Raw genomic sequence first — 57,526 nt, forward strand, 5'->3', positions numbered from 1 at the left:
TGGTGGAGCTGCTGGTAGATGCGGGCGAGCGTGTCGCCCACCACGGTCCAGTCGTACCTGCTCTGGACGAGCGCCCGGCCGGCCGCGCAAAGGCGCGCCCTGAGCGCCGGATCGGCGTCGAGCTCGAGCAGCGCGCCGCCGATCGCCTCGGGGCTCCGGGTGATGAGCGCGTGCTCGCGGTCGCGCAGCGCGAGCCCCTCCGCGCCGAGCTCGGTGGAGACGACGGGCACGCCGGCCGCGAGCGCCTCCAGGATCTTCAGCCGCGACCCGCCCCCGATGCGCAGCGGCACCACGGACGCGAGCGCGTCGGCATAGTAGGGCCGCACGTCGGGCACGGTCCCGGTCACCTCCACGCCGGGCAGCGCGCCGAGCGCGCGCACCTCCGGCCCTGGGTTCCTGCCGACCACGGTGAGGCGCCACGCGGGCCGCGCGGCGCGGATGGCGGGCCAGAGATCGCGCGCGAAGGCGACGATCGCCTGCGCGTTCGGGCGATAATCCATCGAGCCGACGAAGACGATGCGGCGGCGCGGCCCGGACGCAGCGCCGCCCGCGCCCGCGAATTCGTCCACGTGGACGCCGTTGTCGACGGCGAAGGCGCGCAGGCCGGGGCGGAGCGCGAGGAGCTTCTGGCGATCCCGCTCGCTGACGGTGAGGTGCGCGTCGAACTGCTCCAGCACCTTGCGCTCGAACCCGGCGAGCTGCGACGCCAGCGCGAACGCCGCGAGCCCGCGGAGGCGATCGGGCGCGTTCTGGCTGTAGCGGGAGAGCACCTCCGACTCGATGTTGTGCCAGTCGCAGAGGAGCAGCGGCCGATTGCGCGCCGCCCGCAGCAAGGGCAGATACCCGGCGAGGTGGACGCTCTCGACCTGCACGGCGTCGAACTGCCCTTCGTCGAGGACGCGCGCGAGCTCCTGGCGCATGGCGCTCGTCGTGTAATTGAGGACGACGAGCGGCAGCGGCCCCACGGCGCCGCGCAGGATCTTGCCCAGGGAGTTCGGCTTCTCCTGCGTGAGCGTGAGCACTTGATCGGTGATCTGCGCGATATCGTTCATCGGCTGCGGGGCGGGGCCGGCCGCGCCCATCCGCGCCCGCCCGTTACGGACGGCGCCGTCGTCGGCGAAGCTCAGGTACGTCACCCGCGCGAACCGCGAGAGCTGCCGGACAAAATGCCAGTTGCGTAGCTTGGCCCCGGTGTCGAGCGGCCAGCAGGCGCGAGGCGCAAAATAGAGAATACGCATCTGTCGCATCGAGGACATGGACACCTCCAGCTCGCGCGGACGTGCAGGCAGGTTGCACCGAGGCCTCACGCGTCGCGCGGCACGTTCAGGGTGATGAGCGATCCGAGCCTCCGGCGCCGGCCCGGTGATGGGATTGCATGGTCGACGCCCGAAGAGCGGCGACCATGACCTGGAAAGGTAACATGGCTCTTTGGCACAATGTAAAGAAATCAGTGCGAAGCGGCGCGCGTGAGCGTCGTGAGCGTCGTGAGCGTCGATTGCGGCGGACGGAGGCGGCAGGCGCCTCGCGTCACGTCCCACCACGGGAGGCGCGCGCGCGGAAGCGTCCTGAATTTATCGATTTCGTGAACGCTTCCGGGGCGATGCGCGCGAGCGGCGCGCGCGGGCGGAGCGCGCTGACCTTATCGATTTCGTGAACGCTTCCGGCGCCATGCGCTCGTCGCGCCGATGCGGGCTATCGCTGGGCGAGCCCGCCTTTCCTCCAGGGCTGGAATCGCCCGGACGTCCATTTCCAGTCCGCGGCGCATCCCCCGGATGCCTACCCTGCCTTCGGCGCCGGCAGGCAACCGCCCTTCCAGGGAGGAGCGACCGCGATAGCGCACAAGAATGATATGCCTGGACGATGCATGGGCCCAGCGTGAGCCGGGTGGTCGCCGAGCTGCTCGCCCTCGGCGTGAGGCAGGGCGGCGTCCTCCTCGTCCACACGTCGTTCAGGGCGGTGCGTCCGATCGAGGGCGGGCCGCTCGGGTTGATCCGCGCCTTGCGCGCCGCGCTCGGGGACGACGGCACGCTCGTCATGCCGACGATGACCGACGGACAGAGCGTGTTCGATCCCCGGTCCACGCCGACCAGCGGCATGGGGATCACCGCCGAGACGTTCTGGAGACAGCCGGGCGTGCTGCGCAGCGGCCACCCTGGCGGCTCCTTCGCTGCGGCCGGCCACTTCGCCGAGCGTATCTGCGCGCCGCAGCCGCTGTCGCCACCGCACGGGCCGGACAGCCCCCCGGGCCGCGTCCACGAGCTCGGAGGCCAGGTGCTGCTGCTCGGCGTCACGCACGCCGAGAACACGACCCTCCACGTCGCGGAGGCCATCGCGCGGGTCCCCTACTCGGTCGCGCACCCGTGTGTGATCGAGGTCGACGGCGTGGCCCGGACCGCGATGATTCACGAGACGGATCATTGTTGCCGGCGGTTCGGGCTCGTCGATGGCTGGTTGCGCGGACGGGGGCTCCAGCAGGAGGGGAGGGTGGGCAGCGCCCACGCGCGCCTGTGTGCTTCACGCGATCTCGTCGCCGTGGCGGTCGAGCACCTCGCGAAAAGCCCGCTCGTGTTCCTCTGCCCGCCCGACGAGGGCTGCGACGAGTGCGACGCGGCGCGCGCCAGCGTGCCGGCCGACGCGGCCCGCGGAGAGCATGCATGATGGCCGGCGCCGGCGCGGCGCGGCGCTGGGGCCCTCGCCAGCACCGTGACTCCGCTGGAGAGATTTAGTTAGACTTGCTAACTATTCGACCGGCTCCGGCGCGGCGCTGGGGCCCCCGCCAGCACCGTGATTCCGCTGGAGAGATTTAGTTAGGCTTACTAACTATTCGACCGGCTCCGGCGCGGCGCTGGGGCCCCCGCCAGCACCGTGATTCCGCTGGAGAGATTTAGTTAGAATTACTAACTATTCAGCCGGCTCCGGCGCGGCCGGGGGGCCTCGCCAGCGCCGCGATACCGCTGGGTAGCTTTAGTTAGTCTTACTAACTATCACGGTGACGCTCGCTGACCGCCAAGCTGCGGCTCGCGCGCTCCGGGCCAAGCTGCGGCTCGCGCGCTCCGGGCCAAGCTGCGGCTCGCGCGCTCCGGGCCAAGCTGCGGCTCGCGCGCTCCGGGCCAAGCTGCGGCTCGCGCTCCCCGGGCGCGGCGCTGGCCTGCGTATCGGAAGAACGCGCCGGTCCGCCGCCGCGACTTCGTCTGGGGACTTCGTCTAGAGATCGAGCGCCAGCGTCAGGCGCATGGCAGGCCCTCTCCACGCGAACGCGGTCGTCCGCGCCGGCTCCCCGGTGGACACCGTCGCGGAGGGACCGAGATCGTACCCGCCTGAGGCGTCGATAACGACGATGGACGGCACGCGCCATTTCACGCCCGCGGCGAGGCCCACGAAGCCGAACGTCTCCGCGTCGCCTCCCGCGCGCACGGAGCCCACGCCGCCATGGCCGCGCATGTACAGGCCGAGCCTCGTCGGGACCGGCCAGAGCACGTAGCCCGCGTAGAGGTGTCCTCCGAAGCCGCCGACGCCGGCCGGGCCGGACGTCCCGACGACTCCGTGCACGCCGAGGCCGAGGAGCGGCCCGTGATGCGCGCGATACGCCTCGAGGGCGACGCCGGCAGAGACGGCGTTGCCCACGGAGACGCGCGCTTCCGGGACGAACGCGACGCCCCAGAGCGGGCCGCCGAAGACGACGCCGTCCTTCGGCGCGAACGGCCGATCGGGCCAGAGGCTGCGGACCTCGGCGCGATCCCCGGTCACCTCCGTGACGACGCCGGTCTTGGCGGCGTCGCCCTCCCGCGCGGGGACCCGGGCCTCGGCGCCCACACTCGGCGCAGATCCGGGGATCGCCTGCGCCCAGGCGCGCTCGCCGCGCGCCTCGACGACCGCCGCGCGCGGGAGCAAGTCCGCGAGCTGCTCCCGGATGCGCTCGGGCGTGCCGGACAGCGCGGACGCGCTCGCCCCCAGCGCGGGCGGCCTCTCGCAGCGCGCCGGCGTGACCAGCTGGACCACCGACGTGAGCTCTCCGTACCTGGCCCGGCGCGCCTCGTACTTCAAGGAATCCTCGTGCTCGACGCACACGCTGACCAGCGGATCCGCCTCCGGAAACGGCTTCCCGCTCGGCACCGTCTCGCGCCGGAGGCACTCCCGCTCCGGGGCGCCGCCGGCGAACGCCAGCTCGTCCGAGGCGACGAGCAGCAGCTCGGCGCCCGAGCGCTCGAGCAACGCGCACAGGTCGCGCCCCGGATCGCGCTGCGCCGAGTTGTCCTCGACGACCTCCTCGCTGTAAACGAAGCGCGAGCCGCGGAACGCGTCGCGGATCACCGAGGTGACCGCCCGGGAGCTCGTGATCGCGTGGACCCGCAGCGCGCCGTCCGAGAGCCCGCCGGCGATGTCGGCGGCCGTGGGGCTCGGCGCGTACGCCGACAGCCGCGTGTAGAAGACGCAGCCCACCGGCGCGAGACAGACCGCGGCGGCTGCGCAGGCGCGGAGGAGGCGGCCCAGCCGACCGGCAAAACGCATCGCAGCCTGTCTACGGCCCGGCGCTCGCTGCGACAAGCCAGCTCGCGCCGCGGACGGCCCGCGGCGTCGGTCTCCGCCGGGTCAGTCGGATGGCTGAAGGCGGAGTCGAGCAACACGGCCTCGTTCTTCGCGCCCTCACGGATCTGCGGCCGCGCCGGGTCCTCGGTCGAGTACTTGTCGATGAGCGCCTGGAACTCCTTGTGCCACGCGTTCGCCGGGACCTCGGGGTAGGTCTCCCCGCTGCGAGCACGAGGCCGGTCAGCGAGGGCGGCGCCGGAGCGCTCCATTGACGCCGGCATAGGGCACGCGGCGTACCAGCGCGGAAAGCTGCGAGCGGCGGGCGCGGCGGCGCGACGCTGCTGCTCCTGGAGCAGCCGCTCAGCAGCGCAGCTGTCCGAGGCGCACGGCGGCCGCCCGCGAAGGCGCTCGGCAGCGGCGCCCGGATCGTCCGATGACTTAACCGATTTAGCGCCGGCTCAGCTCGCGGCGACGATGTCGCGCACGAGCGCGACCACGTCGTCGGGCCGCGACAGGAACGGAGAGTGGCCCGCGTCGAGGCGCCGCACCTGCCGCGCGCGCTGCGACATCGCCTCCTGCGCGAACACCGGGATGGCGTTGTCGCGCTCGCAGATCACGTACGTGGACGGCAGCTCCTGCCAGGCGGCGGCGCTCAGCGGCTGCACGAACGACGCCCTGGCCTGCGGCAGCAGGGCCGCTTCCGCGGCGGCCGCGACCTCGTCCGCGCAGTCGTTGTAGAAGATGTTCCGCGCGTCCGCGGTCCGCAGCGTCAGGCCGTCGGCGGAGGTGATGCACCACGGCGGCTCCTTGCCGCCGATCGACGAGAGCAGCGACTCCCCCGGGCCGAGCTGGAACGCGCACAGGTAGACGAGGTGGGCGACCTTGCCCGTGCGGGCCGCCACCTCGGTGACCGGCAGCCCGCCGTACGAGTGCGCGACCACGACGGCCTTGCCCGGAACCTCGGCGAGCGCCGCGCGCACCACCTCGGCGTCCGCCGCGAGGCCGCCCAGCCGAGCCGCGTCCGGCCCGGCGCTCGGCAGCGCGGGCGCGCGGACGTCGAGCCCGGCCCCGAGCAACCGGCACGCGACCTGCGACCAGCACGCCGGGCTGTGCCAGGCGCCGTGAACGAGTACGACCGAATCGACCTTGCTCATGAGCTCCTCGCCTCCTCGGCTCGCGACGTTGTCTCGACCTTGATCGAACGGACGCTATCCGAGGCCCCCCAGCGACACCAGCGAGCGCTTCGCCCGCGCGCCGGCAGGGGTCGAATTGGAACATGAAGGCGGGGAGGCGGGAAGAAAACATGAATGATCTTCCCACCTTCCCGCCTTCATGGGGACTCTCCCCTGGGCGACGTCGACCACGACCCACGGCGCCCGATAGGCGCGCCCTGGACGGCGGCCCAGGAACGGAGTAGATCAAATATCGGAACTGGATTCCGAATAATGGAACGATCTGGGACGGTCGACAAGGCGGTGCGCGCCCTCGAGGCGCTGCGCGAGGGCGGCGGCAGCGCCTCGCTGGCGGAGCTCGCGGCGCGCCTCGGCATGCCCAAGGCGACGCTGCACCGGCTGCTCGCGTCGCTCGCCGCGCACGCGCTGGTCGAGCAGGACGGGGAGGGGCGCTACCGGCTCGGCGTCGGCCTCATCCGCCTCGGGCTCGGGGCGCAGGGGCTCGACCCCGTCGCGCGCGTGGCCAAGCCCGAGCTCGAGCGGGCGGCGCGCGCCTTCGGCGAGACGTTCTTCCTCGTCGCCGCCCGCGCGGGGCGGCTCGTCGTGCTCGACAAGGCCGAGGGCACGGGGCTCCTGCGCGCGGCCCCGACGGTCGGGGCCGAGGTCCCGGTCGACGTCACCGCGAGCGGACGGCTCTACCTCGCGCACGCGCCGGAGCTCGTCGGCGCACAGGGCGCGGGCCCCGCCGCCGAGCGCGCCGCGCAGCGCGCCGCTAAGCGCGGCTACGACGTCAACGAGGGCGAGTGGATCGACGGGCTGACCGTCATCGCGGCCCCGGTGCTCGCGCGCGGCGGCCTGCACGGCTGCATCGCCTGCGCCGCCGCCGCCCAGAGCCTGCGCGGCGATCGACGCGACGCCGCGGTGCAACACACGCGCGACGCCGCCGAGCGCGTCGCGCGCGCTCTCGAGGGGGACAGCAGGAGGTGAACGTCATGAAGACATGGATCGATGGGCGAATCGTCGACGCAAAGGACGCGACCGTGAACGTGACCGATCACGGGCTGCTCTACGGCGACGGCATCTTCGAGGGCATCCGCGTCGCGGCGGGGCGGCTCTTCCGGATCGACCGCCACCTCGCGCGGCTCGAGGCCGGCGCGAAGGCGCTCGGCATCGCGCTGCCGCGCCCGATCGAGGGGCTCCGCGCGATCGTCGAGGAGACCGCGCGCGCCAACGCCGAGCGCGAGGCCTACGTCCGCCTCGTGGTGACGCGCGGCGTGGGCCCGCTCGGCGTCGACCCGACCACCTGCGAGCGGCCGGGGCTGTTCTGCATCGTGGGGTCGATCCGCCTCTTCGACGACGAGCAGCGGCGGCGCGGCCTCGAGCTCATCACGTCGAGCTACCGCCGGCCGGACGCGGACGCGCTCGACATGCGGATCAAGAGCCTGAACTACCTCGGCTCCGCCCTCGCCAAGCTCGAGGCCAGGCAGCGCGGCGCCGACGACGCGCTGCTCCTGAACGCGCGCGGCCACGTGGCCGAGGCCTCCGTGGCCAACGTGTTCGCGCTCCGCGGCGACGTGCTCGCGACGCCGCCCGCCACCGACGGGTGCCTCGAGGGCATCAACCGCGCGGCCGTGATGGAGCTCGCGCGCAGCGTCGGCCTCACCGTGGTGGAGCGCTCGCTCGGGCGGCTCGACTTCTTCGCCGCCGACGAGGCGTTCCTGACCGGCACCGGCGCCGGCGTGATCGCGATGCGGAGCCTCGACGGGCGCACGATCGGCCGCGGCGAGCGCGGCCCCGTCACCGCCCGGCTGACCGCGCTGCACCGGCAGCTCGCCGAGCGCGAGGGCGTCGAGCTCATCGCCGCGCCGGGCGCCCATACCTGAACGGACGAGCAGATGGAAGAGGAAAGCGACTTAACCGGTACATAGGCCCGCTCCCCGCCTCGCCGGCCCAGCCTCCGGGCGACACGGGCGCGGCGCGCGCGGCAGGTCGAACGAGGGCGCGTCAGCTGTCGCGGGCGATCTCCGCGAAGATCCCGCGCAGCCAGATGTGCGCCGGGTCCTTCGCCTGCCGCTCGTGCCACACCTGATCCAGCGAGAACCCGCCGAGCTCCACGGGCGGCTTCATGATGCGCAGCGCCTCCATCTCGGCGAACACGCGCGCGATGCGCGCCGGCACGGTCAGCACGAGATCCGTCTGCGCGACGATGTGGGCCGCCACGAGGAAGTGGGGGATCTGCAGCGCCACGCGGCGCGAGAGCCCCCGCTCGGCCAGGACCTCGTCCACCCGACCGCCGCCGTCGCCGCGCGGGCTGATGAGCGCGTGCGGCAAGCTCGTGTAGGTCTTGAGGTTCAGCTTGCTGCCCACCACGGGGTGATTCTTCCTCACCACGCACATGTAGTGCTCCTCGATGAGCCTTTGCCGGTAGAACCCCGCGGGCACGGTGGGGAGCAGGCCGATGGCCAGGTCGACCTTGCCGGTCTCCATGGAGCTCCACATGTCGTTGTCGTAGGGGCGCGCGATGAGATCGACGAACGGCGCGTCGGTGAAGAGTTTTTGCACGAGCCGGGGCAGCAGGATGAGCTCCACGTAATCGACCGTGGCGACCGCGAACGATCGGCGCGCCGTCGCGGGATCGAAGCGGGGGCGACGCGCGACGGTCACCTCGATCTGGGCGAGGGCCTCGCGGATGGGGCCGATGAGCTCCTGCGCGCGCGGCGTCGGGATCATCCCCCGCGGCGTGCGCACCAGGATGGGGTCGTCGATCAACGTGCGAAGGCGCCCGAGGGCGTGGCTCATGGCCGACTGGCTCAGCCCGACGCGCGCCGCCGCGCGCGTGACGCTCCCCTCCGCCAGGAGGGCGTCGAAGACGACGAGCAGGTTCAGGTCGATCGAGGCAAGATGCACGGGATGCATGTGGCCCATGCTACTAATGAGTTGGAGAGGCGCCACCGGCCGGTCTAGACGTTCTCCGTTGGACCGGAACGGTCGCAGACCCCGCCGAGGGAGCGGTCGGAGGGACGCCGCCGGTCGTCACGCCCATGTCTCGCTTCGATCCCCCGAGCACGCCCGCGGAGCCTGGCTTCCGGCCCCTCCTCGCGCCCGAACCGCCCGTGATCGCAACCCTGTTGCAGATCGAGCCGCCGGTGCGTACCGTCTCGAGGTCCTCTGTGGTAGGTCATGATGTAGTCGGAATCGTGCTGCGAGCGCCGGTGAGGGTTGATGTGCCCGGCCCGGTCCGCTAAGTAGTCGCCCCCCGAGATCGCCCTGGCGCCGGTCCCGCGCGGCTCACCTGACCGCGGGGCGGCTAGAGCGCCCTTGCCGCCCGGGAGCGGATCAGGGGTCTCCGGTACGCCGCGAGGGCGGCATGGGTGACCGAGAGAGGCCATCTCGTCTACGGCTGAGCCCGCATGGCCGGCCCGGGTCGCGCCGACGGCCGACGCTCGCCGAGCCGGTTTCCACCGCGTTTCCCCGGTGCTGCACGCGCGATGGACGCGCAGCACCCATGAGCGTCGCGTTTCGGCAGCTGTACGGAACAACGGTCACAGGAAGAGAGAGCGCTATGCCAAGTTCGAATTGGGGTTCCTTGTTCGTCGCTCCGCTCGTCGCCGTCACCCTCCTCGCCTCGTGCGCCCCTTCCGCGCCGCAGGACGAGCGTCACGCCGCCCTGTCGAGCGCGCTCACCGCCGCGGACAGGCTCGCTGCTTGCGAACAGGATCCCCGCGTCGTCTCCGGGCTCGTGACCAGGGAAATTTGCGCAGGCGCTGACATCTTCTTTCGCGAAACTTTCGAGGGCAACGGCCGGACTTGCGGGTCGTGTCATCCTGTCGAAAACAACTTCACGATTGACATTCCCTTCATCGACGCTCTCCTCGACATCAACCCTTTTGACCCGCTGTTCGTCTACGAGGAAGACTCCGCGCTGACGGACCTCGAGACGTACGAGCTGAAGACGCTCGGCCTGATCCGCGAGAACATCGACGGCTTCGACGATCTCGACGGCAAGTACGTGATGCGCGGGGTCCCGCACACGCTCTCGCTGGCGACGACCATCGCGCCGGACCCGGCGCAGGAGGGGGAGGGCATGCCGCTTGAACGCACGGGCTGGTCGGGCGACGGCGCCCCGGGCAGCGGGTCGCTGCGCGACTTCCTCACCGGAGCGGTCACGCAGCACCTGCCGAAGGATCTCAGCCGTGAGCCGGGGGTCTCGTTCCGGCTCCCCACCGAGCAGGAGCTCGACCTCACCCTGGCTTACCAGCTGAGCCTGGGACGAACGAACGAGCTCGACCTCACCCGGGTGAAGCTCACCGACCCCGCGGCGAACGACGGGCGGCTGGCGTTCCTCGATCCGCAGCGGGGCCGCTGCAACGTGTGCCACTCCAACGCGGGCGCCAACCACCTGGACACCGGACGGAACCGTAACCTGGACACCGGGGCCCGGAAGGCGCCGGGGACCAACAACTCCCCGGGGGCGTTCGACGGCGGGTTCGGGGGCGCCGGGCTCCCGGCGCCCAACATCGACGTCCTCGGCCGCAATATCCTCGACGGGTACGGCGACGGCACGTTCAACACCCCGCCCATCATCGAAGCCGTGGACACGCCGCCGTTCTTCCACTCGAACGCCTTCGGGAACACCATCGAGGGGGCGATCTCCTTCTACACCGGGCCGCAGTTCAAGCAGTCGCCGGCTGCCCGGGAGCTGGAGGCGCGGTTCGGCACCCCCATCCAGTTCCCCAACGCCGACATCGACAAGATGGGGCGCTTTCTCCGCGTCCTGAGCGCGGCGTTCAACCTCGACCTCGCGAAGCAGCGCCTGCAGGCCGCGCGGGAGCTGGCGCGCCGGTTCCATGACACGCGGGACGACGTCCAGGAGCGCCTGATGGAGCTGGCCGAGGTCGAGATCGACGACGCGCTGGAGGTCCTCCACGTCTCCGGCGGCGCGCCGCTGCACCCCGTCTCGCAGTACCGCCTCCAGCAGGCGAAGACCGAGATCGCCGCGGCCCTCTCGGCGGCGGGCTGGTCGGCGCGCGAGAGCCGGATCTCGATCGCGCTCCTGCGCGTCCAGAACGCGCGCGACGAGTTCGGCTCGAACATCACCTACCGGCTCGGCCAGGGCAACCTCATGTACTAGCGGCGCCCCGGCGGAGGAGACCACGACCGCCAGGCTGCCGAGGCTGCCAAGAGGCGAGATCTCTCGGACATCTTGGCGTCCTCGGCAGCCTGGCGATCCTCCCCCGTGCGTCGCTGCACAAGCGCCGCCGCCCCGCGCGCGCCAGCCGCTGGCCAACGCCGCGCGAGCCGGTAGGTTACGGGCCCCGGCGTGGCCGGGCTGCCAGGTGTCCTGCTCTAATGTCGTCCGGCTCACGTTCTGATCGCGGCGCGCTCCCCGCGCCCGAAGCGGCGCGCCCCCGCGGCGGGCGCTCGCTCCTCCTGCGGCTCCTCGGGCTGAGCTGGGCGTACCGGGGGCGGGTCGCGCGCGTGCTCGGCTACCAGATCGTCCTGCTCTCGCTGGGGCTCGCGGGGCTCGGCCTGACCGGGCTCGCCATCGACATCCTCCGCCACCGGCTGGATCCGTCGATCCGCGCGCCCGCGCTGCCGCTCGGCGTCGGCCGGCTGGTCGACGTGGAGCGGGAGCCCATGGCCGCGGTCCTCTCGATCGGCGGCGCCATCCTCGCCATGGCGGCCGCCCGCGCGGTGCTCAACTACGGGTACGCGCTCTCCGTGGGCCACCTCGTCCACATGGAGATCGTCCCGGATCTCCGCGCGCGGGTGTACGACAAGCTCCAGCGGCTGAGCTTCCGGTTCTTCGACGCCAACACGAGCGGCTCGCTCATCAACCGCGTCACCGGCGACGTCCAGCTCGTGCGCTCGTTCGTGGACGGCGTGCTGCTGCAGAGCGTCATCATGGTCCTGTCGCTCGGCGTGTACGTCGCGTACATGCTCCGCACGCACGCCCTGCTGACGGTCGTGTGCCTCGCGCCGACGCCGCTGCTCTGGATCGCGAGCACGCTCTTCGCCCGCTGGGTGCGGCCCGCCTACCTGGTGAACCGCGAGCTCGTCGACCGCATGGTCCTGAGCTTCAGCGAGGGGCTACAGGGGATCCAGGTCATCAAGGGGCTCGGGCGAGAGCGCGAGGCCCACCACCGCTTCGACGAGCGGAACCGCGAGGTGCGCGAGCAGCAGCAGGGCACGTTCCGGAAGGTGAGCGTCCTCAGCCCGACCATCGACCTGCTCGGGCAGCTGAGCCTCGTCCTCCTGCTCGGCATGGGCGGGCTGCTCGTCACGCGCGACCGGATCACGCTCGGGCAGCTCGTGGTGTTCGCCGGCATCCTGCAGCAGTTCTCCGGGCAGATCGCGAGCATGGCGACGATCGTCAACACCGCGCAGCAGAGCTTCATCGGCGCGCGGCGCGTCTTCGAGGTGCTCGACACCCCCGTCGAGATCGCGAGCCCCGAGGCGCCCGAGCGCCCCGCCCGCGCGGAAGGGCGCCTCGTGTTCGAGCGCGTCACGTTCGGGTACGACCCGGAGAGGCCCGTGCTCCACGGCGTCGACCTCGACGTCGCGCCCGGGCAGTTCGTCGCCGTGATCGGCCCGACCGGCGCGGGCAAGAGCACGCTGCTCTGCCTGATCCCGCGCTTCTACGATCCGACCTCCGGGCGCGTCCTGCTCGACGGCGTCGACCTCCGGCGGCACGACCTCGACCTGATCCGCCGGCGCATGGGGGTCGTCTTCCAGGACAACTTCCTCTTCAGCAACACGGTGGCGGCCAACATCGCGTTCGGCGCCCCGCACGCGACGCGGGAGCAGATCGAGCGCGCCGCGGTCGTCGCCCGCGCCCACGAGTTCATCCGGGAGCTGCCCGAGGGCTACGACACCGAGCTCAGCGAGTCGGCGGTCAACCTCTCGGGCGGCCAGCGGCAGCGGCTCGCCATCGCGCGCGCCGTGCTGCTCGACCCGCCGCTGCTCCTGCTCGACGACCCGACGGCCGCCGTGGACGCGCGCACCGAGCGCGAGATCCTCGACGCGATCCTCAGCGCGACCCGGGGGCGGACGACGATCATGGCCACGCACCGGGCCCACCTGCTCCGCCGCGCGGACCAGGTGATCGTGCTCGACCGGGGCCGCGTCGTCGAGCGGGGGACCCACGAGGAGCTGCTCCGGCGGCGCGGCCACTACGCGAGCGCGCTGTCGCTGCACGACGCGCACGCCGCCGCCGCGCGCGCGGACGAGAGCCCGTCGCCGCCTTCGTGGCGCGGCGCGCGCCCCGCGGCGTCGGGCCCGGCCGAGGAGCCGGCGTGAGCCGCGCCGGCGAGGCGACGCGCCGCGCCACGAAGGCGGCGGCGGGGCCGGCGCGCGCCGCGGCCGAGCCGGCGCCGATCGACGTGCGCCTCGGCCTGTCGCGCGCCGCGATCGAGGACGAGCGGGACCACGCCCACGGCCGGCTCGATCTCGGGCTCGTGCGGCGCGTGTTCGCGTTCACACGCCCGTACGCGAGGAAGCGCAACGCGCTCTTCGCGCTCGTCGTGGTGCGGTCGATCCAGCTCCCGCTCCTCACGTGGGCGGTCGGCGCCATCATCAGCGGCCCGGTGGCCCGGCGCGACGCGCGCGCCACGCTGCTCTCCGTCCTCGGCTTCGGGGCGTTCGCGCTGCTCACGGCGGTGGTCTTCCACTTCCGCTCGCGCCTCGCGCTCGAGCTCGGGGAGGCCGTGGTGTTCGACATGCGCGATCGGCTGGAGAGGCACCTTTTGCGGATGCCGATGAGCTTCTTCGTGAAGACGAAGGTGGGGCGCCTCATCGGCCGCATGACCTCCGACATCGACGCCATCCGGGTGGCGGTGCAGGACGTCGTGTTCGTGAGCACGGTGCAGCTCGGCACGATGGCGGTGGCGATGGCGCTGATGGCCCGCGCGCACTGGCCGCTCTTCCTCGTGGTGGCGGCGATGGTCCCCGTCTTCTGGGGGCTGATCGTCTATTTCCACAAACGCCTCGGGGCGGCGCACCAGCGCGCGCAGGAGAGCTTCACCCGGGTCACGGCGACGCTCGCCGAGTCGGTCACGGGGGTGCGCGTGACGCAGGGCTTCGTGCGGCAGGACATCAACGGAGGGCTCTTCCGGGCGCTGATCTTCGATCACTCGCGCTACAACATGGATGCGGCGCGCCACTCGGCCGCTTTCCTCCCGCTCCTCGAGTTCAACGGGCAGCTGTTCCTGGCCGTGCTCGTGGTCGTCGGCGGCTATCAGGCCCTGCACGGCGCGATCGAGCTCAGCGTGCTCGTGGAGTTCTTCTTCCTCGCGAACCTCCTGTTCAACCCGATCCCGGTCCTGGGCAACCAGTACAACCAGGCCCTGACGGCGATGGCGGGTGCCGAGCGGCTCTTCCGCGTGATCGACACCGAGCCTGACTGGCCCGACGAGGGCGGCCTCCCGGCGCTGCCGCCCGCGCGCGGCCGGGTCGTCTTCCAGGGGGTGAGCTTCGCGTACGAGCCGGGCAAGCCGGTGCTCCACGGGGTCGATCTCGTCGCCGAGCCGGGCCAGATGATCGCGCTGGTCGGGCACACGGGCAGCGGCAAGACCTCGATCCTGAACCTGCTGGCGAAGCTGTACCTGCCGACGGCGGGGTCGATCACCGTCGACGGGCACGATCTGGCGGCGACCTCGTCGGCGTCGCTGCGCGCGCAGCTCGGGCTTGTCTTGCAGAGCAACTTCCTGTTCAGCGGCACGGTGCTCGACAACGTGCGCATGGGGAACCCGGCGGCGACCGACGCCGAGATCCGCGACGCGGCGCGGGACCTCGACGTGCTCGACCTGCTGGACGCGCTGCCGGAGGGCCTCCGCACCGAGGTCGGCGAGCGGGGGACGGGGCTGTCGCTGGGGCAGCGGCAGATCGTGTGCTTCCTGCGGGCGATGGTCGCGCGCCCGCGCATCGTGCTGCTCGACGAGGCGACGAGCTCGGTGGACGCGCTGACCGAGGCCCGGCTGCAGGCGGCGCTCGGGCGGCTCCTGCGCGGGCGGACGAGCTTCGTGGTGGCGCACCGGCTGAGCACGATCCGGCACGCGGATCGGGTCGTGGTGCTCGACCACGGGCGGGTCGTGGAGCAGGGGACGCACGCGGAGCTGCTCGCCCGAGGAGGGGTGTTCGCGGCGCTTCACCGCGAGGGGACGGGCCCCTGAGAGGTGGTCTAGAGATGCAGGGGATGTCGCTCCGACGTGGGAGGGCGACGGGGGGCGATCAGGCGACTTCCAATCGGACGGCGACGTTGTTGCGGGTGGCGTTCGAGTAGGGGCAAACCTGGTGCGCCTTCTCGACCAGCTGCTCTGCCTGCGGACGCTCGATGCCCGGCAGCGAAATGCGCAGGCCGATGTCGAGGCCAAAGCCGCCCTCGGAGCGCGGGCCGATGCCGACCGTCGCCGTCACGGTGGCCTCGGCGGGGATCCGCGCCTTCTCCTGCGCGGCCACGAACTTCAACGCACCGAGGAAGCAGGCGGCGTAACCCGCCGCGAAGAGCTGCTCCGGGTTGTTCCCCTCGCCGCCGGCGCCGCCGAGCTCCTTCGGCGTCGCGAGCTTCACGTCAAGGGCACCGTCCGCGGTCTTGGCCCGGCCGTCGCGGCCGCCCTGAGCAGTGGCTTGGGTCGTGTATTTCACGTCAACAGGCATCGGAGCGCTCCTTTCGTGACGACAGACCCGGGCACGGAAGATCCTCCCCCCGCGGGGCAGGGCCCGGCCAAGACCGCCGTTCGGATACGCTCCCCATACTGCTCAACCTCACCGTGCGCAACGAAGGAGGCGATCGCTCGGCCGCGCGGCGCGCGGCTCAGGGGCCCGTCCAGGCGTACTCCAGCGCGGAGACGTCCGGCGCGCCGACGGGGATCTCCCCCGTGAATCCGAGCGTGACGAGCTCGAGACGATTGCCGAACGGATCGTTGAAATAGAGCGACGCCTGGCCCGGCGGCCCGAGCCGCGTGGGGCCGTACGTCGGGACGCCAGCGCGGTTCAGGCGCTCCTTCCAGGCGAGCAGCCCGCCCGGCGCGACCCAGAGCGCGCAGTGAGGATGATCCGCGTGGCGGGGCGGCTGCCCGACCGCCGATTCGAACAGATCGAACCGCGGCCCGCCCGCGAAGGCGATCGAGAGATGAACGCCGCGCGCAACCTCGTCCGCCGGCCGCCCCATCCGCTCGAGGAACGGGGCGTCGACGCGCATCAGCACGCGCGCGCCGAGCAGCCCGACATAGAACCGCTCCGCCACCGCCAGATCGGCGCACGGCACGGTGAGATGATCGACGGCGCGCAGCTTGCCGCCCCACGGCGGACGCAGGCGGTAAGCAAGGTGAGACCAGGCGAAGAACAGGCGCATTCCCACGCCGATCGCCTTTCGCTGAACCCGCGCAGCCAGCGGCGCGGCCGTGAACCCCAAGGACGTCATGCGCTTCCTCCATCCCGATGGCGAATGTCAATCAATCAGTTGATTGACACTACGCCACGGCGGGCGAGCGGTCAAGGCGGGAGGCCGGGGGCGCTTGATGGACCCGGAGGAAACCTGTAGCGTTGCGCGGGCTTGGCGAAGACGAGACGCGCCGCCGCGGCCGGCAAGGCCTCGACCTCGGAGCTCGGTGCAGCGCGGCGGCGCGACCTGCTCGAGGCGGCGTACACGCTCATCGCCGAGAAGGGGCTGGAGGGGCTGCGGACGCGCGACATCGCGGCGCGCGCAGGCGTCAACATCTCTACGCTGCACTACTACTTCGGGACGAAGGACGCGCTGCTCGTCGCCATCGTCGAGCACGTGACCGACAAGTTCGGAAAGGAGCGCCAGCCCGCCGGCCCGGGCGCCGCGGGCGCGGCGGCGCCGCCCGAGAGCCTGAGAGCGCACCTCGAGGGCGCATGGCGCAGCTTCCAGGACCATCCGCACCTGGCGACCGTCCTCCAGGAGCTGTCCCTGCGCGCGCAGCGCGACCCGGCCGCGCGAACGGCGTTTCGCGCCGTCCACAGGGAGTGGAACCGCGGGGTCGAGCACCTCGTGCGCCAAGGCGCGCGCGCCGGACAGCTGCGCTCCGACCTGGATCCGCGCGCGGCCGCCGCCGCGATCACGTCCTTCATCATGGGCGCCATGCTCCAGCTCGGGATCGACGCCGGCGCGTTCGACTTCCACCACGTGTCAGGCGAGATCGATCGGTGGCTCGCCCCCGCGCCCGGCAAACCGGCGCGCGGTCGGAAGGCCTGATCGCCGCGCAGGAGCCTCGATCCGCCGCCCCGGCGCGGCGAACGCACGTCGCGATCGTGCGCCGCGATACCACCCGGCGCGCGATGGGCGCATTCTGCAGAAGTCTCGTTGGAGAGGAATCGGGGAGATCGAGCGCTCAGGCCTCGCCTGCGCCGACCCTCTCGAATCCCTCCATCGGACAGGTGCGCTGTGCCCTGGGCGCGCACCGTGAAAAACGACGAGCCACGCGCGATCGCGTGAAGGATCGACGGGCCCGTCATCATTCATGAGGTCGCGACACGAGCGACGACTCGGCACGTTCCGCGGGTCGCGCGCGATCGAACGCGATCGAACGTGATCGAACCATAGATGTCGATGGCGAACGGCAATTCTCTGAGGGGCGCGTCGCGCCCCGCGCCGAGGGTGGGTCGAGGGTGACAGGTGCTGGGGCGATGAAACGTCGTCGTTTTCTTCAATCCGGGGCGGCGCTCGGCGCGATGGCCGCGGCGGGCACGCTCTTCCGGAGCTCGAGGGCCGGAGCGGCCTTCGGGGAGACCCCGGAGCCGTACCGGCAGATCGGGCTCCCGCCCGAGCTCCGCGCCGAGAACATCCTGGAAGTCTTCCTGTACGGCGGGCTGACCACGTGGGAGACGTTCTATGGAGTCGAGGCGTACGGGCGCCCCGACGATCCGAACCCGGACCTGCGGGGCACGCAGCTCCACACCTTCTACAACCCCGCCGCGCCGGAGAGCTCGCTGCTCTCCTCGGTGCTCACGGAGTGCGGGCTCGCGGCGGGCGACCTCGGGCTGGTCCCCTTCGCCCGCGACGCGCTCGGGATGAACGTGAGCCTCGGGCCGCTCCTCGCCCCGCTGATCGCCCGCAAGGACGTCCTCGATCGCATGCGCGTCGTCGTGACCCGGCACGATCTGGAGCCGCACGAGGCCGCCATTCCCTACGCGCTGTGCGGCCGCGCGCTCGGCTCGCCGCAGATGGCGTGCCTCGGCGCCCACGTGCAGCGCCACGCGATGGAGCACGGCGATCCGGGGCGCGCCGCCCCCTACGCCTACACCTTCACGGACCTCGGCATCCCCGGCGACAACCTGCAGGCGTCGCTCGCGACCGGGCTCCACCCGGCGGCGGCGCGGCCGCTGCTCCTACGCGCGAGCAGCGAGGAGTTCCTGGGGCTCTTGAAGCGGCCGAAGATCGGCGCGGCGCCCGAGCGGGCGGCGTTCGACGGCCTCCTGTCGCGCTACGTCGACCAGTACCGCGACCGGGTGAGGTACAGGCGCGAGGGCGATCCGCTCCGCGCCTCGCGGCTGTCCGAGCTGAGCCAGACGATCCGCGCCGTCGCGAGCGCGCACGAGCTCGACGCGGTGCTCGACAGCGCGCTGTTCGAGCAGACGGTGACCGCCCTCTGCGGCCTGGAGAACATCAACGCCCCGGCCATCTGCCTGCGGGTCATCGCGCACCTGCTCACGCACCCGGCGACGCCGGCGCGCTACTGCTGCTTCATCGATCCGGGGCTGGTCATGGCCGACGGCGGCGGCGGCTACGACACCCACGCCGAGACGTGCCGCACGCAGGCGATGAACCTCGGCAACACGCTCACCGAGCTCCTGTCGCACGTCCGGCGCCCGGACGAGCAGGGGCCCGAGGCCGTGGGGAAGCTCGACCTCGACCGGACCCTCGTCATCCTCAACATGGAGTTCGGCCGCTCTCCGGGCGCGCAGAACGAGCTCGGCCGCAACCACTGGCCCTACGGCTACGTCACGGTGTACCTCGGCGGCCCCATCCGCGAGAAGCAGCGCGGCATCTACGGGGCCATCGGGCCGGACGGGCGCGCCACGACGTTCGTGAAGCCGCCGGAGCAGCGGATCGCCGCGCTGCTCGCGCTCGGGATCTGGCCGTTCGCCCAGGAGGGCTTCGGCGTGAGCGACGTCGAGGGGACGCGCAACGAGGGCGAGTCGGCGGAGGCGGCGCTCGCGAGGGTGCTCGGGCACGGATGAACGGGGCGACCACGATGAGACGCGCGACGCTGAGCTCCACGCTGCTCCTTGCGACAGGCCTCGCCGGCGCCCTGCTCGGCGCGGGCGCCTGCGGCCCCGACCCCGCGCCCGGCGCGCCCGAGACGCCGGCCATCGAGGACGACGCGGGCGCGCCCCCGACGCCCGAGCTCCCCGACGCCGGCGTGGATCGGCCGGTGGAGGAGGCGAGGGGTCCGCTCGCGCGCTGCCAGGACTCCGACGCGGCGTTCGTGCGCCGCGCCCACCTGGCGACGCTGGGGCGGAGGCCGCGCAGCCAGGACGAGGTGCGCTTCTACACGGACCTCATCCGGCAGGTCGACGGCGGGGCGCCGCTCGCCGAGGGCGCGCCGCTCAGCGCGGGGCGGCGCTACGCGGTGCTCGCCATGATCAAGGCGTCGCAGCTCGACTACCTCCGCCGCTGGACGGACTTCTACCTGGACAGCCTGCGCGTCGTGCGCGCCTCGGAGAGCTCCGCGAAGTGCTTCTCGACGCTGCTCAGCGCCGACGGCGAAGCCCGCCGGAAGGCCGCCGAGCGCGTGCGGCGCGAGCCGGCGCGCGCCCAGGGCGACGAGTTCTCGATGCTGGATCTGATGCTCGGCTCGCTCGAGAGCGACGATGTCTCGTCGATCTACGTCGCGAACCTGTTCAGCATCGTGTCGCAGAGCTTCGAGGGCGCGAACGCGGACCCGGTGAAGCTCGAGCTCGCGCGCCGGCAGAACTTCGGCGCGCGGTTCAGCGGCGCCTACCTGCACCGGGACATCGTGTGCCTGCGCTGCCACAACGGCGAGGCGTCGGTCACCTTCGACCCGGAGCCGAGCAAGAACCGGTTCTTCCCGCTGCCGGGCCTCTTGGAGAAGAGCCTGTTCACGGACTCGAGCGGCCCCCCGGAGAAGGACGGCCACGACGGCATCGCCCGGGCCTACGGCGTGTTCCGCTTCGGCGGGTTCTCGGTCGCGTCGATGGCCGACGCCGAGCCGCTGCCCGTCGTGCTCCCGAACGCGGTGGTGCGGCCCTGGGGCTGGACCGCGGCGTGCGGCGAGTTCTTCTCGGAGATCACCGACGACCCGGCGGGGGTCGACGCGCTCCTCGGCAGCGTGCGCGGCGCGCGCACGTCGATGTGGGACCTGTCCGCCGCGCTTCAGCGGGGCTTCGTCGGGCTGCGCCAGCACGGCCTCTCGCGCGGCGAGCGCGGCGAGATCCCGAACCCGGACGAGGCGCTCGCGTACCTCGTGTCGGCGCACATCGCCGAGGAGGTGTGGCGCGAGGTCATCGGCACGCCGCTCACCGTCGCGCACTACTACCCCCGCAGCGCCGCGTCGCGCGGCGAGCTGCTGCGCGTCACCGAGGCGTTCGTGGCCTCGGGCTTCTCGCACGTCCGCCTGCTCCTCGAGGTGCTCCGGAGCCCCGGGTTCAACCTGCAGGCGCCGGAGGACGGCTGCGCGGACGAGCCGTATGCGTTCGCCCCCCTGTTCGACCCGTGGATCATCGCCGAGGAGGACCCCGCCCGCCGCAGGAACAGCGTCGGGGACGCGATCGCGCCGCTGTCGGGCCGGACGCTGCTGAGCGCGGCCCACGGCGCGCTCGACTGGCCTGCGCCGATCGCCGTGCCGATCGCCGACGCGGCGTTCCTCGGCGCGATCGGCGTGTTCGTGGACGACGGCCAGCCCGGGCACCGCGGGCTGGACTTCCAGGCGCGCCTCGTCTGGGAGGACCGGTTCGCCGCGTGCGATATCGCCCCGGAGGGCGACCTCGTGGCGCGGCTCCTCGAGGCTGCGTCGGAGCAGCCGGACGCCACCGTGGCCGACCTGATCGCGGCGCTCAAGGACCGCATCGTCGGCGACCCCGGGCTCGGCGACGCGGGCGAGCGCGAGGCGCTCGAGCAGGTCCTCGGGGCCTCGCTCGACGCCGAGGTGGCGGCGCTCGATCCCGAGGAGATCGAGCGCCGGGTGCGCGGCGTGTGCGGGGCGTTGCTCGAGTCGCCGCAGTTCATGCTGGGCACGCTGGTGCCGCGCGGCGTCGAGGCGACCCCGAAGCTCACGCCGCCCGACGCCGCCTACGGCGCGGTCTGCGCGCGGCTCGCGGCCGAGCCGCCCATCGACGGCTTCCAGGTCGAGTGCGCCCCGGGCGGCGTCCGGCTGCGGAGGGAGTGACCATGGCCACCTCGCGGCGCCGTGCACCGGGACGTCCTTGCCTGCTCCTCGGCGCGATCCTGCTCGCGTCGTGCTCCGACGGCGGCGGCGGCCCGCCGTCGAGCGGCGACGGCGGCGGCCCGCCGTCGAGCGGCCAGGGCGCCTCCGCGCCGACCGGCTCGAGCGCCTCCGCGTCGACCGGCGACGACCCGGTCGCGGCGCGCTTCCCGACGCCGCGGGCCCTCTACGAGGGCGCGGTGGCGCCGTCGTGCGCGGGCGCCGAGGGCAGCTGCCACCGCGGCTGGGCGCAGCCCGAGCTGTCGTCGTTCGAGGCGTTCATCGCGACCGCGGGCGCGTTCTGCCAGACCGGCGTCGGCGATCCGCGCGCGATCGTCGACGGCTGCGAGCGCCCGGGCGACCGCCTGGTGTTCGCGGACGGCGTCGAGCGCGCGCTGCTGCGCGTGATCGTCCCCGAGGGCGCGCCGCGGGTCCCCGCCGAGGTGACGGTGGCGCTGGACGGCCCCGCGGGCGACGTGAGCGCGGTGGCGCGGGTGCGCGCGCCGGTCGTGGAGGGCCAGGCCGAGCTCCGGCAGGAGCTCCGCGGCGTCGTGTTCACGCCGCTCGAGCCCGCGTCGCGGCTGCGGCTCGACCTGAGCCGGGCGGGCGAGGACGTGGCGCGGGCGTTCGACCTGCGGCGCTGGCCGCGGCGGGGGGCCGACGTGGTCGTCGGGGACGCGAACGGCAACGGCCGTGACGCCGCCGGCGCCGGGCTGAGGCAGCTCGTCCCCGGGAGGCCCGAGCGGAGCTTCCTCTACCTGCGGCTCCTCGGCGACGAGCTCGGGCCGCGCATGCCGCTCGTCGAGGGCGGCTGGTCCGAGGAGGCGACGCGGGCGCTCTACTGCTTCGTGCACGGGCTGCCGGAGGGCTGGCAGCCGGACACGCGCGTCGCCGACGAGCCCATCGCGTACGCGGGGTGCCCGAGCGACCCGGAGGACGTCGGCCCTGCGGCGTCGGACTACGAGGCGGTGCAGGCGATCTTCGACCAGCGCTGCGCGTCGGGCCCGTGCCACGGCGCCGAGCGCGCGTCGGGGCTCGACCTGCGGCGGGCCGCGCTTTCCGGGGGAGAGGTCATCGGCGCGCCGTCCCGCGAGGTGCCGGGCCGGGCGCTGATCGCGCCGGGCGCAGCGGACGAGAGCTACCTGGTTTGCAAGATCGAGCCCGGCTGCGCCGAGCGGGCCCAGGGCACCGCGCCGATGCCCGTCGGGGGAGCGCTCGGCGCCGAGGAGCGGGCGGCGATCCGCGCGTGGATCGAGGCCGGGGCGAAGCTGGACTGAGCCGGAGACACCGAAGCGATGGCACCCACCCGAGCGATGGAGAGCGGAAGCATGTCTGGGAAGCGATGGCCTGGGGCGCGCCTTGCGCCCGGCGGCGCGGCGGGGCCGGCGCTGCTCGGCGCGCTGCTGTGCGCGCTGATCCTCCCGTCCTGCAAGGGCGACGGCGGCGGGGCCCCTCCCGCGGCCGCGGCGCCGTCGCTCGTATGCGGCGACCGGACGGTGCAGCGAGGGAACGAGTGCGTGGCCGAGCCGGAGGGCACGCCGCCCGCGGTGCGGTGCGGGCCAGGGACCACGCCGGTGGCGGGCGAGTGCGTTGCGGTGCAGACCTCGGACGACGGCGACCTCATCGACGCGGAGGTCGACCTCTCTGGCAGCGGCTTCCTCCCGGCGTGCATCGATGCGCCGCCCGACCCGGCCGCGAGCAACGGGAGCTGCGTTGTGGTCGACGGGGCCATGGTCACCTGCAATCCCATCACCAACGAGGGGTGCGAAGGGCAGGTGGGGCACTGCGGTTACGATGCCTTCGCCGGCCTCTTCCAGTGTCTCTGGCAGACAGGCGACGCGGAGAGCTGCGAGACCTGCTCCATAGCGTTCGAGACCTGCGGCCCGGGCTTCACGTGCAGGGGCGGTCTCTACGCGTGCCAGCGATACTGCTGCGACGACGGCGATTGCGGGGAGGGCGCGGCGTGCGTGCTGCAGCCGCCCTTGCCGTTCGGCATCTGCCAGGCCCAGCGATCCGACGCGTTCGCGCACCTGAGCGACTTGCGCCCGCCGGACCCCGGCGCCGGCGTCGGGGGCTGGTTCGGCGAGGGCGGCTGGTCGGGGGAAGGCGGTTGGTCGGGGGAAGGCGGTTGGTCGGGGGAAGGTGGGTTCGGCGAAGGGGGCTGGCTGGGCGAGGGTGGCTTCGGAGAGGGCGGGTGGTCCGGAGGAGGCGGCGCCGGAGGCCGAGATGCGGGCGCCGGCGGCGCGGCAGGCGGCGAACCGCGCCCTTAGGACGAGCTCCTGCGCTCCTCCGGAATCGAGCGCGCCTGCTCCTCCCGGCGTTCCCGCGTGCGACACGGCGCCGCAGGACAACGTGTCGCATAGGCGCGCCGGAGGACAGCGCGTACACAGGCCTCATGAGACGCCGACAAATCTTGGACCTCGCTGCCGTGAGCGCCGCGCTCGCCACCCTGCAAACGCTCGGCGGATGCGCGCAGGACGACGCCGCTCCCGGGCAGTCGCCCACAACCCCCGAAGGAGAGAGCTCCCCCATGCAGCACATCGCCATGCTGATTTACCCGGGCTTCACCGCGCTGGATCTCATCGGTCCCCAGGCCGCGTTCAGCATTCTCGAGGATACGAAAATACACCTCGTGTGGAAGACGCTCGACCCCATCACGACGGATTCGGGCATCACCCTCTCCCCCACGGCGACCTTCGACACGTGTCCCGAGGAGCTCGAGATCCTCTTCGTTCCGGGCGGCGTCGCGGGCACGATCGCCGTGATGAAGGACGGCGCGGTCCTCGATTTCCTCGCGGCGCGCGCGGAGCAGGCGAGCTACGTGACGAGCGTTTGCACGGGGTCGCTCGTGCTCGGCGCGGCGGGGCTGCTCCGCGGCTACCGCGCGACCACGCACTGGGCGTTCCGCGAGGTCTTGCCCCTCCTCGAGGCCGAGCGCGTCGACGCGCGCTACGTCGAGGACCAGAACCGCATCACGGGCGGCGGCGTGACGTCAGGCATCGATTTCGGCCTCCGGATCGCCGCCAAGATGCGAGGCGAGGAGGCCGCGCAGACGGCGCAGCTCGTGCTGGAGTACGACCCGGATCCGCCGTTCCAGGCGGGCTCGCCCGAGTCCGCGCCCGCGGCCGTGGTGGAGGGGCTGCGCGGCCGCATCGCGCCGGCGCTCGCGCAGGCCAAAGAGGCCGCGGAGCAGGCCGCGGTGCGCTGGTGAGGCGCGGCGCGTCGACCCCGAGGGCCCGCTGATGCCTCGCGCGCCGGACGGGGCCCGTCAGGCCGTCCGGAACGCGCGGTAGAGCTCGTCGCGCCACGCGACGAGGTCGGCGTAGCGATCGCGCAGCTCGGGGTCGGAGAAGCTCCGGCGGCTCGCGGCGCCGAGCTTCAGCGCGGCGGGCGGCGCCACGTTCACGAGCACCTGGCTCATCGCGATGTCGGCGAACGTGAAGCGGCCGAGGAGCGTCCTCGGCCCGTCGCCCGTCGTCGCGCTCCGCGCGAGCGTCGCGCGGAGCTCGTCCAGCGCCGCGACCATCGTCCGCAGGTGCGCCTCGGCGCCGTCCTCGTGCCCGCCGTACTTGCGCAGGGTGCGGCGGACGCCGAACGCGCCGAGCCGCGCCGCGAGGGCGCCGTGCGCGCGGCGGATCGGCGGCGGGGCCATCTCGGCGAGCGCCTCGTCGTCGGCCAGCATGCGCGACAGCGCGCGGGCGCGCCCGGCGGCGAGCGCGCGCTCCGACAGGTCGACGATCCGCGCGATCTCGGCCTCGTGCTCGGCCGGGAACAGCGTCGGACCTGCGCCGCGCCCGTCGGCCCAGCGCGCGATGTCGGCCGAGTCCGAGAGCACGCGCCCGTCGTCGGCGGTGAGCACCGGCACGGAGACGCGGCCGGTGAGCCGGCGGAGCTTCAACCGGAGCGCCGGCTCGCCGAGGAGCGGCTGGTAGTGCCGGAAGGTGTACGGCACGCCGCGGACGTCGAGCGCCCAGCGCGCCTTCTCGGTCCACGGCGAGAACACGAGGCCCAGGAGCTCGGTCATGGCGCCGGCAGCCTACCACACGCGCCCGCGCGCCCTCGGCCGATCGCCCGTCGAGGGCGCGGCTCGTCGCCGGCGGCCCTCGGGCCCACCCCGGGCGATCTCACGCGTCGGCGTCGAGCTCGACCCAGATCGACTCGGGCGCGTCGAACCCCTTGAGCCGGAACGCGCCCGCCCGGCGGAAGTCCGCGCGCGCCGCGTCGGGGAGCGCGGCGGCCGCCGCGCGCGAGAGCGTCACCCGGCCGGGGCGCGGCAGGGCGACCCCGGAGCTCGGCTCGTCCGCGCGATCCTCCTCGGTGACCGCCTCGATCCGGAAGAGCCGGTGGACCTCCGCGCCGAGGACGTCGTGATCGCTCATCCGCACCCGGCCCCAGTGGACGATGAGCCGGAGCTCGGCAGCGTCGCCGACGGCGCCGCGGAGCACGCGGGCCGCCTCGACCGCGCGGGCCACCGTGGAATAGACCGCGAGGTACCCGTCGCCGGTCCCCTTGAGGAGGCGCGGGCTCGTCGACCCGCGCAGGGCGCCGCGCAGCCGGTGGAGGTGGTCGACGAAGCTCGTATCGCCGATGTCCTGGAGCAGGCGGGTCGATCGGACGATATCGATGAGCAGCATCGCCACCTCCACCCGGTCGGTCAGCTCGGGCTCCTCCTCCCGGCGCGCGGTCGGGAAGAGCTCGAGGAGCGCGATGTGGAGCTCGTCCCAGTGGATGCGCTCCAGGTGCGCGCTGAGGCGGGCGAAGGTGGGGGAGGCGGCGATCGCACGGCGCGCGGCGCCTTCGCCCTCGCCGTCGGCGATATCGGCCGAGAGGCGGTCGAGGAGGGAGAACACCGCGTCGCCGATCTCCTCGTCGGCGTCCGGGCGCCGGAAGAGCTCGCGCTGCACGTCGACCACGAGGTCCCAGTGGCGGGGCCAGGGCTCCCCGTGGCCGATGACGACGTTGCGGATCGCGTTGAACCGGCCGCCGCCGGGGAGCGGCTCGATCAAGGCGCGCAGGGAAGGGTGGAGCAGGTAATACCGCGATCGCGGCAGCGCGTGGCGCGAGCCGACCACGGCGTCGTGCGGCTGGCGGAAGCGCTGGACCTGGCGCTCGGCCCCGGGCTCGGCGCCGAGCACGCCGAGCAGGCCGCACTCGAAGAGCTCGCGGAAAGGGTGGTAGACGTCGTCGGCGTCCCGGCCGTGAGCGTCGAAGTACGCGCGGTCGACCTGGTGAAACTTGCACCACACCTCGACGAGCTCGTCGTGGGTGAGGACGTCGCTGGGGAGCAGGGCGAGGAACTCGGCCCGCTTGTCGCGGTGGCGGAGCACCTCGAGGAAGACCCGCATCTCGTCGAAGATGTTGGCGACGAGGAGGCCGGCGCTGGTGCTCTGCACGATCCGCGTGAAGGTGCGCTCGTCGAGCGCCTGCCGGTTGCGCGAGATCTCCGAGGCGAGGATCACGAGATCGCGCGGCCGCCCGAGGGTGTGCCGGCAGAGGAAGTCGAAGGTCGACTCGCCGCGGGACGAGCGCCCCGCGCGCACCTCGTCGAGGTGGATGAACTCGCGGAGCGGCAGCCTCTCGTAATAATACGTGAGCTTCTCGAGCAGCTCGAAGAGCTCGTGCTTTTCGTAGCGGAGCCTCGCGGTCGCGCCGAAGAGGTTGTTCTTGATGTCGGACTCGTAGGCCGAGAACGCCTCCTCCCGGATCGTGGCGAAGATCTTGACGTGCGGGTTCGCGTTCATCAGGTCCCACGCGGCCTCGATCATCCCGGCTTGCATGTGGATCCACGCGTCCCGCGGCAGCCCACGGAGCGCCTGATCGAGCTTGTCGATGAAGATGAAGACGCCGCTGTGGAGCGAGCGGAGCCGCCGCTCGAGCGGGCGCTCCATCGCGTCGACGACCTGGTTGATCTGGCGGACGGTCATCGAGAGGAGCTCCTTCAGCACCATCGTCGGCTCGACCGGCCGGCCTTCGAGGAGCCCGCGCAGGTTCCGGGGGAGCGGCGAGAGGTCGTCGGGATCGCCGGCGCCGGCGCCGGACTGGTAGGAGACGATCGACAGGCGGAGGCTGAAGCTCCAGAGCCGCTTGCAGTCGTGGAGCCGCGACATGAGGTCGCGCTGGGGCTGGTCGACGCTGGGCAGGTCGCCCATCAGATCGAGGTACGGCCGCCCCTCCGGGATGAACTGCACGGCGGCGTGGCGGCGCTCGCGGCCGGTCGCGAGGTAGATCTCGCTGAGGACCGAGCGCTTGTACGTGAGGAGGAGGGTCTTGCCGAGCCCCTTGCTCCCCGAGACGAAGTGCTTCTTGGCGCTGTCGAGGAACTCGCGGACCACGGCGTTCTTGAACGTCAGGTCCTTGAGGGCGCCGATGTCGATCTGGTTGCCGTCCGAGATCCAGCTGTGGTCTTTCGGGAGGTCGGGCGGGCCGCCGGGGGGCGGCCTCTGCGCGGGCCTGTCCGGCGGGCGGCCGGCGAGCGCCCGGAGCGCCTCGAGGAGCTCGCCGGCGGAGGCGAACCGGCGGTCGCGGTCGCGGTGGGTCGCCCGGGCGAACCAGGCGTCGAAGCCGCTCGGGACCTCGGCCAGCCGCGACGGCGCCGGCGGGACATCGAAGCAGATCTTGTGGACCAGCTCGTACAGCGACTCGCCGCGGAAGGGCCGGCGCCCGGTCATGCACTCGTAGGCGATCACGCCGAGCGACCACAGGTCCGCGCGGTGATCGACGCCGCGGGCGTTGGCGATCTGCTCCGGGCTCATGTAGCTCACGGTGCCCAGGGTCGCGCCCGCGTCGGTCTGCGGCGTCCCCTGGCGATCGAGCCCGAGGTCCTCGAGCTTGACGATCCCGAAGTCGAGGACCTTGCAGAGCGGGCGATCGTCGTCGACGAGGAAGATGTTGGCCGGCTTGATGTCGCGGTGGACGACGCCGAGGCGGTGGGCCTTGCCGAGCGCGCTGCAGACGTCGCCGAGGACCGCCACCGTCTCCTCGTAGGAGAGCGGCCCGCGGGCGATCCGCTCGGCCAGGTCCTCGCCGCGGAGGAGCTCCATGGCGATGTAGGGCACCTGCGTCGCGGCATCGACGTTGAAGTCGAGGACCTGCACCACGTTCGTGCCCCGCAGCTTCGCCGCGGTCTGCGCCTCGCGGAGGAAGCGGGCGCGCGCCTTCTCGGTCCCGACGACCCCCGGATCCATCAGCTTCAGCGCCGCCGGACCGCCGAGGTGAAGGTCGGCCGCCCGGAAGACCCGGCCCATGCCCCCTTTCTTGAGGAACTCCTCGAGCCGCCAGCGCTCGCCAACGACGTCCCCCGGGCCGAGGCGCTTCCGCGACGGGTCGCTCTGACCCGCGGAGGACACCGTGGCTCCTTCCGGTCGGTGGGCACTCTCATCCGACATGTCGCGCAGCGTACCAGCCCCGGCGCTTCAGGAGAACCGGTGTGCCCGCGGCTACCAGCCGAGTCCGATGCGCAGCGGCAGGAACACCGCCATCCCGGTCACGATGGTGCCCAGGATGTCGCGGCGAGAGAAGTAGTAGACGCTCGCCGCGAGGCTCGCGGGCAGCCGCGCGTCCTGCATGGTCGCGATCAGGTGCCCGTCCGTCATCACCACCTCGGGCACGATTACGGCCGCAAGCGCGGCCAGCGGCGCGTAGCGCAGCCCGCGCCGGAGCCAGCCGGGCAGCGGCAGATCCTGGTCGGGGTACAGGAAGAAGGCGCGGGTGAACGCCGTGATCAGCGCGAGGCCGAGGATGGCGACGAAGATCTCCCAGGGGCTCATCGCCGGGCCTCCTCGGCCCCCTGGCGCGCGCGTCGGTGCGCCCCTTCGGCCGCCTCGGTGCCCAGGCCGACCGCGACCGCGGCGGCGATGGCGACGAGGATGTTGAGCTTCAGCGGCAGCGCGTAGGCGGCCACCGCGGCGCTCGCGGCGGTGCCGCCGGCGAGCCAGGTGGCCCTGTCCTGGAGCAGCGAGCACGTCACGCCGAGGAGCGCGAGCACGCCCGCGAAGCCGAGGCCCCATTCGATCGGGATGACGTTGGCCAGCGCGATGCCGCCCAGCGACGAGGCTTGCCATGCCGACCAGTTCGTCGCGACGCCGCCCCAGAAATAGGGCTCCTGCTCGGGCGCCGGGCCGGGCACGGGGAAGCGCTTCATGAAGATCACGTAGTTCAGGTCGCCGCTGAAGTAGCCGCACAGGCACCGCCGCCAGCGCGGGAGCGGCGCGAAGTAAGGCCGCCACATCGCGCTGAAGATCACGAACCGCAGGTTCACGCAGGCGGCGGTGGCCCAGACGACCCAGATCGGCGCGCCGGACGCGATGAGCGGCATCGCGGCGAGCTGCGCGCTGCCGGCGAAGACCGCGAGCGACATCAGCACCGCGAGCGGCGCCGTGAGCCCGCTCTTGAGCATCGCGACGCCGGTCACGAGCCCCCAGGCGGCGACGCCGAGCGACACGTGCAGCATCTCGCGCGCGCCGCGGCGGAACTCGGGGTGGAGCGCGGTGGCGCGGGCGAAGGCGGCGAAGGACATGCGGTCGCTCGAGGGGGTAGGAACTGTCCAGACGGGCTGCAAAAGTCAAGGCCGCCAGCCCGGCGCCGCCGCCCGCCCAGGGCGGCTGCTCCCGGATCCTCCGGCGCCCGGCGCCGGCGGGGAGCGATCGCCTTGCATACCGACCGACTGGTCGGTATACCTCATCGATGCCGGCGCGGACCTACTCCAGCGCGCGAGAGCGCATCCTCGACGCGGCCGAGCGGCTCATCGTCTCGCGCGGGGTGAACCAGCTGACCGTCGAGGCGGTGATCACCGAGGCCGGGATCAGCAAAGGGGGCTTCTTTCACCACTTCGCGACGAAGGACGCGCTCCTGATGGCGATCGTCGATCGGTTGACGGCGCGGGTGAACGACGACGCCACGAGGCGCGCGGCGCAGGACCCGGAGCCCCGGGGCGCCCGGCTGCGGGCGCAGATCGCGCTGACCTTCGATGAGGACAAGCGCGAGACCGCCGCGCCTCGCGCCTTGCTCCTCGCGATCATCGAAGCGGCGAGCGCTCAGCCCGCGCTGGCGCGCCACGGCAGCAAGCTGACCGCCGAGGCGGTCGCGCGCGACGCGGCCGAGGACATCCCGGAGGGGCGGGCCATCGCGATCCAGTTTGCGCTCGACGGTTTCTGGCTCTCACAGGCGCTCGGGGCGATGGCGCTCAGCGAAGGCCAGCTGCGGGCGCTGCGCGACGCGCTCCTCGCGCTCGCGCAGCCCGAGGCGGGCGCGGGGCGCCGGCCCAGGCGGCCACGAGCTTCCAAGAAAGGCGGTCCAGCATGATGTCGATCCCGGATATCTCCAGCGCGAAGCACAAGGCGAACCCTTATCCCGTGTACGCGCGGCTGCGCGCCGAGGCGCCGGTCGTGCGCACCGTGCTCAAGGACGGGAAGCCCGCGTGGCTCGTGACGCGCTACGCCGACGTGGCGTCTGCGCTCAAGGACCCGCGCCTCGGCAAGGACCCGTACCGCGCGCTCAGCCCGGAGGAGCGGGCCAGGCAGGTACCATGGACACCCGGGTTTTTCCGCCCGTTCACGAAGAACATGCTCGATCAGGACCCGCCGGATCACACCCGCTTGCGCGCCCTGGTGCATCAGGTCTTCACGCCGCGGCGGGTGGAGGAGCTGCGCGGGCGCGTCGAGGCGATCACCCAGCGCCTCATCGCGCGGGCGCGGGCGCGAGGCGCGATCGACCTCCTGGAGGAGATCGCGCTGCCGCTGCCGATGACGGTGATCTGCGAGCTGCTCGGCATTCCCGAGGCGGACTGGCCGCGCTTCCGGGCCTGGACGAACCGCCTGATCGGGATCGTCACGAGCGTGGACATGGTGCTCGCGACGCCGTCTCTCTACATGTTCCAGCGCTACCTGCGCGCGCTGCTGGAGCGGCGCCGCCGGACGAGCGGGGACGATCTCATCGCGGCGCTCGTGCGCGCCGAGGAGGCGGGCAGCCGGTTGAGCGAGGACGAGCTGCTCGCGATGGTCATGCTGCTGGTCGTGGCGGGCCACGAGACGACGGTGAACCTGATCGCCAGCGGGACGCTCGCCCTGCTCGACGATCCGGAGGCGCTCGACCGCCTGCGGCGCGAGCCTGCGCTGATCAAGCCGGCGGTCGAGGAGCTCCTGCGCTTCACGACCCCGGTCGAGCTCGCGACCGAGCGGTACACGACGGAGGACGTCGCGTTCGGCGAGCGCGTGGTCCCGCGGGGACAGCGGCTCTTCGCGGTGCTCGGCTCGGCGAACCACGACGAGGAGGTCTTCGCGAGCCCCGAGCGGCTGGTGCTCGACCGCGACCCCAACCGGCACCTCGCCTTCGGCAGCGGCGTGCACTACTGCCTCGGCGCGCCGCTGGCGCGCCTCGAGGCGCAGATCGCGTTTCCCGCGATCGTCCAGGATCTCCCCGATTTGCGGCTCGCCGTGCCGCGTTCTTCCCTGACGTGGAAGCCGTCATCCATCCTGCGCGGGCTCGACCGGCTGCCGGTGAAGTGCGCGGCGGCGCCGGTCTACTCCGTCCCCCGGGCGGCGCGACCGCCTGAGGCGGGCGCGCCGCTGTAGAGCACGCTCTTCGCGCCGGGCGTTCGTGCGCCCATGTCGCGCAGTGTCCCGGTGTGGCAGAAAGGCCGTCTTTTCCCCTGCGCAGCCGGGAAAGCCGGGGGAGGACCCACGTGTTTCTGTCCATGGCTGGGCCTTTGCCGTGCTCCCGTTCACGCGATCGGGAGCACGGCGACCGGCATGCTCCATGCACTCACCGTGCCTCATGCGCTCCGGGGAGCCCAGGCTTTGTGCGATCGTCGGCGAGCGGGTCGCCGGGAGCGCGCCGAGCGCGCGACGTGCGGTGTGCCCGCCTCGACACCGGGCCATCGCGCGGCCGTCCCCGGGGCAGGGTAGCGGCGAAAGGAGAGGCGTCCGTGCGCATCCATCATCTCAACTGCATCTCGACCTGTCCGATCGGCGGCGCGCTGATGGATGGCCAGACGCTGGGGCTCCGCGGGAGGCTGACGTGCCACTGCTTGCTCCTGGAGACGGACAGCGGTCTGGTCCTCGTGGACACCGGGCTCGGCTTGCTGGACGTCTCGATGGCGAGGAGGCGGCTCAGCCGGTTCTTTCTGTTCCTGGTACGACCGGAGTTCCGCGCCGAGATGACGGCGTACCGGCAGATCCAGCGCCTCGGCTTTCGGCCCGAGGACGTCCGTCACATCGTGCTGACCCACCTCGATTTCGACCATGCGGGGGGCCTCGACGACTTTCCTGGCGCGGAGGTCCACCTGCTCGCGGACGAGCGCGACGCCGCGGTCGCCCGGCGGACGCTGCTCGACCGGATGCGTTACCGGCCGGCCCAGTGGTCCACGCAGCCGAACTGGATCGCCTATCCCTCGGACGGCGGCGAGCGCTGGTTCGGCTTCGAGGGGGCGCGGCCGGTGGGTGGTTTGAAGGACGAGGTGCTCTTCATCCCGCTCATCGGTCACACGCTCGGCCACTCGGGCGTGGCGATCCGGAGCGACGGCCGCTGGCTGCTGCTCGCCGGCGACGCGTACTTCTATCACCGCGAGATGGACCTGGTGCGGCCCACCTGCACGCCAGGCCTGCGCGCCTATCAGCTCATGATGGAGAAGGACCGCGGCGCGCGGATCGAGAACCAGCGCCGGCTGCGCGCGCTTCGCCGGGAGCACGGCCACGAGGTGACCGTCGTGTGCTCTCATGACGTCGTGGAGTTCGAGCGCCTCACCGGGCGAAGCCACGCCATACCGGCGGGCGCCCGGGAGAAGGGCGCGCCCGAGCCACCGCTGTGGGTCCCCGCCGCGGCCGGAGCGCAGCGGATCTGAGCCGCAGAGGGCCTCGGGCTACGCCGCGTCCCGCCGCGGCGCCGCCCCCACCGGCAGCGTGAAATAGAACGTCGTGCACCCCCCTTTGGGGCTCTCGACCCAGATCCTGCCGTGGTGCGCCTCGACCAGCCCCTTCGCGATGTACAGCCCGAGCCCGAGCCCGACCGCGCGTTCCTCCCTCGCCCTCCCCCGGAAGAACCGCTCGAACAGCAGCGGGAGATCCTCGGCCGGGATCTCGCGGCCGCTGTTCCGGATGGAGATCTGCACATCGTCGCCGCGCCGCTCCAGCGACGCCCGGATCGGCGTCTCCGGATCACCGTATTTCACGGCGTTGGAGAGGAGGTTGCTGAGCACCTGCTCGACGCGCCCCGCGTCCGCGCACACGACCGGGATCTCGCCCCGGATCTCGACCTCGACGGCGTGCCCCTCCGTCTCGCCCGCCATCCGCTCCACGACCGCCTGAAGGAGCGCCGGCAGGTCGACGGGAGCGCTCTCGATCGTGAGCCGCCGCGACTCGATCTGGGAGATGTCCGTCAGATCGGACACCATCCGCCCGAGCCGCTTGGCGCTCGCCAGGATATGCCCCGCCCTCGTCTTCACCGCGGCCGCCACCTGGGGCTTGCGCTCGATCTGGGCCGCATAGCCGATGATCGTCGTCACCGGCTGCTTCAGATCGTGCGCCACCACCGACGTCCACTCTTCCTTGAGCCGCTCGAGCTCCTTGAGCCGCGTGATGTCGTCGAACACGACGACCGCCCCGAGCGGCTTCCCGCTCCCGTCGACGATCGGCCCGGCGCTCACGAGCACCGCCAGCGTGCCGCCGTCGGCGCGCCGCAGCGCGAGCTCCCTCGAGCTCGTGACCTCGCCGCGCAGCGCGCTCGCCGAGGGCTGCTCGTCGTCCGGGAGCGGCTGCCCGTCCAGGGAGTAGAGGCCCCACGCGCCCGCCTGCCCGGGCGGCGCGCCGACCCCGGCGAGCTCCTGGGCGCGATGATTCCAGGCGATCTGCGCGCCGGACGGGTCGAGGAGGAGGATGCCGACCGGCGAGCGCTCGATGACCGCGTTGAGCCAGCTCCGCTCGGCCGAGAGCTGCCGGAGGAGCTGCTCGCGCTCCTCGTCGGCGAGCTTCTCCGCCGTGACGTCGCGCGAGATGCCGATCCCGGCGACCGGGTTGCCGTGCTCGTCGCGCTGGATCGTGATGTGGGTCGATATCCAGCGCGTTCGGCCGCTCTTGTCGATGATCCGGAACGTGAGCCGCCCGCCGGCCTCGGCCATCTGCTCGACGAACTCGTGATACCGCCCCTTGTCCTCGGGATGGATCAGCGTGAGGAACAGCTCAGGGTCCTCGTACCAGGCCTCGGGCGGATGACCGGTGTGCTCGAGGACGGCGGGGCTGATGTACTCGTATCCCCCTTCCGGGCCGAGCCGCATGCGGAAGATGACGTCGCTCGCGTGCTCGGCGATCAGCCGCAGGCGCTCCTCGCTGAGCCGCAAGGCCTCCTCGGCGCGCCGCTGCTCGGTGACGTCGAGGGCCGTGCCGATGAGCCGGAGCGGGGTTCCGTCGTCGGCGCGGGCCACGTCCGCCTCGGTGTGGATGAGGCGCTCTTCGCCGCTCGGGCGGAGGATCCGGTACTCCATGCAATACGGCCTCTCCCCCTGGAGCGCGAGGTCGACGGCGCGCATGAGGCCCTCGCGGTCCTCCGGGTGGACGCAGGCGAGGAAGCGCTCGTACGTGAGCGCGCCGGCGTCGCGGGACAGCCCCAGCATCGGATAGCACTCGTCGGACCAAAAGAGCTCGTCGGTCGGAATGTGCCAGTCCCAATTGCCCAGCCTGGCGATCTTCTGCGCCCGGGCGAGGCTGTCCTCGCTCAGCCGGAGCGCGGCCTCGGTCTTCCTGGCCTCCGCGATCGCCGTGTTCAGCTGCTCGCGCGTGCGCTCCAGCGCGCGCTTCTCCTGCTCGAGCTCCTCGATCCGCGCGCGCAGCGCGCGGGGCTCGGCGGCGGCGAGCGCCATCCCGAAGAGGCTCGACAGGGCGCTCGTGACCTCGACCGCCTCGGCCTGCGGCAGGGTCGGCTGCGCGGCGGCGCAGAGCAGCACCGCGCGCAGGTCGCCGGCGAAGGCGAGCGGGATCGCGACCGCGTGGGCGCAGCCGCAGCGGTCGCGCAGGTGGACGGCGTCGAGCAGCGCCGCGGCGCCCTCGCCGCCGGGCGCGCCCTGCACGACCCCGGCGCGGGCGGCCTCGGCCGCGAGGCTCGGCGCGTCGAGCGGCAGGCGCTGGAGCGCGTCCAGCGAGCCGTCGCCGCCCTCGGAGGCGACGAGCATGAGCGCCCGCGGCTCCCCGGCGAGCTCGTAGAGACAGGCGATGTCGGCCTGCAGGACACGCGACGCCGCCGCGACGAGCGCCCGCGGCGTGCCGCCCTCGGCGGCGCGCAACAGGGCCAGCGACGCGTCGGCCACGGCGCGGGCCAGCGCGCCCGACGCCGGCGGCTCCCCGTGACGTCCCGCCCCGGACGGTCCACCCCGCCCGGTCCCACGCCCTTCGTCGTCGCTGTTCACTCCACCCCTCGCGCCTTCTACCAGGATTCTGGCAGGCGCGAGCTGAGATTATCACGAGCGCTCGGGAGGCACCTCGGTCCGCTCAGCAGCCGTGCGCCGGGCTCGGGGCAGCGCGCCGGCGGCGCTCGCCTCGAGCCCGGCGCAGGGCGCCGGAGGAGCCTTGGGTGCTCTCCGGCTGCGCGACGTTCGACGGCAGGAGACAGCGCACGTCGTTACAGTGTGAGCGTCGCGATCTCTGCCGTCGAGCTCGCCTTCGCGGGGAGGACGGCGATCCTCGCGCTGCGGAGTCGGTGTTGGCCCGAGGCCTTGCTGGATCCGTCGGTCCTCGAAGAGAGCCCTTCGGCGCCTCTGTCCGTCGCGCTGGTTCGTCGATGCCTTCACCCGCGGCTGGTCGAGCGGCAGCTGGAGGTAGTCCGGGCCGACCCGATAGCGCTGCGTGTCCGCGTACGAGAACGTCCGGCCCTGGAGCAGCTTGTCGTCCAACAAGTCCATGCCGTCGACGAGGACGCCTGTGCCGAAGGCGGCCTGCTCGACCTCGGCGAAGTCGTTCGTCGGGTTGCTGTCGAGCGCCATGCGCCGATCGGGCGGAGCGGGGACTTCTCCGGCGCCAGATCTTCGTCGCATCGAGCGGATCGACGTCGAGCTCCGGGAGCTCGCCGTCTTCCATGAGCTGCGCGCAGAGCTCCCACTCCGGCGCGCCGCCGCGCGCGATGGCGTCGTGGAGGACCTGCGTCGCGTGGTTGAAATTCTTGGCCTGGATGGCCGAGGCCTGATCGCTGGTGAGGTTGACCTCTCCTTGCCTGGGGAGGAAATGGTACTTCACGAGGACCGCCTCGCTCTCCTGGGTTATCGAGGACTGCCGGTCCGCGATCGCCGACGGTGCGGTTGTCCTCGTCGCCCGTCACCGGGTGTCTCTGCCGCGTGGTGAGGGTGGGGGTGCTCTCGTGAACCGTATCCTTCGTGGCGCCGCTCCTCATCGCTCCATCCTCCCGGGTCGGCGAAGCCGCCGTCCTTGCGGGCGATGTGGCTGCGGGCCCTCATCGTTCTCAATACATCGTTGCTGCTGAAGTGACAGCCTGGAGCTGTCGGCTCGGCCGCGCGGCGGTGGCGCGCTGGTAGGCGTCCCGGAGGGTCGCGGCGAGGCGCTGGAGGGCGCTCCCGATGGGGGAGCCGCGGCGGAAGGCGAGCGCGAGGGTGCGGTGCGGGGCGCGCGGGGCGAAGCGGCGCAGCGAGAGGGCGCCGCTGCGGTTCTCGATGGGGACGGCGAGCGCGGGCAGGAGGGGCACGCTGTCGCCCCCGGCGGCCCTCTGGCCGAGGGTGGAGGGGCTTGTGGCGCGGACGCTCGCCTCGTCGGCGCCGACGCGCTGGCAGAGGGCGAGCGCCTGGTCGCGAAAGCCGTGGCCGTTGACGAGGAGGAGGACCTTGGCCGCCGCGAGCTCGTCCATCCTGGCATCCTGGCGAGGCGGTTCGGCTCCGCCGCATGCGCTCGAGCAGGGGGGCGCCCGCCGAGGTGACGAGGGCGCGGCGGCGATCGCGCTCGAAGAGGTTCACGCCGAGGGCCTCCTCGAGCTGCGCGATCTGGGCCGAGAGCGACGGCTGCGCGACGCGGCAGGCGGCCGCGGCGCGCCGGAAGCTGCGGTGCTCGGCGACCGCGAGCGCGTACTGGAGCTGGCGGAGCGTGAGGGGATGCGGTGACCAGCGCACGGGCGCGCGGTAGTACGCGGCACGCGGGGGGCTCTGGGGTCGAGGGGGCGGCCGCGGGCGGGGGGTGGGGGCCTTGCGGGGCGGGCGCCCTGGGCGACATGCCCGGCGGTTGACGCCTGCGGTCATCTCTCCATGTTCCCCGCGAACGCGGGTTGTCCGCGTACGGAGGAACCATGTCCAAGACAGCGTCGAACGAGACCAGGAAGATCCGCTACGCCGTCGTCGGGGCGGGCAACATCGCGCAGGTCGCCGTGCTGCCGGCGTTCAAGAACGCCGCCGAGAACTCGGAGCTCGTGGCGCTGGTCTCGGGCGACCCCGAGAAGCTCGCCGCGCTGGGCGAGCGCTACGGGGTCACCGAGCGCGGCGGGTATGACGAGCTCGAGGACGTCCTGAGGCGCGCGCGGGCGGACGCGGTGTACATCGCGCTGCCCAACGCGATGCACCGCGAGTACACGGAGCGGGCCGCGGCGGCGGGCGTCCACGTGCTCTGCGAGAAGCCCATGGCCATGACCGAGGAGGACTGCGAGGCGATGATCCGCGCCACGAAGGACCGCGGCGTGAAGTTGATGATCGCCTATCGCCTGCATTTCGAGGAGGCGAACCTGCAGGCGGTCGAGATCGCGCGCTCGGGCAAGCTCGGTGAGGTGCGCGCCTTCACGTCGCTGTTCACGCAGGTGGTGCGCCCCGGCGACATTCGCACCCGGAGCGACGCGGGCGGCGGCGTGCTGTTCGATCTGGGCGTGTACTGCGTGAATGCCGCTCGGTACCTGTTCCGCGAGGAGCCGAGCGAGGTGCTCGCCACGAGCCTGCGGATCGACGAGAGGCGCGCCAAGGATGTCGACGAGACCACGGCGGCCATCCTGCGTTTCCCGAGCGGCGCCGTGGCGCAGTTCACGGTCAGCCAGGGGCTCGCGAGCGTGTCGTCGTTCCGCCTCGCGGGCACCGAGGGGGACCTGCGCGTGGAGCCGGCCTTCGATTACACGGCCGACATCAAGCATTACCTGACGGTGGGCGGGAAGACGGAGGAGAAGACGTTCAAGAAGCGCGACCAGTTCGCCCCCGAGCTCGTCTATTTCTCGCGCTGCATCCTTGAGGACAGGGAGCCGGAGCCGTCGGGACTCGAGGGGCTCGCGGACGTCCGGGTGATGCTGGCGATCCAGAGCTCCGCGGCGAGCGGGAGGGTCGAGGCGGTCCCGCAGCTCAAGCTGGAGCAGCGGCCTGATATGGGCCAGAACATCAAGAAGCCCGCGGTTGCCGCGCCGGAGCCGGTGAAGGCGCCGTCACCGTCGGAGCAGTGAGGGAGGACCCGGCCGACGCCAACCCGGACGACGCCAACCCGGGTTGGCAAGAGAAAGGGTCGACCCGATCACGTCGCGCGGACCACGCGAACCATCCCGACCCAACCATCCCGACCCAGGTTGCGGATCACCGACCAGCATCACCCATCACCCGACTCAGGTTGCGGATCACCCGGACCACCCGACCCCACCCGGACCACCCGACCCAGGTTGCGTACCACCCGACGCAGGTTCAACGACCGACCGGGGTTGGTACGACCAGATTGGTGACGACCCGACCCCGCTCTCCGCTCTCGACCAACCCAGGTCGGGAGAGGGGAGGAGGGAGAACCCACGTCGGGGACGGGGCAGCCCAGGCCAGAGGAGCCGCCGCAGGTTGGGCGAGCCGCAAGGACTATCCAGGTGGCGGACCACCTGGCGCCCCTGGCGGCGCCACCCCAAGGAGCGAGCCAATGCCTTGAAATCATTCACCCCACCCGCCGGCACGGCGTTTGCCATTGCACGCCAGCCATGAGCCAGCCCCGCGAAATTGCCGCAGGCGCCACCTACCTCATCACCCGTCGCGTCCTGCGCAGGCATCTGCTCTTCCGCCCTGACGCTGCCATCACCCAGCTCTTGGTCTACACCCTCACCGTCTCGACGCGCCGCTTCGGCATCGAGGTCCACGCGCTCTGCGCGATGTCGTCGCACCTGCACCTCGTCGTGACCGATACGATGGGCGTCCTGCCGCGTTTTTTGCAATTCTTCCATCGCATCGTCGCGCTCGGGACCAAGGTGCTCCGCACGTGGGAAGGGCCAGTGTGGGACCACGAGGCTACGAGCGTGGTGCGGCTGCTGACGCGGACGGCGGTGGTGGAGAAGATCGCCTACGTGCTCGCGAATCCTGTGGCCGCCGGCCTGGTCCGACATGCGCGCGAGTGGCCGGGCGCCAAGGTGGATGTGAACGAGCTCGGCTGCGGCGTGCTGCGCGCGACGCGACCCGCGGCATATCTCGATCCGAAAAATCCGCAGTGGCCAGAAGAAGTAACGCTCGCGCTCGCGCTGCCGCCTGTCATCGAACAGGATGGCGGCGACGGCTTTCGCGGCGAGGTCGCCGCCGAGCTGGAGCGACAGGAAGCGCAGGCCCGTGAGGAGGTGGGGCGGCGAGGGCAACACGTCCTTGGCGCGGAGGGCGCCAGCCGGGTGTCCCCCTACGAGCGTGCCACGAGCTTCGAGCCGCTGCGCGGCTGCAGTCCGACGTTTGCGGTCGGCCGCGAGCAGGGTGATGCATGGCGAATCGCTGCTGCCGCCGTGCGCGCGTTTCGTGCGTCGTACCGCGCGGCGCTCGAACGGTGGCGCAGCGGGGTGCGCAGCGCCGTATTCCCCGCGGGGACGTGGTGGATGCGCGCGTTTCACGGGGTCGCCGTGACGGACGCCGTGCTCACGGTGTAGTTGCTGCGCCGGCGGCGCACGGTGAGTCGGTCGGAGAGGCCACCGGGGGCGACACGTCGCCGGAGGGCACGTGCGTCTCAAGATGGCGGAGCGAGGCGACTCAAGACGCCCATGAGCCATGCGCATGGCGACGTGGGATGGAGTTGCGGGCCGAGCGACCAAGATGCGGTGCCGGGGTGAGATCGCTATAGGCGCCGGATCGAACACAACCTGGGTTGGCTCGGGTGGGTAGGTCGCAGGCGGCAATGCAGGTAGCAACCCGAGTTGAGTCGCTCTTCACGGGTCCGCTTGAAGCTGTTTGCGAAGCGTGGGTGTGCAAGCGCGAGGCGCTCTGTACAGATTTGTGGATGGCGAGCGGTCGACATCCACCCGGGTAGCTCGCGGGTGAGCCATCCGGGTCGGGTAAGCCGCCCCCGGGGAGCCCGCGGGTGGGCAACCCCGCGGGGGGGCAACCCCGCGGGTGGGCAACCCCGCGGGTGGGCAACCCCGCGGGTAAGCCCGGGTGAGCAACCCGAGTCGGGTCGGTCCGCCGCTCAATGGGGGTCAGGTTCGCCCCGGGGCCGACTCAATGGGGGTTAGGTCCGCCCACTCAGCGTCGGGTCCGGGCCGGCTTACCCGTTGGCCCTGACGACGGCCTCGAGCTGGGCAGCGCACTGGCCCCAGCCTTCGTGGAACCCCATCTTCTCGTGCGCCTCGCGGTCGGCGACCGTCCAGTGGCGGGCGCGGGCGGTGTACTTCGTCTTGCCGCCTTGATCCTCGAACGTCAGGATCACCGTCATGAACGGCTTCTCCGACGGCTCCCATGCCCTGGTGTACGCGTCGGTGAAGACGAGCCGCTCGTTCTCGACAACCTCGAGGAAGACGCCCTTGTTCGGGTATTCGTTCCCTTGTGGGTCGCGCATCACGATCAGGCTGGCGCCGCCAGGCCGCACGTCGAGCTCGGCGAAGGGCGTGGTGAACGGCTGAGGGGCGAACCACTTCTTGAGGAGCTCAGGGTCGGTCCAGGCCTTGAACACCTTCTCGCGCGGCGCGTCGATGATGCGCGTCAACACGAGGTCGCGGTCGGAAGTAGAGGTGGCTTCGGGCTTGGTGGTCATGCGTCGTCTCCTTGTCGGCGATGGGTGTGGGACGTTCGAGAGAGCCCTGGGCAGGCGCCGCCTCAGACGGCTGGATGCGCGTGGCGTTCTGCGTCTAGAAGGACGCGAGCTCGGCACCGTCGTTCCGGTCCTCGGCTTCCTTGGCTCGTGCTCGTTCGGTCTTCGAAGTGTTGGACAGACCGGCGCTCCGAAACTCATCGGTCGCCCCTCGTTTTCGGGGACGCGTGCCGCACTTTCGCGTCGCGCTGGACGACATCAGCGCCGGCACGCGCAAGGCGCTGCTGGCACGGGCGACGACGGCGCTGGCGCGTCGTGCTCCCGCGCTTCAGGCATGCCCGTCACCCGAGGAGCCGGTCGCGCGCCTACCGGGCTGGAGCGATCTGCTCCCGCAGGTGCGTCGCGCGCCCGGCGCCGGGGTGCGGTCTCGCGCGTGTGGCGGGATCCTGCGCATCGCCGAGCAGCGAACCACGTCGCTCCGTGGTTGGAGCTGCGCATCGCATCGGCGAGCTCCCTGAGCCGATCGCGACGCGTCCGCGCCGCCGACGCCGGCCAGATCGAAGGCTGCGCGAGCGCGTCCTCACCGCGCCCCCCGGTCGATGGTCGCTCGACCGAGCGCTGGCGCGGCTCCACGCGCCCTCGCGCGCGCCTCGGCCCCGCGGTCACCCTTCGAGGTACGAGCCGAGCTCTCGTTGCCGTGAGCGCATCCGGAGCTTCTCGAGCAGCTTCGCCTCGATCTGGCGGATGCGCTCCCGCGTCAACGAGAACGACTGCCCGATCTCCTCGAGCGTCTCGTCCTCGTTGCCGTCGAGGCCGAAGCGGCGCCGCAGGAGCTCGCGCTCGCGCGGCTGCAGCGAGTCGAGCAGCTCGCGCGTCTGCTCGATCAAGCGGCGCCGGGCCAGCATGTCGGCGGGCGTCGGCTCCTCGTTGGCCAGCAGATCGCCGAACCGGGTGTCGCCTTCCTCGCCGACCGGGGCGTCGAGGCTGAGTGGCTCGAGGGCGAGCTCGCCGATCACGCGCACCTTCTCCACGGAGAGCCCGCTGCGCTCCGCGACCTCCTCGACCGAGGGCTCGCGCCCGCGCTCCTGCACCAGGTCGCGCCGGGCGCGCACCACCTGGCTCCGGATCGCGGTGAGGTGGACCGGCATGCGGACGGGCTTGCCCTGGTTGAGGATCGTCCGCTTGATGGCCTGCTTGATCCACCACGCAGCGTAGGTGCCGAAGCGGTGGCCGCGGCGGTACTCGAACTTGTCGGCGGCGCGGATCAGGCCGAGGTTGCCTTCCTGCACGAGGTCGAGCAGCGGGACGCCGAAGCGCTGGTGCTCCCGCGCGATGGCGACCGCGAGCCTGAGGTTCGCCTGGACGAGCTCGGATTTCGCCTGGGCGACCGCGCGGCGCCCCCGGGCGATCGCCGCGAGCGTCGCCTCGATGGACGCGCGGTCCGCCTTGTCGGCGGCGGCCGCCGCCGCGCGCAGGCTCCGCTCGATGCGCTCCTCGAAGGCCGGATCGAGGCGCAGCTCGGCGAGGCCTGCGGCCAGGCCCGCGAGGGCGATCTCCACGCCCTCGTCGTCGTGCTTGCGGGCGGCGAGCGCTCGGGCGACATCGAGCAGGCCCGCGAGCCGCGTCGCGCACGCGTCCGCGTCGGGATCGTTCGCGTCGGCCTCGCACAAGAGGTCCCGGAGGCTGAGCGCCCCGTTCTCGACGTCCTCCGCCGTGAAGGCCAGCTCGCGAAGGGCGATCGGCGAGCGGACCCACGCCTCGAAGCACGCGAGCGCGCCCGCCTCGATGCGACGGCCGATCGCGACCTCGCCCTCGCGGGTGAGCGGCTGGCTGCCGGCGAGCGACCGGAAGTAGAGCTCGGTCGCCCCGAGCGTCGCGTGCGTGCCTGCGGCCTTCGCACGGCGCGCAGGAGCGCGCTCGCCCCCGCGCTCGGCCGCGGAATCGATGGAAACGGGAAAACTCGATTCGGACTCGCTCGCCGACAGCGAGGAACGGAACCTCATTCAATGCGCTCCAGGGTTGCCGCTGCGTCGTGCCTGACCACGAAGGGCGTGAGGGGGCACGATCATCGAGGCGCCTCGATATCCTAACCGCCGAGGACGTAAATAGGAAAACGAATCGCGCGCCGATTTGGCGTATTTTGAAGGCGTTTTTCTTGGGTCTGCCGCCGCTCGGAGCGGCGGCTTCCTCCGCCGGCGCGGGAGCGCGCGGGCGCGGGCCGCCGGACGAGCGGGCACGGCGTGCTGGGCCGTCGGCGGTGCATGCCGGTGCGGTTTGGTCGTCGGGTACTGTCGCTGGACGTGGCCAAGCCGGCGCCCGACGCGCACGGCGGAGCGAGTCGCCGGGCCGTGTTCGTCGCGGACGTCAAGGCCGAGGCGGCTCGATGCGTTCCCGAGCTGAGCGACCTATCGAGGCAAATGGGGCGTCGGAAACGGGCGGAGCGGGCTCATGGGTGAGCGCTCCAGAGGCTTCGCTCGGCGCACTGTCGAGGGCCCGTGCTCCGCGCGTGGCGCTGGGGTCCGGCGTCCGCGTAGCGACCCGGCGAACCGTGCGTCTCCCCCGGGACTGTGCTTCCGGGGACTTCAGGGGGACGAGCCTCGTCAGAGCCGACCCCCCTGAAGCTCGTCCGATCGCTGCCGGCGGTCCCACCCGGCGGCCCCACCCAGGTTCGCCTTCGCGGTGCCGGTGCCGGTGCCGCCCCACCCAGGTTCGCCTTCGCGGCGGTGCCGCCCCACCCAGGTTCGCCTTCGCGGCGGTGCCGCCCCACCCAGGTTCGCCTTCGCGGCGGTGCCGCCCCACCCAGGTTCGCCTTCGCGGGGGACGACGTGGCGCTCGTGGGTACGCTGCCGGTGGCCCTACCCAGGTTCGCCTTCGCGGGGGACGACGTGGCGCTCGTGCATGGGTTTCGGCGGAGCGATCCCGCGGCGTGCTCCGCCCTGTACGACCGGCGTGCCGAGCACGTCCGCCGGGGGCTCTACCGGCTGCTCGGCTTTCATCGCAACCTCGCGGACCTGCACCACGACGTCTTCGTGCGCACGCTCGGGTAGCTGTCGAAGCTCGAGGACCCGAGCGCGCCCGAGGGATGGCTCACGATGATCGCGGTGCACGAGGCGTGCTCGTCGATCGGCTGCATGAAACAGTGCAGCTGGCTCTGGTTCCTGCCGAGCGACGACCTGCTGGAGGTCGAGTACGGCGTTGCGTCGGGTGAGGTGCTGGACGCCTTGCGGGCGACCTACGCGGCCTCGACACACTCCTGGCGCGCGGCGGCGCTGCTCCTCGCTGGGACCGCGTTTGTGCTCGTGGCGCGCCGGCACGCCTACGGCTTCGAGCTCGGGATGGCAGAGCCGGGGGTGTCGGGGCGTGGATCGCGGCGCCCCTGCGGCGGAGCTTCGGATCCGGTTCTCCGACGGATAGCTGCTCCGCCGCACGCCGGGTCGGTGCGCCCGCGTTGCCACGGTGGATGCGGATGGCGCAGAGATTGCCGTCGAGGGGCGCTCGACCTGTAGGTCGTCCGTCGGGAGCGCTCGCGCTGGACGGTGCGGGTGGGTCCGTTCCAGGTGCACGTGATCGGGAAGCGCTTCGAAATCCGGTGGGATCCGCAGACCGAGCAGTTCGGGGTGGCCCTGCGCGAGGGGGCGTTCTCCGCCTACGGGCTGGTCATGGGCGATGCGCGTGCCGTCCGCGTCGGCGAGCGGCTCATGGTTTCGCTCGCGACAAACTCGCTCGAGGTGGGGCCGATCGACGCGACAACGTTGACCGACGCTGCCGGCCGGCCGGCCGCAACCTCGGTCGGCGGCGGCGGCCGCAACCTCGGTCGGCGGCGGCGGCCGCAACCTCGGTCGGCGGCCGCAACCTCAGTCAGCGCCGGCGGCCGCAACCTCGGTCGGCGGCCGCAACCTCAGTCAGCGCCGGCGGCCCAACCTCAGTCAGCGCCGGCGGCGCAACCTCGGTCGGCGCGACGGCGGCGACGCTCGTCAGCTCGGATGAGCCGTCTTCGCGCCCTCCGGGGGCTCCATCTCAGGAACCTGATCCGGAGCATGAGCGCATGAACCGACGGATGATGGCTCTCGGAGCCGTGGCCATGTTGATCCGCGGTTGTGACGAGATCACCTCCCCCGTTCCAGGGCGGATGGGGCCACGCCGAAGCCCCCTCCTGCTCCGGCCGCAGCGCCGCGGATCCCGATGTCATCGTCCAGGTCGTGCCGTCCGAGCTCTTCACGGACGGCGTCATCGATCTGTCGGCTTCGCGGATCAGCCATCGCGAAGAGCTGGCCTACCCCGGTTGCTGGGCCACGGGCGCAGGCCGCTCAGGGTTCCGGGTCACGCTCGAGATCGTCAGCAGCGACGACGCCTCTCTCTTCGTGAAGCTGCGCGGCCCCGCCAACGACGACCTCTCGCTCGACGGAGACTACACGGTCGACCGCTGCGGCGCGGCGACCGCCCCGGCACCTGACGGGTGAACATCAGCCTCCGCCCACGATCGAGCGCTGCTGCACAGCGGCCGCACCGGCGCCAGACCGGCGCTCTTCACCGCGCCCCCGCCCGCTCGCTCCGGCGGTCGGCCTGCTCCTGGTCCGGTCCCCCGGGTCCCATCCTCGCGCGGCGCGCGATCCACCGGCGTCTCGCCTCGTTGCCGCCTGGTCGGCTGCCGCGTCCGCGCCTATGCTTCACGCCCGCGCTGCCCTCGGGGCGCGAAGCGGGCCACGCCACGCAGGAGCGACGCGCATGATCCAGATTTTCGGCACCGCCAAGTGCAAGGCCACGCGGGCGGCGCAGCGCTTCTTCGCCGACCGCGGCATCAAGGTGCAGCTCGTCGACGTGCGCGAGAAGGGCCTCTCCAAGGGGGAGCTCGCGAGCGTGGCGCGCGCCGTGGGCGGCATGCGCGCGCTCTACGACGCGGAGGGCGCGCGGGTGAAGGAGCGCGGCCTGCATCACCTCGGCCCGAGCGAGGCGCGGCTCGCCGAGCTCCTGCTGGACGATCCGCTCCTGCTCCGCACGCCCATCGTGCGCGACGGCGCGCGCGCGTGCGTCGGCCAGGCCGAGGCGACGTGGAAGGCCTTCGCGGAGGCCGCCAAGGCCGGCTGAGGCGCTCACGCGACCGCCGCGGGAGCCCCCGACGGCGCGCCGTCACGCCGTCACCCCCCAGGCGCGCGCCCGTACTCCTTGAGCTTGCGGTACAGCGTTGACACGCCGATCCCGAGCTCGGCCGCGGTCCGCGTCTGGTTGCCGCCGTTGCGCGCCAGCGCGGCCAGGATGTGCTCCTTCTCGACCTCGCCGAGCGTCCGCGCGCGCTCCCCGGGCGCCGGCGCGCGCGGGCCGGCGTCCGGCGGCTGCAGGGCCGAGCGCACCTCCTCGGGCAGATCGTCGGCCTCGACCCGCCGGGCCTCGGCGAGCGCCACGGCGCGCTCCATGGCGTTCTCCAGCTCCCGCACGTTGCCGGGCCACGCGTACCGGACCAGTCGATCGGCCGCGCCGGGGCTGAGGCGCGGCGCCGGCCGCCGCATGCGCGCGGCCGCCTGCGCGAGCAGCGCCCGCGCGAGCGGCAGGATGTCCTCCCGGCGCTCGCGCAGCGGCGGGAGCCGGAGCTCGACCACCTTCAGCCGATAGTAAAGGTCCTTCCTGAATCGGCCGGACGCCACCTCCGCGGCGAGCTCGCGGTTGGTCGCCGCCACCACCCGCACGTCGACCGGGCGGCTGCGGTTCTCGCCCACCCGGCGCACCTCGCGCGCCTGCAGCGCCCGGAGCAGCTTCACCTGCACCCCCGCCGGCAGCTCGCCCACCTCGTCGAGGAACAGCGTCCCCCCGGCCGCCGCCTCGAAGATCCCCGCGCGGTCCCGCGTCGCGCCCGTGAAGGCGCCGCGCGCGTGCCCGAAGAGCTCGCTCTCGAGCAGCGGCTCCGGGATCGCCGCGCAGTTGATGGCGAGCATCGACGCTCGCGCGCGGGGCGAAGCGTCGTGGACGAGCCGCGCCACCCGCTCCTTCCCGGTGCCGCTCTCGCCCGTGATCAGCACCGTGGCGTCCACCTGGGCCACCCGCCGCGCGAGCTCCAGCACGCGCTGCATGGCCAGGCTCGACGCGACGATGCCGCCCGGCTCCGCCGCCGCCGCGGTCCGCAGGAGCGTCTCCGCGCGCGCCTTCAGCCTGCGCTCGGCGCGCCCCAGCGCCTCGGCGGCGCGGCGCAGCGAGGCGTCGAGGCGATCCTCCTGGAAGAACGGCAGGTGCGGATCGAGCTCGGCGCCCCAGGCCTCGGCCGTGCGACCGGCGAACAGGCAGCTCGCGTCGCCACGGCCGAGGCAGCGGCGCTCGATCACGTAGATGTCCCGGCCCTCGACGCAGCTCAGGTAGCCGCTCGCGAAGCCCGCGAGCGTCCAGCACACCGGCGACTCCGCGCGGCCGAGGTGCAACAGGTGCTGCTCCGCCTCGTACGAGGCCTCCACCGTCGCTCCCTCGGGCGACAGCGGGCCGTCCGCGCCCGGCGCGAGGCGGATCATCCCCTGAAGCGCGTGGATGCGCCCGCCAGCGTTGCGCCACTCCTCGTCGCTCTCCAGCGGCAGCTCGGCGCGCGCCGCCTCGGCCGTGCGGAAGCCGTGCGCGAAGCCGAAGCGGGTGAGGATCGCGCGGGCGGCCGCCGCCCCCAGCGCGTCGATGAGCTGCTTGCGCAGGAGGCCCATCGCGACAGTATCGAGCAGGATCGCTCGCGCCCCGGAGAAGCGGAGCTCGCCGGCCTGCGGATCGACCGTGAGGAGCTCCGAGAGATCGAGATCCGCTGCGCGCATGCTGCCTGCCGGGTCGGCGTGACCGGAGCATAGGTGGCTCGCCGGGCGCGCGGAAGGCTCGGACGCGCCGCTCCGCGCCCGGCCGGGATCGCGCGGCGCGGCGCCCGCCCGACCGCTGCGCCACGAAACATCCCGGCGAGCGCGCGTCACAGCCGAGCGTGGTAGTCCTGGATGACGTCGTGATGCGCCTGAGACATGACCGGTCCGGTCGAGAGGCGCTTTATGCGTAGCTCCCTGAATCGCCACGAGAGCTGTGATGGCGACACGCCTGGGGCCTGCGCGTCAGAGGCGTCCGACCTTCCTGGTGCGCCGCGTCGAGATCAGAGCGGCTTTTTCGCGCGGTAGCGCGCGTAGCAACCCGGGCAGCGCCACTCCATCATCCTCCGCCCGTTCGCGTCGGCGGTCCGCGTCAGCCGCCAGCCATAACGAGAGCTGATGAGCGTGTAGTTGGTCTCCGTCTTCGGTGCAGGCATACCGCAATCCACGCACTTCTGCGCGACGCGCTGCTCGCTGTCCGGCGGCTCTCTCGTCGTGTGACCCGACGCAGGGGCCGTGCTCTTCGGACCATCGAGCGTTCCCGGGTAAAATGAATCCCGCCTCGTCGCCGACATCTGTACCTCAGGGGGTGCGCCGAAAGGCCGCTGAGCGTGCCGCCTCGCCCGCCCTCGGGGCGCCCGGAGGCTAGCCGTGAGAAGTGTACCGAAGTACGTCTCAAGCGCCAAGGTTGATCTCGGCGAGACGAGCCCTCACGGGGGAGCAGGCCTCTCGTGCATCGAGCGCATGTCGCGGCTCCGGCAGCGATCACCCGGATTGCGGATGGACGCCTACAGCGCGCGAGGTCGACCCCGCTTGTCTCCCTGATGCGCGCTCGCGTGCGCTGCGTGGGTGACGGGCACGTGAAGACCCTCGACCCTTGCATTCCCATTCTCGATCGGCGGTCCGATCACAAGACGGGGACTGGCGTCATCAACCTCGGCACGCGGGGTTCTACGTGCTCGGCGGGTCGACGCTCGTGGCCACCGGGATGTTCGTCGGGCTCGGCGCAGCCAGCATGGCCGAGCGCAGGGCGCTCCACGCGCGCCGCGCGTCATTCTGCCACGACGCGCAGGGAAGCTGGTGCGTACCCGGTTTCGCATTGCCGCCCGCTCGCCCGCCGCTTGCGGGGCGGCGAGCGCTGCGATGCTGCTCATCTGGCTCGTCCCACCACGCTGCCCCGGGCTCGGCGCGGGCCGGCCCGCCGCGGCGTCGGTCGAGGTCGTCCCGTCGTCCGGGCGCGCTCCTGGCGCCTGTCGTCCGGGCGCGCTCCTGGCGCTCGGCGGGGGCCTGTAGGTGTAGGCAGCGACGGGCCGGAGCGCGCTCCCGCGATCACCGCTCGCGGTGCCGCTCCTCGACGTGGTGCCGTCGACGCTCCGCGCGAGGCTTCTTCGCCGGGCGGGCCGGGGTCGCCGGCCTGGCCTCCGCCCCCGCCTTGACCGTCGCGCCCGCCCTGACCGTCGCGCCTGCCCGGACCGTGACCGCTGGCCTCGCCGGCGCCGCCGGCCGGACCGTGGCCGCGTGGCGCCCGTGGTCGCGGTGCTGCACGTGGCCGCGGTGCACGTGGTGCCCGCGGTCGTGGTGCACCTGGGGATGGTGGTGGTGGTGGTGCGCGCGGCGGCGCTCGAAGTCGACGCGGTAGTGGACCAGCGCGCGCGGCTCGTCGCGGTAGTAGACCCAGCCGTGGCGCGACGGATAGTACCAGCGGCCGTCCACGTAGTAGACGTAGCTCCCGCGGTAGTAGACGCGCGGGTAGGTCTCGACGTGGACCGGCGGCGCTGCGATGTGAACGACTGGCTCCTCGTACACCGCGAACTCGTGGTACGTGACCGTCGCGGGCGCGGCGGCCCTGGTGTGGACCTCCGCCGCGCATCCGGTCGCGCCGAGGAGCGCGAGCGCGACGAGCGCGGCCAGCGCGGCGAGCTTGCTGCGCTGCGGGGAATGCGCCGTGGCTGTGGGGGACGAGTGTTCGAGGACTGGCACGTTCATCTCCATGGGGTTCACAGGAGCAACTGCGATGCCACCCGGCAGCCCGGAGGCAGCCGCCGGCGCCTGGCAGCGCGCCTGCTCCTGGTATAGCGCTTGCTGACCCTCCGCGCATCGGCGCGACCGCGCCAGACTTGGATAAAGGAAGACGATCCCATGAAACTCTCGAAGGTGCTCTCGGGTCTCGCTGGCTGCGTCCTCTCCACTGCCTCGCTCACGGGGTGCATCATCGTCGCTGATGACGATGACCACGTTCACGTCGCGAGCGGCTCGCTCACCGTCGCGATGACCATCGACGGCAGCGACGACTCGTGGGAGTGCTTCGATCACGACGTGAGCGGGCTCGCGGTCAGCGTCGAGGACGAGGCAGGCTTCCTCGTCGCGGACGGTGTCGTGGACTGCGAGGATTTCGCCCTCACGATCGGCGGCCTCTCCGACGGTTACTACGACGTCGATGTCTGGCTCGTGGATTTCGACGGGTACACCATCAGCGATATCGTGCGCGTCGAGGGCGTCGACGTGCTCGACGGCCACGAGACGATCGTGGACGTCGATTTCCCCTGGACGTGGATCGACTCGTGAGGCGCGCGGCTCGCCCGAGCGGCGGCGCGTAGGCCGTACCGTCGGCGGTCGCTCGCGCCGCTCAGAACTTCTCCACCGACGGGCGCACGTCGAGCTCGTGGGTCCAGGCGCTCGGCGGCTGGGCGTGGAGCTGGAAGTACGTCTCCGCCAGCGCCTCCGGGGCGAGCAGCGTGGCGGCGTCTCGGTCCGGCGCCATGCCGCGCACGCGGGGCGTGTCGATCAGCCCGTCGACGATCACGTGCGCCACATGGATGCCGCGCGGGCCGAGCTCGCGCGCGAGCGACTGGGCGAGGGCGCGGAGGCCGAACTTGCCCACCGCCAGGGCCGCGAAGCGCGCGCCGCCGCGGAGCGACGCCGTGGCGCCGGTGAAGAGGAGCGTTCCCCGGCCCCGCGCGAGCATGTCGGGCAGCGCGGCCTGCGCGCTCAGGAAGCCGCCGAGGCAGTTGATCTTCCAGGCGTCCTCGAGCTCTCGCGGCGTGAGCTCCAGGGCGCCGGCCATGCGAAATACACCGGCGTTGTAGATCATCGCCTCCGCCGGGCCGAGGGCTTCCTTCACCCGCGCGAAGGCCGCCGCGACCGAGGCCGGATCGGCGGCGTCCGCGGGGACGCTCAGGGCGCGCCCGCCGGCCTGCTCGATCTCCCGCTGCACGGCCTCGCAGGTGGTGGCCGTCCGGGCCACGAGCCCGATGGAGAATCCCGCGCTCGCAAAACGCCTGGACACCGCGGCTCCCAGGCCGGGGCCCACACCGACGACGACAGCTACCCTGTTCGAGCTCATGCGTTGACCACCTTCCTGCCGGGCCTCGCGCCCGGCGAACGCTGGCACATTACCCTCGCCCGGGGCTCGCAGCCGCGCGCGTCGCACCCGCCTGGAGCAGATCCTCGTCAAGGCGCGTGATGCGCCCCGCGCCGTGACGGGGATCCGCCTCGAAGCTCGGCGAGGTCGCCCTCTGTTGGGGCCCTCCACTGACGCACGAAGAACGGCCACGCGTCGTGGAGATACACGCCGAACGGGACCCACCAGATGAGGTCGTTCGTCAGGCAGAGAACGGCGGACCGGGGCGGCCACTGCCCGGTCGCGAGCAGGGCCGCGAGGCCGATCGGCCCGAGGAGCTTGCCGAGGAGGCCGACGGCGGCGAGGAGGAAGCCGCGTTCCGGGGCGCGCGCGACCTCCGCATAGAGGATGGCGTAGACCCCGACCACCATCCCGAGGCAGGCGAAGATCGCGGGGTGGTTGAGGGGCGGCATGCCCGCGAAGCGAAACAGCCATTGCGGGTCGAGCGCCGCGTAAAGCCCCCAGCAGGCGTTGTAGAGGGCGGCGAGCGAGAAGACGGCGCGGTGCAGTCGGCGGCGGGGGATCATGGGGCCTCTCAGGCGTCGGGCGTGAGGGCCAATATATCCGCGGCCCGCGCGAACCTGAAGAACGCGGCCACGATCGGGGAGGGATTCCCCTTACCGCTGATCCTGCTGACTGCCTTGCTGCTGCGCGTACGCCTGCGGGCCTTGCTGCTGGCCGCGTTGCTGCTGGCCGAGCTTAGACGCCCTGCTGCTGGCCGCGTTGCTGCTGGCCGAGCTGGGCGCCCTGCTGCTGGCCGCGTTGCTGTTGGCCGAACTGGGCGCCCTGCTGCTGGCCGCGTTGCTGCTGGCCGAGCTGGGCACCCTGCTGCTGGTCGCGTTGCTGCTGGACGAGCTGGGCGCCCTGCTGCTGGCCGCGTTGCTGCTGGACGAGCTGGGCACCCTGCTGTCCGAACTGGGCGCCCCGCTGCCCGGACTGCGCGCCCTGCTGTCCTCGCTGCTGGACGCCTTGCTGCCCGAACTGGGCGCCCTGCTGCTGGCCGCGCTGCTGCTGCGCTTGCTTCTGCGGGCCCTGCTGCTGGCCGCCTTGCTGCCCGTACTGGCCGCCTTGCTGCCCGTACTGACCGCCTTGCTGCCCGTACTGGCCGCCTTGCTGCCCGCGCTGGGCGCCTTGCTGCTGGCCGCCTTGCTGCTGCTCCTGCAGCAGCGTGCAGAAGAGCTGCTCGGCCTCTCTCAGGTGCTGCTCGACGTCCGCTCGCATCGCCTTCACCTGAGCGCGCACCCTCGCGTTGTCCGCGCTCGCGACGAACGGCATGTCGAGGAGCTCGAGGGCGCGGCGATGGAAGGAGACCTGCGCCCAGATGTAGGCGATGTCGAACTCGGCGCCTTCCTGGTCTTCCAGCGACTCGCTCAGCTCGGTCGAGCTGGCCTCGAGCTGTTCGCAGCGCGAGCAGGCCTCGATGCTGGCCCTGCCGCCCTTCGACAGCTCCGCCCCGCGCTGCCCCGCCTGCGAGTGCTCCTCGATGATCTGCTCGGCGTAGCGCTGCACCTCCGGAGACTCGGCCTTGTCTCGGGCGATCTCCGACAGCTGGACCTCCTTCTGGTGAATGAGCGAGACCAGCAACGTGATCTCCGCCTCCGACCCCTGCTGCATCGCGCCTTGCCGGCCGCCCTGCCCGCGGTCGCCTTGCCTGTCGACTCGACTGCCGATCTCGCCGCGGCCTCCCTGCCTGCCGCCTTGATAGCCGGCCTGCTCGCCGCACTCGTGCGTGCCGCCGACGCGGTGGCCGCCGGCCTGCCCGCCGACGCGCTGCCCGCCTTGCTGGCCGGCCTGCCCGCCGCGGTGCCCGCCTTGCTGGCCGGCCTGCCCGCCGCGGTGCCCGCCTTGCTGGCCGGCCTGCCCGCCGCGGTGCCCGCCGCCGCCCCTCGCGCCGTCTCTGCCTGTCTGGCCGCCGCTCCTGTCTGCGTCCGTGGTGCCCCTGCCGGTCCCCTGGTCGCCGGCCGTCCCCTCGCGGCCCGCCTCGGCATCCTCGTCGCCGCCGATGCAGCCGCCAGCCCCCGCGAGGACAAAGCTCCCCGCGAACATGATCGCCATGAGGCGACCTGAACGATTGCCCAACATCTGCTTGCTCCTTGCTCGATATCGGCGCGCTGTCGCGCTCACCTGCCGGTTATCGGCCCCCAACATCTGGGTTCGCGCCGCGGGGATGGTGAGCGAGGGGGAGCCCGAAGCCGGCATCGTCTTTTCCCCGAGAGCGCCACGCCTCCGGCGCGATCTGCGCGAGAATCGTAGTCGCGCTCAACGTCGACCCTGCCCGTCGCAAAACAGCCTGCCCGCAGCTGCGGCTCTCTCTCACGCTCATTGACCTCTCCGCGCATGCGCCCGCCCGGAGCGCCGCCCCGGAGCCGCCGCTCGCCCCCGTCCGCGCCGGCGCGGGCCGGACAGGCCGCCTGACAGCCGAGCCGCCGTGCGCGCCCCCAAGAACCTGCTCGCCGCGCGCCGACGGGAACCCTCCGGCGCGCGCGGCTGTCACACGGGGCCATGCCGCCGACCGTCGTTCGGTTCTTCGTCCTCGCCTATGCCATCACCTGGCTATGCCAGCTGCCGCTCGTCCTCCAGCAGTGGGGCGCGCCCATCCCGCCGGAGGCCGCCATGGCGCCGCTCGCGCTCGGCGCCGTCGGCCCCTCGATCGCAGCAGCGGTGTGCGCCTGGAAGGAGCGCGGCCGCGCCGGGCTCTCCGGGCTGTTCTCACCGCGCCGCGCCCCCGCGGGCTGGGCCTACGCGCCGCTCGCGCTGTGCATGCCGGCGCTACTGCACCTCCTCGGCCTCGCGCTGCTCGCGCTCGCCGGCGGGAGCGCGCCGGCGACGCTCCTCTACGCCCCGATCACCCCGGAGCAGCGCGGCATCGCCGTGCTCGCGCCCCTCGGCGAGGAGCTCGGCTGGCGCGGCTATGCCCTCCCGCGGCTCCTGCCGGCGCACGGGCCCGTTCGCGCCAGCCTCATCATCGGCGCTGCGTGGACCCTCTGGCACCTTCCCATGATGTGCCTGCCGGGCGTCCCGTGGTGGTCGCTCCCGCTGAGCGCGCTCTTCATCACCTCGCTGAGCGTGTTGATGACGGCGCTGCACCTCGCCTCCGGCGGCAGCATGCTCGTCGCGTGGGCGGCGCACCTCGGCATCCACCTCGACAACGTCTCGCGCGCGCACCTTTCCGGCGACGGCGCGACGCCGCTCCTCGTGACGACGATCGCCGCGATCGCCGCCGCCGCGGTCGCGGCGCGGCGCATGCAGACCCGGCAGGCGTGGGCGGAGGCCGCGGCGGCGCAGCCTCGATCGCGCGCGGCGTGAGCCGCTCCGGCCGCGGCCTCGCGCGACGGGGCCGCGCGCGATCCGGCCCGCGCCGCCGCTCGCTGCGCCGCCTTTCGCAGCGCCGCCGATGAGCGTAAGCTCCGGGCGATAGCCGCCCGAGCGACGCCTCGGCCCCGCCCCGAGCCTCCGGTTGCGGTCACTCTATGGGAACCTCCGCGCACCCCCGCCCGTCCTCCGGGCCCTCGATCAGCGTCGACGCCATGGACATCGAAGCCCTGAAGCGCGAGCTCGAGCGGCTCCGCGCCGTGGCTTCCCGCGATCGCGGGTGGCTCAACGCGGTGCTCGAGCACAGCCCGCACGGCGTCATCATCTGCGACGCCTCCGGGAAGCTCGTCCTGCACAACCGATCGGCCGAGCGCATCTGGGCCGGCAGCGCCTCGACCGAGTCGATGCAGGACTGGACGCTGTATCGCGCCTTCCACGAGGATGGCCGCCCGTACGAGGCCGCCGACTGGGCGATGGCGCGCGCGATGTCCGCGAGGCAGGTCATCGAGAGCGAGGAGACCCGCATCCAGCGCTTCGACGGGACGCGCGGCATGGTCCTCGGGAGCGCCGCGCCGATCATCGGGCCCGGAGGCGAGCTCGAGGGGGGGATCTCGGTGTTCGCCGACATCTCCCGGCTGAAGCAGGTCGAGGCGGAGCGCGGCGAGCTCGCGGCGCAGCTCTCGCGGCGCCTCGAGGAGCTCGATCGCAGCGCCCGGCTCACGCAGGCGCTGCTCGCGATCAGCTCCGCGCTGAGCGGCGCGATGACGATCGAACAGATGGCCTCCGCCGTCGTCTGCGACGTCCACCGCGTGCTCGGCGCCTCGACCACGATGATGTACGCGGCGGACGCGGCGGCCGGGGCCGCGACGCTGATCGCCCAATCGGGGCTGGAGGAGCAGCGCGCGAGCCCTTACGCGATCGTGCCGCTCGACGCCCGACTGCCGCTCTCGGAGGCGCTCCGGCAGCGCCGCCCGATCTGGGTGGGCACCCAGAGGAGCTTGTACGCGGCGTACCCCGAGCTCGCGGCGCTCAGGCCTGCTCGCGACGACATCCAGGCGCTCGCCGTCCTGCCGATCGTCGCCCACGGAGAGCTGCTCGGCGCGCTCTCGTTCTCGTTCGCGGCCGAGCGGGCGTGGACCGACGAAGAGCGCGAGTTCTTGCTCAGCGTGGCCGCGCAGTGCGCGTCGGCGCTCGACCGGGCGCGCCTGCTCGAGCAGGAGCGACAGGCCCGGGCGCGCGCGGAGATGCTCGCGGCCGAGCTCGAGCGGCAGCAGGCGACCTTGCGCCTGCTGAGCGAGGCGGGCGCCGTGCTCTCGAACTCGCTCGACGTCGGGGCGCGGCTCGCGCACCTGACCCACCTCGCCGTGCCCACGCTCGCGGACTGGTGCGCCGTCGACATGCTGAACGGCGACACCGTCGAGCGCGTGGCCGTTCACCACTGCGATCCGGCGAAGATCGAGCTGGGCGCGCGCCTGCGGGCGATGTCCCCGCCCCGGCACGACGCCCCGACGGGCGTGCCCGCGGTCATCCGCACCGGTCGCCCCGAGTGGATGGCCGACATCCCGGGCTCGATGCTCGAGTCCGCCGCGATGAACCCCGAGCACCTGCGCCTGATCCGGTCGCTGGGCCTCAGGTCCTATGTCGTCGTCCCGCTCCGGGGGCGCGATCGGAACATCGGGGCGCTCACGCTGGTCCACGCCGAGTCGGGCCGGCGCTTCTGCGAGGCGGACGTCGCGCTCGCCGAGGAGCTCGCGAACCGCGTGGCCTTGCAGATCGACAACGCGAGGCTGTTCCAGCAGGTCGACGCGTCTCGCCAGCAGCTCGCGGGCCTGTTCAACCAGGCGCCGGCCGGCATCTGCATCATGCGCGGCCCCGAGCACGTCTTCGAGCTGGTGAATCCGACGTATCGAGACATCCTCGGCGGACGAGAGGTGCTGGGCAGGCCGATCCGGGGCGCGCTCCCCGAGCTGGACGGCCAAGGCATCTTCGAGCTCCTGGACGCGGTCTACCGGAGCGGTCAACCCTACGTCGGCACGTCGGTGCCCCTCCGCCTGCGCCGCGGCGCCGCCGGACCGGAGGAAGAGCGCTTCTTCAACTTCGTCTACCAGGCGATGCGCGCGCCGGACGGCAGCACCGAGGGCGTCATGGCGTTCGCGTTCGAGGTGACCGATCAGGTGCTGGCGCGCCGCCACGTCGAGCAGCTCGCGATCGAGCTCGCCACGAGCGAGGCGCGCCTCCGGACGCTGGTCCAGGCGACCACGGCCGTCGTGTGGACGGCCACGGCGGACGGCAAGGTCGTCGAGAGCTCGCCGAGCTGGCTCGAGTTCACGGGCCAGGACGAGGCCGAGTACCTGGAGAGCGGCTTCCTGCGAGCGGTCCACCCCGACGATCGGGAGGCGATGATGCGGGCGTGGGCGGACGCGACGGCGCGCGGCGCCGTGTACGAAGCCGAGTACAGGCTCCGCCGGAGAGACGGCTCGTATGCCCATACGGTGGCGCGCGCGGCGCCGGTCCGCGCCACGGACGGCAGCGTGCGCGAGTACGTGGGCTGCAACATGGATATCAGCCAGCAGCGCGAGGCCGAGCGGCTCACGCGAGAGCACGCCGAGGTGCTCGAGACGCTCCACGAGGTGGGGCAGGTGCTGTCGGCGGAGCTCGAGCTCGACGCGCTCGTCCAGTCGGTCACGGACGCGGGGACGAAGCTCTCCGGCGCGGAGTTCGGCGCGTTCTTCTACAACGTGAGCGACGCGCAGAGCGGCAGCTACATGCTGTACGCGCTCTCGGGGGCGCCGAGGGAGGCCTTCTCGCGCTTCCCGATGCCGCGCAACACGGCGCTGTTCGCGCCGACGTTCCGCGGAGAGGGCGTGATCCGCCTCGACGACGTGACCCGGGATCCGCGCTACGGAAAGAGCGCTCCTCATCACGGCCTGCCGGAGGGGCACCTCCCCGTCGCGAGCTACCTGGCCGTCCCCGTGGTCTCGCG

At 72.5% G+C, this 57,526-nt stretch carries 44 protein-coding genes and 2 pseudogenes (2 of these 46 cut by a window edge); 24 read left to right on the forward strand and 22 right to left on the reverse strand.

The window, feature by feature from the left end:
• Positions 1-1,256, reverse strand: partial view of a glycosyltransferase family 4 protein gene (locus tag WME98_RS25325; RefSeq protein ID WP_437953641.1) — the 5' portion only. It extends 67 nt beyond the left edge of the window; 1,256 of the gene's 1,323 nt are visible here — the first part of the coding sequence; the start codon lies at positions 1,254-1,256; its stop codon lies off the left edge, out of view.
• 604 nt (positions 1,257-1,860) lie between these two features.
• Here WME98_RS25325 and WME98_RS25330 point away from each other — a divergent pair.
• Entirely contained in the window at positions 1,861-2,658 is a 798-nt protein-coding gene (locus tag WME98_RS25330) for an AAC(3) family N-acetyltransferase (RefSeq protein WP_437953642.1), read from the forward strand.
• A gap of 546 nt (positions 2,659-3,204) precedes the next feature.
• Here WME98_RS25330 and WME98_RS25335 read toward each other — a convergent pair.
• Together WME98_RS25335 and WME98_RS25340 are read right to left on the reverse strand one after the other, a co-directional pair.
• Positions 3,205-4,509 carry a hypothetical protein gene (locus tag WME98_RS25335; protein ID WP_437953643.1) on the reverse strand — a complete coding sequence of 435 codons (1,305 nt, stop codon included), beginning with the start codon at positions 4,507-4,509 and terminating at the stop codon, positions 3,205-3,207.
• Positions 4,510-4,985: 476 nt separating this feature from the next.
• Complete coding sequence (locus WME98_RS25340; RefSeq protein ID WP_437953644.1) at positions 4,986-5,681, reverse strand: alpha/beta fold hydrolase; 696 nt, start codon at positions 5,679-5,681, stop codon at positions 4,986-4,988.
• A 291-nt stretch (positions 5,682-5,972) separates the two neighbouring features.
• Between WME98_RS25340 and WME98_RS25345 the strand changes: the two genes are divergently transcribed.
• The gene (locus WME98_RS25345; protein ID WP_061626131.1) at positions 5,973-6,686 is read left to right on the forward strand and encodes an IclR family transcriptional regulator; all 714 of its coding nucleotides are present in this window, start codon (positions 5,973-5,975) and stop codon (positions 6,684-6,686) included.
• A gap of 5 nt (positions 6,687-6,691) precedes the next feature.
• Positions 6,692-7,582: a branched-chain-amino-acid transaminase gene (ilvE, locus tag WME98_RS25350; protein WP_061626137.1), complete on the forward strand. Its 891-nt coding sequence runs from the start codon at positions 6,692-6,694 to the stop codon at positions 7,580-7,582.
• A gap of 121 nt (positions 7,583-7,703) precedes the next feature.
• On the opposite strand, the gene WME98_RS25355 is transcribed toward ilvE, so the two are convergent.
• Complete coding sequence (locus WME98_RS25355) at positions 7,704-8,615, reverse strand: LysR family transcriptional regulator (RefSeq protein ID WP_437953645.1); 912 nt, start codon at positions 8,613-8,615, stop codon at positions 7,704-7,706.
• A gap of 646 nt (positions 8,616-9,261) precedes the next feature.
• Between WME98_RS25355 and WME98_RS25360 the strand changes: the two genes are divergently transcribed.
• From WME98_RS25360 to WME98_RS25370, 3 genes are all read left to right on the forward strand, one after another.
• Positions 9,262-10,830 (forward strand): hypothetical protein, encoded by a 1,569-nt coding sequence (locus WME98_RS25360; RefSeq protein WP_437953646.1) that lies wholly within the window; start codon positions 9,262-9,264, stop codon positions 10,828-10,830.
• A 218-nt stretch (positions 10,831-11,048) separates the two neighbouring features.
• Complete coding sequence (locus WME98_RS25365; protein WP_437953647.1) at positions 11,049-12,998, forward strand: ABC transporter ATP-binding protein; 1,950 nt, start codon at positions 11,049-11,051, stop codon at positions 12,996-12,998.
• A complete protein-coding gene (locus WME98_RS25370) occupies positions 12,995-14,869 on the forward strand; it encodes an ABC transporter ATP-binding protein (RefSeq protein WP_437953648.1) in 1,875 nt (624 codons plus the stop codon). The genes WME98_RS25365 and WME98_RS25370 overlap by 4 nt, the downstream gene beginning before the upstream one ends.
• 58 nt (positions 14,870-14,927) lie before the next feature.
• On the opposite strand, the gene WME98_RS25375 is transcribed toward WME98_RS25370, so the two are convergent.
• Positions 14,928-15,353 (reverse strand): organic hydroperoxide resistance protein, encoded by a 426-nt coding sequence (locus WME98_RS25375; RefSeq protein WP_437953649.1) that lies wholly within the window; start codon positions 15,351-15,353, stop codon positions 14,928-14,930.
• Positions 15,354-15,510: 157 nt separating this feature from the next.
• Positions 15,511-16,119, reverse strand: coding sequence for a VOC family protein (locus WME98_RS25380; protein ID WP_437335515.1), 609 nt, complete (start codon positions 16,117-16,119; stop codon positions 15,511-15,513).
• A 132-nt stretch (positions 16,120-16,251) separates the two neighbouring features.
• On the opposite strand from WME98_RS25380, the gene WME98_RS25385 reads away from it, so the two are divergent.
• The 6 genes from WME98_RS25385 (at position 16,252) to WME98_RS25410 (ending at position 24,314) form a co-directional block, all read left to right on the forward strand.
• Entirely contained in the window at positions 16,252-16,914 is a 663-nt protein-coding gene (locus WME98_RS25385; RefSeq protein WP_437953650.1) for a TetR/AcrR family transcriptional regulator, read from the forward strand.
• A 431-nt stretch (positions 16,915-17,345) separates the two neighbouring features.
• On the forward strand, positions 17,346-18,899 hold the full coding sequence (locus WME98_RS25390) for a DUF1501 domain-containing protein (protein ID WP_437953651.1): 1,554 nt from the start codon (positions 17,346-17,348) through the stop codon (positions 18,897-18,899).
• Positions 18,900-18,913: 14 nt separating this feature from the next.
• On the forward strand, positions 18,914-21,067 hold the full coding sequence (locus WME98_RS25395) for a hypothetical protein (protein WP_437953652.1): 2,154 nt from the start codon (positions 18,914-18,916) through the stop codon (positions 21,065-21,067).
• 2 nt (positions 21,068-21,069) lie between these two features.
• Positions 21,070-22,380: a hypothetical protein gene (locus tag WME98_RS25400; protein WP_437953653.1), complete on the forward strand. Its 1,311-nt coding sequence runs from the start codon at positions 21,070-21,072 to the stop codon at positions 22,378-22,380.
• A gap of 51 nt (positions 22,381-22,431) precedes the next feature.
• A complete protein-coding gene (locus WME98_RS25405) occupies positions 22,432-23,373 on the forward strand; it encodes a hypothetical protein (protein WP_437335520.1) in 942 nt (313 codons plus the stop codon).
• A 260-nt stretch (positions 23,374-23,633) separates the two neighbouring features.
• Positions 23,634-24,314 (forward strand): DJ-1/PfpI family protein, encoded by a 681-nt coding sequence (locus WME98_RS25410; protein WP_437335521.1) that lies wholly within the window; start codon positions 23,634-23,636, stop codon positions 24,312-24,314.
• Positions 24,315-24,371: 57 nt separating this feature from the next.
• Here WME98_RS25410 and WME98_RS25415 read toward each other — a convergent pair whose 3' ends face one another.
• The 4 genes from WME98_RS25415 to WME98_RS25430 all read right to left on the reverse strand — a co-directional run bounded on the left by WME98_RS25415 (position 24,372) and on the right by WME98_RS25430 (position 29,618).
• Positions 24,372-25,127 (reverse strand): glutathione S-transferase, encoded by a 756-nt coding sequence (locus WME98_RS25415; RefSeq protein ID WP_437953654.1) that lies wholly within the window; start codon positions 25,125-25,127, stop codon positions 24,372-24,374.
• 100 nt (positions 25,128-25,227) lie between these two features.
• Complete coding sequence (locus WME98_RS25420) at positions 25,228-28,449, reverse strand: P-loop ATPase, Sll1717 family (RefSeq protein ID WP_437953655.1); 3,222 nt, start codon at positions 28,447-28,449, stop codon at positions 25,228-25,230.
• Positions 28,450-28,539: 90 nt separating this feature from the next.
• Complete coding sequence (locus WME98_RS25425; RefSeq protein ID WP_437335524.1) at positions 28,540-28,869, reverse strand: AzlD domain-containing protein; 330 nt, start codon at positions 28,867-28,869, stop codon at positions 28,540-28,542.
• Positions 28,866-29,618, reverse strand: coding sequence for an AzlC family ABC transporter permease (locus WME98_RS25430; RefSeq protein WP_437953656.1), 753 nt, complete (start codon positions 29,616-29,618; stop codon positions 28,866-28,868). The genes WME98_RS25425 and WME98_RS25430 overlap by 4 nt, the downstream gene beginning before the upstream one ends.
• Positions 29,619-29,785: 167 nt before the next feature.
• Between WME98_RS25430 and WME98_RS25435 the strand changes: the two genes are divergently transcribed.
• From WME98_RS25435 to WME98_RS25445, 3 genes are all read left to right on the forward strand, one after another.
• On the forward strand, positions 29,786-30,403 hold the full coding sequence (locus tag WME98_RS25435; protein WP_061624523.1) for a TetR/AcrR family transcriptional regulator: 618 nt from the start codon (positions 29,786-29,788) through the stop codon (positions 30,401-30,403).
• Positions 30,400-31,671 (forward strand): cytochrome P450 family protein, encoded by a 1,272-nt coding sequence (locus WME98_RS25440; protein WP_437953657.1) that lies wholly within the window; start codon positions 30,400-30,402, stop codon positions 31,669-31,671. The genes WME98_RS25435 and WME98_RS25440 overlap by 4 nt, the downstream gene beginning before the upstream one ends.
• Before the next feature lie 353 nt (positions 31,672-32,024).
• Positions 32,025-32,939 (forward strand): MBL fold metallo-hydrolase, encoded by a 915-nt coding sequence (locus WME98_RS25445; protein ID WP_437953658.1) that lies wholly within the window; start codon positions 32,025-32,027, stop codon positions 32,937-32,939.
• Positions 32,940-32,957: 18 nt separating this feature from the next.
• On the opposite strand, the gene WME98_RS25450 is transcribed toward WME98_RS25445, so the two are convergent.
• The 4 genes and pseudogenes from WME98_RS25450 to WME98_RS25465 form a co-directional block, all read right to left on the reverse strand.
• Complete coding sequence (locus WME98_RS25450; RefSeq protein WP_437953659.1) at positions 32,958-35,492, reverse strand: PAS domain-containing protein; 2,535 nt, start codon at positions 35,490-35,492, stop codon at positions 32,958-32,960.
• A 348-nt stretch (positions 35,493-35,840) separates the two neighbouring features.
• Positions 35,841-36,342, reverse strand: a pseudogene (locus WME98_RS25455) (catalase); the annotation flags it as partial.
• 196 nt (positions 36,343-36,538) lie between these two features.
• Positions 36,539-36,937: a LysR substrate-binding domain-containing protein gene (locus WME98_RS25460; RefSeq protein WP_437953660.1), complete on the reverse strand. Its 399-nt coding sequence runs from the start codon at positions 36,935-36,937 to the stop codon at positions 36,539-36,541.
• 115 nt (positions 36,938-37,052) lie between these two features.
• Positions 37,053-37,322, reverse strand: a pseudogene (locus WME98_RS25465) (LysR family transcriptional regulator); the annotation flags it as partial.
• Between the two features lie 47 nt (positions 37,323-37,369).
• Here WME98_RS25465 and WME98_RS25470 point away from each other — a divergent pair.
• Together WME98_RS25470 and WME98_RS25475 are read left to right on the forward strand one after the other, a co-directional pair.
• Positions 37,370-38,494 (forward strand): Gfo/Idh/MocA family protein, encoded by a 1,125-nt coding sequence (locus WME98_RS25470; protein ID WP_437953661.1) that lies wholly within the window; start codon positions 37,370-37,372, stop codon positions 38,492-38,494.
• 510 nt (positions 38,495-39,004) lie between these two features.
• The gene (locus WME98_RS25475; RefSeq protein ID WP_437335532.1) at positions 39,005-39,925 is read left to right on the forward strand and encodes a transposase; all 921 of its coding nucleotides are present in this window, start codon (positions 39,005-39,007) and stop codon (positions 39,923-39,925) included.
• A 611-nt stretch (positions 39,926-40,536) separates the two neighbouring features.
• On the opposite strand, the gene WME98_RS25480 is transcribed toward WME98_RS25475, so the two are convergent.
• Together WME98_RS25480 and WME98_RS25485 are read right to left on the reverse strand one after the other, a co-directional pair.
• On the reverse strand, positions 40,537-41,022 hold the full coding sequence (locus WME98_RS25480) for an SRPBCC family protein (RefSeq protein WP_061629484.1): 486 nt from the start codon (positions 41,020-41,022) through the stop codon (positions 40,537-40,539).
• 659 nt (positions 41,023-41,681) lie between these two features.
• Positions 41,682-43,022 (reverse strand): sigma-70 family RNA polymerase sigma factor, encoded by a 1,341-nt coding sequence (locus WME98_RS25485; RefSeq protein WP_437953662.1) that lies wholly within the window; start codon positions 43,020-43,022, stop codon positions 41,682-41,684.
• 831 nt (positions 43,023-43,853) lie between these two features.
• Between WME98_RS25485 and WME98_RS25490 the strand changes: the two genes are divergently transcribed.
• The 3 genes from WME98_RS25490 (at position 43,854) to WME98_RS25500 (ending at position 46,104) form a co-directional block, all read left to right on the forward strand.
• Entirely contained in the window at positions 43,854-44,066 is a 213-nt protein-coding gene (locus WME98_RS25490) for a hypothetical protein (RefSeq protein ID WP_437953663.1), read from the forward strand.
• 1,050 nt (positions 44,067-45,116) lie between these two features.
• Positions 45,117-45,479, forward strand: coding sequence for a hypothetical protein (locus tag WME98_RS25495; protein WP_437953664.1), 363 nt, complete (start codon positions 45,117-45,119; stop codon positions 45,477-45,479).
• Positions 45,480-45,744: 265 nt separating this feature from the next.
• Positions 45,745-46,104 (forward strand): arsenate reductase family protein, encoded by a 360-nt coding sequence (locus WME98_RS25500; RefSeq protein WP_437953665.1) that lies wholly within the window; start codon positions 45,745-45,747, stop codon positions 46,102-46,104.
• Positions 46,105-46,154: 50 nt separating this feature from the next.
• On the opposite strand, the gene WME98_RS25505 is transcribed toward WME98_RS25500, so the two are convergent.
• Positions 46,155-47,795 carry a sigma 54-interacting transcriptional regulator gene (locus WME98_RS25505; RefSeq protein WP_437953666.1) on the reverse strand — a complete coding sequence of 547 codons (1,641 nt, stop codon included), beginning with the start codon at positions 47,793-47,795 and terminating at the stop codon, positions 46,155-46,157.
• Positions 47,796-48,115: 320 nt separating this feature from the next.
• Entirely contained in the window at positions 48,116-48,268 is a 153-nt protein-coding gene (locus tag WME98_RS25510; RefSeq protein ID WP_437335538.1) for a hypothetical protein, read from the reverse strand.
• A gap of 706 nt (positions 48,269-48,974) precedes the next feature.
• Here WME98_RS25510 and WME98_RS25515 point away from each other — a divergent pair.
• The gene (locus WME98_RS25515; protein WP_437953667.1) at positions 48,975-49,124 is read left to right on the forward strand and encodes a hypothetical protein; all 150 of its coding nucleotides are present in this window, start codon (positions 48,975-48,977) and stop codon (positions 49,122-49,124) included.
• Between the two features lie 36 nt (positions 49,125-49,160).
• On the opposite strand, the gene WME98_RS25520 is transcribed toward WME98_RS25515, so the two are convergent.
• Positions 49,161-49,811, reverse strand: a complete 651-nt coding sequence (locus tag WME98_RS25520; RefSeq protein WP_437953668.1) for a hypothetical protein — start codon at positions 49,809-49,811, stop codon at positions 49,161-49,163.
• 159 nt (positions 49,812-49,970) lie between these two features.
• Here WME98_RS25520 and WME98_RS25525 point away from each other — a divergent pair, with 159 nt between their 5' ends.
• Positions 49,971-50,396, forward strand: coding sequence for a hypothetical protein (locus WME98_RS25525; protein WP_061623499.1), 426 nt, complete (start codon positions 49,971-49,973; stop codon positions 50,394-50,396).
• 61 nt (positions 50,397-50,457) lie between these two features.
• Here the strand turns inward: WME98_RS25525 and WME98_RS25530 are convergent, their stop codons facing one another.
• The 3 genes from WME98_RS25530 to WME98_RS25540 form a co-directional block, all read right to left on the reverse strand.
• Positions 50,458-51,117, reverse strand: a complete 660-nt coding sequence (locus WME98_RS25530) for an SDR family NAD(P)-dependent oxidoreductase (protein ID WP_437953669.1) — start codon at positions 51,115-51,117, stop codon at positions 50,458-50,460.
• Positions 51,118-51,281: 164 nt separating this feature from the next.
• The gene (locus WME98_RS25535; protein ID WP_437953670.1) at positions 51,282-51,758 is read right to left on the reverse strand and encodes a hypothetical protein; all 477 of its coding nucleotides are present in this window, start codon (positions 51,756-51,758) and stop codon (positions 51,282-51,284) included.
• A gap of 172 nt (positions 51,759-51,930) precedes the next feature.
• Positions 51,931-53,313: a DUF4142 domain-containing protein gene (locus tag WME98_RS25540; protein WP_437953671.1), complete on the reverse strand. Its 1,383-nt coding sequence runs from the start codon at positions 53,311-53,313 to the stop codon at positions 51,931-51,933.
• A gap of 420 nt (positions 53,314-53,733) precedes the next feature.
• On the opposite strand from WME98_RS25540, the gene WME98_RS25545 reads away from it, so the two are divergent.
• Together WME98_RS25545 and WME98_RS25550 are read left to right on the forward strand one after the other, a co-directional pair.
• A complete protein-coding gene (locus WME98_RS25545) occupies positions 53,734-54,537 on the forward strand; it encodes a CPBP family intramembrane glutamic endopeptidase (RefSeq protein WP_437953672.1) in 804 nt (267 codons plus the stop codon).
• Positions 54,538-54,758: 221 nt separating this feature from the next.
• Positions 54,759-57,526, forward strand: partial view of a GAF domain-containing protein gene (locus WME98_RS25550; protein ID WP_437953673.1) — the 5' portion only. 853 nt of this gene lie beyond the right edge of the window; the window shows 2,768 of its 3,621 coding nt (coding positions 1-2,768); its start codon is at positions 54,759-54,761; its stop codon lies off the right edge, out of view.

It is taken from the genome of Sorangium sp. So ce296 (genome assembly GCF_051529605.1).
In the GTDB taxonomy this organism is placed as follows: Bacteria; Myxococcota_A; Polyangia; order Polyangiales; family Polyangiaceae; genus Sorangium; species Sorangium cellulosum_D.

Excerpts from the sequence above, each read along its gene's own strand:
- ilvE (WP_061626137.1), top strand. The coding sequence starts at position 6,692 with ATGAAGACATGGATCGATGGGCGAATCGTCGACGCAAAGGACGCGACC.
- WME98_RS25360 (WP_437953646.1), top strand. The coding sequence starts at position 9,262 with ATGCCAAGTTCGAATTGGGGTTCCTTGTTCGTCGCTCCGCTCGTCGCC.
- WME98_RS25405 (WP_437335520.1), top strand. The coding sequence starts at position 22,432 with ATGTCTGGGAAGCGATGGCCTGGGGCGCGCCTTGCGCCCGGCGGCGCG.
- WME98_RS25545 (WP_437953672.1), top strand. The coding sequence starts at position 53,734 with ATGCCGCCGACCGTCGTTCGGTTCTTCGTCCTCGCCTATGCCATCACC.
- WME98_RS25390 (WP_437953651.1), top strand. The coding sequence starts at position 17,346 with ATGAAACGTCGTCGTTTTCTTCAATCCGGGGCGGCGCTCGGCGCGATG.
- WME98_RS25525 (WP_061623499.1), top strand. The coding sequence starts at position 49,971 with ATGAAACTCTCGAAGGTGCTCTCGGGTCTCGCTGGCTGCGTCCTCTCC.
- WME98_RS25425 (WP_437335524.1), bottom strand. The coding sequence starts at position 28,869 with ATGAGCCCCTGGGAGATCTTCGTCGCCATCCTCGGCCTCGCGCTGATC.
- WME98_RS25485 (WP_437953662.1), bottom strand. The coding sequence starts at position 43,022 with ATGAGGTTCCGTTCCTCGCTGTCGGCGAGCGAGTCCGAATCGAGTTTT.
- WME98_RS25335 (WP_437953643.1), bottom strand. The coding sequence starts at position 4,509 with ATGCGTTTTGCCGGTCGGCTGGGCCGCCTCCTCCGCGCCTGCGCAGCC.
- WME98_RS25410 (WP_437335521.1), top strand. The coding sequence starts at position 23,634 with ATGCAGCACATCGCCATGCTGATTTACCCGGGCTTCACCGCGCTGGAT.
- WME98_RS25515 (WP_437953667.1), top strand. The coding sequence starts at position 48,975 with ATGCTGCTCATCTGGCTCGTCCCACCACGCTGCCCCGGGCTCGGCGCG.
- WME98_RS25375 (WP_437953649.1), bottom strand. The coding sequence starts at position 15,353 with ATGCCTGTTGACGTGAAATACACGACCCAAGCCACTGCTCAGGGCGGC.
- WME98_RS25400 (WP_437953653.1), top strand. The coding sequence starts at position 21,070 with ATGGCCACCTCGCGGCGCCGTGCACCGGGACGTCCTTGCCTGCTCCTC.
- WME98_RS25505 (WP_437953666.1), bottom strand. The coding sequence starts at position 47,795 with ATGCGCGCAGCGGATCTCGATCTCTCGGAGCTCCTCACGGTCGATCCG.
- WME98_RS25460 (WP_437953660.1), bottom strand. The coding sequence starts at position 36,937 with ATGGACGAGCTCGCGGCGGCCAAGGTCCTCCTCCTCGTCAACGGCCAC.
- WME98_RS25345 (WP_061626131.1), top strand. The coding sequence starts at position 5,973 with ATGGAACGATCTGGGACGGTCGACAAGGCGGTGCGCGCCCTCGAGGCG.
- WME98_RS25510 (WP_437335538.1), bottom strand. The coding sequence starts at position 48,268 with ATGCCTGCACCGAAGACGGAGACCAACTACACGCTCATCAGCTCTCGT.
- WME98_RS25415 (WP_437953654.1), bottom strand. The coding sequence starts at position 25,127 with ATGACCGAGCTCCTGGGCCTCGTGTTCTCGCCGTGGACCGAGAAGGCG.
- WME98_RS25330 (WP_437953642.1), top strand. The coding sequence starts at position 1,861 with ATGCATGGGCCCAGCGTGAGCCGGGTGGTCGCCGAGCTGCTCGCCCTC.
- WME98_RS25365 (WP_437953647.1), top strand. The coding sequence starts at position 11,049 with ATGTCGTCCGGCTCACGTTCTGATCGCGGCGCGCTCCCCGCGCCCGAA.
- WME98_RS25355 (WP_437953645.1), bottom strand. The coding sequence starts at position 8,615 with ATGCATCCCGTGCATCTTGCCTCGATCGACCTGAACCTGCTCGTCGTC.
- WME98_RS25435 (WP_061624523.1), top strand. The coding sequence starts at position 29,786 with ATGCCGGCGCGGACCTACTCCAGCGCGCGAGAGCGCATCCTCGACGCG.
- WME98_RS25535 (WP_437953670.1), bottom strand. The coding sequence starts at position 51,758 with ATGATCCCCCGCCGCCGACTGCACCGCGCCGTCTTCTCGCTCGCCGCC.
- WME98_RS25470 (WP_437953661.1), top strand. The coding sequence starts at position 37,370 with ATGTCCAAGACAGCGTCGAACGAGACCAGGAAGATCCGCTACGCCGTC.
- WME98_RS25430 (WP_437953656.1), bottom strand. The coding sequence starts at position 29,618 with ATGTCCTTCGCCGCCTTCGCCCGCGCCACCGCGCTCCACCCCGAGTTC.
- WME98_RS25480 (WP_061629484.1), bottom strand. The coding sequence starts at position 41,022 with ATGACCACCAAGCCCGAAGCCACCTCTACTTCCGACCGCGACCTCGTG.
- WME98_RS25395 (WP_437953652.1), top strand. The coding sequence starts at position 18,914 with ATGAGACGCGCGACGCTGAGCTCCACGCTGCTCCTTGCGACAGGCCTC.
- WME98_RS25540 (WP_437953671.1), bottom strand. The coding sequence starts at position 53,313 with ATGTTGGGCAATCGTTCAGGTCGCCTCATGGCGATCATGTTCGCGGGG.
- WME98_RS25380 (WP_437335515.1), bottom strand. The coding sequence starts at position 16,119 with ATGACGTCCTTGGGGTTCACGGCCGCGCCGCTGGCTGCGCGGGTTCAG.
- WME98_RS25440 (WP_437953657.1), top strand. The coding sequence starts at position 30,400 with ATGATGTCGATCCCGGATATCTCCAGCGCGAAGCACAAGGCGAACCCT.
- WME98_RS25475 (WP_437335532.1), top strand. The coding sequence starts at position 39,005 with ATGAGCCAGCCCCGCGAAATTGCCGCAGGCGCCACCTACCTCATCACC.
- WME98_RS25500 (WP_437953665.1), top strand. The coding sequence starts at position 45,745 with ATGATCCAGATTTTCGGCACCGCCAAGTGCAAGGCCACGCGGGCGGCG.
- WME98_RS25340 (WP_437953644.1), bottom strand. The coding sequence starts at position 5,681 with ATGAGCAAGGTCGATTCGGTCGTACTCGTTCACGGCGCCTGGCACAGC.